We start from the raw sequence: 56,845 nt of genomic DNA, 5'->3' as shown, positions 1-56,845 counted from the left end.
CGACGGCAGCGTGGTCCATCATCACGCCCTTCGGCTCGCCGGTGGAGCCGGAGGTGAAGATGACATAGGCCAGGGCCTCGGGCGCCACCCGCGGCGGCGGCGCCGTCGGCGGCAGCGGGGCCAGCCGGTCGACCAGGATGCGCCGCGCCGCGTCCGGCCATTCGGCGCGCAGCATGTCGTCGGTGGCGGCGTCGGTCAGGAGGGTGGTGGCCTCGCCGCGCGCCAGCAGCTGCCGCAGCCGGGCCGGCGGCAGCGCCGGGTCGAGCGGCAGATAGGCCCGCCCGGCGAGCGAGGCGCCCAGCACCGCCGCCACCTGCGCCGCGCCCTTGGGCAGGATGACGGCGACCAGCCGGTCCTGCGGCTCTTCCGGCAGCGCGGCCGCCACCGCCAGCGCCTGGCAGAGCAGCGCGCCATAGCTGAGCGTCGCCTCGGGTGTGATGACCGCGGGCGCCTCGGGCCGGGCGAGGGCTTGGCGCAGGAAGGGCGCGTGCAGCAGCTCGGGCGGCGCCTCGTCGGGGGGCAGCAGCGGCGCGGGGATGCGACGCGCGGCTTCCTGGCCGGCGATCCAGCCGCGCAGGTCCTGATCCCAACCCTGCTCAGACAGCCGCTCCAGGCAGGCGGCAAACGTAGAAAACATCGTGGCGATCAGGCCGTCCGGGAACAGCCCGTCCAGCGTGTCCCAGCAGGCGACCAGCCCGGCCTCCGCATCCTCGTGGATGTGGCAGTCCAGCCAGACCTGCGGCGTGCGGGTGATGCCATGGCTCAGCCGGCCCAGCGCCGCCAGCCCGTTCGCCCGGTGCTGCAGCATCGAGGTGAAGACCACCGGCATCAGCCTGGGTCTTTTTTCAACGCGCGCCAGGTCGCGCAGCACGGCCAGGCCGCTGTGGCTGGCATGGGTCAGCAGCAGCGCCAGCCGGTCGCGCACCGCGCGCTGCGCCCGGGTGGCAAAGCCCTCGGCCGCCGTCAGGTCCAGGTCGAGCAGCAGCGTGGTGGTGAAGTCGCCCAGCACCGCCTCGATGTCGGGATGCGCGTCGCCGCGCTGCATCAGCGTCAGGTTCAGCGCAAACTTCTTGTCAGTCGCCCAATGCGCCAGCACCTCGGCGAAGGCGGCGAGGATGGCATTGGCCGGCGTCACCCGCGCCGCCGCGGCCCGGGCGCGGAAGCCGGCCCAGGCCGCCGGTGACAGGCGCATCGCGTGGCGGCGGGCGGCGGGCACCAGGCCGGGCTCGGGCATCCGCGCGCCGGGCAGCGAGGGGGCGGGCGGCAAGGCCGGCCCGGCTTCGTGCCAGAAAGCCAGGGTGGCGGGGTCGGCGGCGGGCTGGCCGCGCAGCACCCAGTCGCGGAAGCTGGCCTCGGGTGGCGGCGGCAAGGTCTCGCCGCGCAGCAGCGCCGCCCATTCGGAGAGCATCAGGAACAGGCTGGGCACGTCGACGATCAGCAGGTCGATCGCCAGATGCAGCCGCTGGCCGTCCGGCCCCTCGCTCAGCGCCACGCGGAACAGCGGCCATTGCGCGGGATCGAAGCGCAGGGCGGCAAACTCGTCGCGCAGCGCCTCCAGCGAGGCATGCCGGGCGATGCGGCAGGACGGCACCGTCGGCAGCACGCGCTGGCTGCCATCGGCGGCGAAGACGGCGCGCAGCATCGGATGGCGGGCGACCAGCTGATCCAGCGCCGCCTGCAGCCGCTCGGGGTTCCAGGGGGTGATGGCCGCGATTTCCCAATAGCCGTGGCAGGGGCCGCCCAGCGGCAGGCTGTCGCTGCGCCCGACCCAATAGGCCTGCTGCAGCGCGGTCAGCGGGAAGGGTTCGTGGCGGGCGGCGGGATCGGGGCGCAGGGTGTCGCGCGGCGTGGCGGCGGCGAGGCTCGCCTCCAGCGTGGCGAGATCGGCGCCGCCCAGCAGCGCGGCCACCGGCAGCTCGGCGCCGAGCCTGCGGGCCATGCGCTGCCGCAGCTCCAGCGCCAGCAGGCTGTCGAGGCCGAGCGCCACCGGCACGCTGTCATCGCGCAGCCGGGCGGCGGGCAGGCGCAGCACCTCGGCCAGCAGGCGGCGGAAGGGCGAGGCGGGGGCTTCGACGGCGGGTTCCGCCGCGGTGTCGCGATTGAAGACCTGGCCCGGCAGCAGCAAGGGCGTGCCGGTCGCGGTGGGCAGCGCCAGCGGCACGCCCATGCAAAACAGCTCGGCGGCGGCGAGCAGCCCGTCGCGGCCGGGGTTGTTGGCCAGCAGCCCGGCGGCGGTGGCGGCGAGCAGCGATTGCGCCCCCGCCTCGCGCCGCGGCGCCTGGCCGCGGCGGATCAGCGGCGAGGCACCGCCGGCGGCGGCGGCCTCCAGCAGCGCGCCGGCGGCGTCCACCGTCTCGGCCAGCAGAGCAGCGCGCCAGGGCAGCGGCGCGGCGGCCCCGGCCAGCCCGGCGGCGAGGCCGGCCAGCGTCACCCCCGGATGCCGCCGCAGCCAGGCGGCGACGGAAAGAAGACGCTGCCGCAGCGCCACCTCGCTCTGCGCGGTCAACAGCAGCAGATGCGGGCCGGGGGCGGAAACCACGGGCAGCGGCGGCGCCTCCTCGACCAGCAGCATGCCGTTGGCGCCGTTCAGCGCGAAGACATTGACCAGGGCCCGGCGCGGTGCGCCCGGCGTGGCGGGCCAGGGGCGCGGGGCGGTGGCGAAGCCGGCCTCGGCCAGCTCCGGCATCGGGGTCGCGGCGTCCAGCCCGGCGGTCGGCGCCAGGCGGGCATGGCGCAGCTGCAGGACGGATTTCAGCAGCCCGGCCATGCCGGCGGCGGCCAGCCCATGGCCGATCGCCGGCTTCACCGAGCCCAGCGCCGGCCGCGCCGCGCGATCGGCAAAGACCGTGCCGGCGGCGGCAATCTCGGTGCCGTCGCCGGCGGCGGTGCCGGTGCCATGCGCTTCCAGCCAGCCGATGGCGGTGGCGGGCAGCGCCGCCTCGGCCAGCACGGCGCGGGCGAGACGCGCCTGGCCCTCGGCGCTGGGGGTGCTGATGCCCAGGCCGCCGCCACCGTCATGCCCCATCCGGGCGCTGCGCAGCAGGGCATGCGGCGCCTGGCCGGCGGCCAGCGCCTCGGGCAAGCGGCGCAGCACCACCAGGCCGACGCCCTCGCCCAGCAGCATGCCGTCGGCGGCCTCCGCCAGCGCCGCGCAACGGCCGGTCGTCGAGAGCAGCCCGGCAGCCTCGGCCAGGGCCGCCATCTGCGGCGTCGCCATCACCGCGACGGCGCCGACCAGGGCGATATCGACCTCGCCGCTGCGCAGCGCCGCCAGCGCGGCCGACAGCGCCGCGACGGCCGAGGCGCAGGCGGCATCGACCGTGACCGCCGGCCCCTGCAACCGGAAGACATGCGCCAGCCGGGCGGCGAGGCTGGCGCCCAGCTGCCCGACCAGCGAGACCCGGTCCGGCGCCGCGCCCGCCAGCGCCTGCTTCAGCGGCCAGTCGCCGGTGCCGGCGCCGATCCAGACGCCGGTGCGGGCGCGCAGTTCCGGTGACGCCGCCGCCATCCCGGCATCCGCCAAAGCGCGCCAGGCGGTCTCCAGCAGCAGGCGCTGCTGCGGGTCCATCGCCGCCGCCTCGCGCGGCGACAGGCCGAAGAGCGCGGCGTCGAAACCGTCGATATCGGAAAGAAAGCCGCCCTGGCCGAGGCGCGCGAGGTCCATCCCCGGGGCCAGCGCGGCAAGCTCGGCGTTGGTCCAGCGGCCGGGCGGCACCGGGCCGATGGCGCTGCGGCCGGCGGCCAGCAGCGCCCAGAATTCCTCCAGGTCCTCGGCGCCGGGGAAGCGGCCGGCCATGCCGATCACCGCGATGGCGTCCGTGGCGCCGATCGGGGGCAGCGGTGCCGGGACGGCGATCGGGGCCGGAGGCGGTGGCGGCGCCTCGGGCGCGCCAAGGCGGCGGGCCAGAGCGGCCGGGGTGGGGCAGTCGCCGAACAGATGCAGCGGCAGCCGGCGGCCGAGCGCCGGCCCCGCGGCCTCGGCCACGCGCAGCGCGGTGACGGAATCGACGCCGAGCTCGGCGAAGCTGGCCTCGGCGCCGATCTCCTCCACCGGCAGGCCGAGCACCCCGGCCACCGCCTGGCGCAGCACGGCCAGCGGATCGGCCGATGGACCGGACGATGTCGGCGTGGCGACGACCGCCGGGGTCGCCACCGTGACCACCGCCGGCGCGGCGCTGGCGGCCAGATGCGCGGCCATGGCCAGCGGCGTCGGATGGTCGCCGAACAGATGCACCGACAGCCGCCGGCCCAGCCGCCGCCGCAGCCCCTCGGCGACGCCGGCGGCGACGATGGAATCCACCCCCATCTCGATGAAGCGCCCGGCCGGGTCGATCTCGGCCTCGGGCAGCTCCACCGCCTCGGCCACCGCGGCGATCACCGCGGGCAGCAGGGCGGCGGGGTCGGCGGGGACGATGGCTGGCGGCATCGGGACCTCCATCGGCGTGTCGGGGGCGGTGGCGGCGCGGCGGGCGAGGATCGGGCCGCCGGCGCTGAGCAGGCGGTCGAAGCCGGCCCGGCGCCAGGCCTCGGGCGCGGCGGCCCGGGGCGGCTGCCAGGCGGAGGGATGCAGGCCGAGCACCGCCTGCTGCCAGTCGCGCAGCGCGGCTGGCGGGGCGGCCAGCAGCAGCCCGCCGGGGGCGAGCCAGCGGGCGGCCTCCTGCGGGTCCGGCGCGCTGTCCAGCGCCAGCAGCAGGTCGAAGCGCTCGGCCGGCGGCGCGGCCAGCGCCAGCAGCGGGATGCCGGGCTGGCGTTGCGCCGCGGCGGCGCGCATCGCCGCGCTGCGGTCGCCGGCCTGCAGCGTCGCCGGCAGCCCGGCCAGCGCCTCGGCCAGGGGCGTGATCGCCTGGCCATCGCCCGCCTGCCACAGCAGCAGCCGCAGCGGCCGGCCGGCGGTGGCCACCACCTGCCGCGCCAGGGCCAGCAGCGCGGCCTGGCGGTGGCGCGCCGCGGGCAGGCCAAGGCGCAGCGCCGTCAGCCGGGCCGGGTCGCCGCCGGGGACCAGGATTTCCTCGCCGGTGGCCTGCCCGGCCAGCACGGCCGGCCAGGCGGCCAGGCAGGGCGCCGCCGCCGCCGCCCAGTCGTGCGCCGCCGGGGGGATGGGCGCGGCCGCCCCGTCACCCGGGCGCAGCCGCCCGGCGGCATCGCGCGCCAGCACGCCCTGGCGCAGCAGCAGCGCCGGCAGGGCGGCCAGCGGCGCCGCCAGGCTGGGCAGCGGCAAGGCGATGCGGCCGAGCCATTCTTCCGTTCGCTCGCCCTCCGAGGCGGGCAGCAGCCCGGCATTGGCAAAGACCTGGCCCAGCGCCTGGGCGGCATGGCGGTCGGCCCAGGCCTCCAGCGGGTCGTCACCGTCGTCGGTCGCGGCCAATCCGGCGGCCAGGCTGGTCCAGCGGTCATCGCCCTCGGCCAGGGCCGCGTCCCAGCCGGCATCGAAGGCCGCCGCCACCAGGCGCGGCGTCGCCGGCAGCCGCGCCCAGGCCTGCAGCCCTTCCTGCGCGGCGAAGGGCAGCAGGCCGGTGGCGCGGGTGATGCGCGCCTGGCGCCCCGGCTGCGCCACCCGCCCGGCATCGCCCCACAGCCCCCATTGCACCGCCTGGGCTGGCAACCCCTGCGCCGTGGCCCATTCGCAAAAAGCTTCCTGGGCGGCGCAGCCGGCGAGATAGCCGGCCTGGCCGGCATTGCCGCGCAGTGTCAGCGCCGAGGCGAAGACCTGGAAGCGCGGCGCATCGGCGCGGGTGGCGGCGAACAGCGCCAGGGTGCCGGCCAGCTTCGGCGCCAAGGCGCGGTCGAAGCTGTCCTCGGCGAGGTCGACGATCCGCTGGTCGGCCAGCTGCATCGCCGCCTGGATGACGCCGCGCACCGGCCCCCAGTGGCGGAACCGGGCCAGCCCGTCGCGCAGCGCCGCTGCATCGGCGATGTCCACCGCCAGATAGGCCGCCTGCGGCGCCCCGGCGCGGCGGAGGTCTTGGAGAAAATCCTCGATGCCCGGGGGGGCGGCGCGGCGGCCGAGCAGCAGCATCGGCGTCTGGTGCTCGGTCGCCAGCCGCAGCGCCAGCAGCCGGCCGAGGCCGCCGGCGCCACCGGCGATCGCCTGCAAGCCGGCCGGCGGCTCCGCGGCCGGCGCCTCGGCGGCGACCAGGCGCGGCAGGAAGCAGCCGCCGGCGCGCAGCGCGGCCTCGCCCAGCGGGTCTTCGGCCGGGGCGCAGGCCAGGGCGGCGAGATCGGCCGCGCCAGGGTGTTCCGGCAGGTCGAGGGCGATGACCCGCAGCCGGCCCGCCGCCTCCTGCTGCGCGACCTTGCCCAGGGCGGCGAGCATGGCGGCCAAAGGCTGCGCCACCGTCTCGCCGGGCAGCACGGCATGGCGGCCGGCGGTGATCAGCCGCAGCCGGCAGGGCGCGGCATCCTCCGCGGTCAGCCGGCGCAGCAGCCCGAGCAGCGGCCGCACGACATTGGCGACGAAATGCTCCGCCGCCTCGGGCGTCGCCGGCTGCGCCAGCGCGCCGAGCCAGAACAGGTCGGCGGCCTCGGGCAGCAGGGCAGGCAGCGCATCGAGGTGGCGGCCGCCGGGCAGCAGCGCGGCCAGCGCCCGGCCTTGGTCGCCGCCACCCAGCACCAGGGCGCCCGGGGCCGGCGGCGGCGCCAGGGCGGCGCCCTGCCAGGCCAGGCGGCGCAGCGGCAGGGCGGTGGCGGCCGGCGCCGCGGCCTCGGGCAGGAAGCGCAGCCCCTCGGCGACCGCCCAGGGCGCGCCCTCGGCGTCGAGGAGGGTCACATCGGCGGAAAAGCCGCGCGGCCCGGCGCGCAGGCTTGCGCGCGGCACCAGCGCGGTCAGATGCGGGCCGCAGCGCCCGGCGCCGGGATCGCGCAGCCACAGCCGGTCGGCGGCGGCGGGCAGCAGCGGCCGGGCGCCGCTCGCCAGCCCGGCAGCGAGGGCGGCCAGCAGGCAGGCCTGCAGCCCGCCATCCAGCGCCGCTTCCGGCTGGTCGGTGGCGAGGGTTGCGATCCAGCCGCCGGGGCCCTGCCGAAGGCCGGTGACAACCTGCAGCGCCGGGCCATAGGCATGGCCGAGCCGGGCCAGGGCGGCATAGCCGGCGGCGGCGTCGAAGACCGGCGCCTCGGCGGCGAAGGGCGCGCAGGCAGGCGGGGCGGCGCCGGGCTCGGCCAGGGCCAGGATCTCGTCCTCCGCGTCGCGCAGCGCCAGGCTGGTGTCCCGGCGGTCGCAGCGCAGCGCCAAAGCGGCCTCGGGGGCCACGGGGCGGCGGAATTCCAGCGCGGCCAGGCCCTTCGGCGACAGCTCGGCCAGGCGGCGGGCCATGGCGGCGGCGGGCAGCAGCGGGCGGCCGCCGATGACATGCCCGGCGGCCAGCGGCAGCGTGCCGCGCGCGGCGGGCAGCGGCGGCAGGGCCAGGCGGTGGCGATGCGGCTCGAAAGGATAGGCGGGCAGGCCGGGCGGCGCCGGCACCGGGGGCAGCAGCCGCCAATCCACCGCCGCCCCGGCCTGCCACAGCGCGCCCAGCATCGCCAGCAGGCTGGCGGCCGGGTCGGCCGGGTCCAGGCCGAGCTCGCCGGGCCCCGCCGGGCCACCCAGCACCAGGGTCAGCGCGGCGGCCGGCAGCGGCGCGGCGGGGGTTTCGGGCGGCGGGGCGGTCGCCTGCAGCCGCGGCAGGATCGGGTCCCCGGGGCCGCGGCGGGCCTCGGCGGCGGCGGCCAAGGCGGGCAGGTCGTCGCCGGCCAGCCAGTCCAGCGCGGCGGCTTCCGGCAGCAGGCCGGTGGCGACCAGGCTGGCGGCCTCGAACCAGCCAGCGCCGAGAGCGGCATGCCGCTCCGGCAATTGCCATTTCTGGTGCAGCCGGCGCAGCGCGACGATGGCGGCCAGCAGCGCCAGCCGGCGGCCTTCCGTGCCGGGGGCGGCGTCGAGCTCAGGCGCGGCCCCCGCCTGGCGCCAGGCGGCCAGATAGGCCTGGAAGGTCAGGTTGCTCGCCGCCAGGTTTTTGGCGCGCGACAGCAGCGCCCCGGCCTCGGCGGTGTCGGCCTCGACCAGCGCGGCGCGCAGCCCGGCCAGGTAGTCGGCGGAAATGCGCGGCGGCGGGTGCCATTGGCCGCTGTCCAGCGCCAGCACCCCGGTCTCGCGACCGGCCAGCCGGGTGGCCAGCGGCAGGGCGGCGGCGCGGGCCTCGATGCGCAGCGGCCGCAGCGGCGCGATGGCCTCGAGCAGGGCGCCGGCCACCGCCGCGATGGTGTCGCCCGCATGGCCCTCGGCGCCGAGGCGCAGCACGAAGCGGGGCAGGGTGGCCACCGCCTGGGGCGCCGGGCCAGCGGCCAGCGCGGCCCGCAGCGTGGCGAGGTCGCCGGCCGGCAGCGCCTGGCGCCAGCGCAGCGGCGCGCGGCCCTGGGCCAGGGTGGCGGCGACCAGCGGCAGCTGCGGCAGCGCGTCACCACCAGCGGCCGCGCGCCAGCTGTGCCACAGCACGTCGAAGGCGGCGCGGCTCTGCGCCGAGAGCAGCAGCGGCGCCGCCGGCGGCAGGTCGGGCGCGGCGGCGGCGGGCGGCGCTTCCAGGATGGCATGGGCCATGGCGCCGCCGAAGCCGAAGGCGCTGACGCCGGCGCGCCGCGGCGTGCCCGGCGGTGCTTCCCAGGGCGTGGTCGCCAGCACCGGCCGGAAGGGCCCCTGGGCGAAATCGATCAGCGGATTGACGGTGGCGAGGTTCAGCGTCGGCGCCAGCTGCCGCGCCTCCAGCATCAGCAGGATCTTGGCCACGCCGACCAGCCCGGCGACCGGCTCCAGATGGCCGATATTGGTCTTGGCCGAGCCGATGCCGCAGCCGCCCTCCGGCGCGCCGACATGGGCAAAGGCCTGGCGCAGCGCCTCGACCTCGATCGGGTCGCCGAGCGCGGTGCCGGTGCCATGCGCCTCGACATAGGACAGGCTGGCCAGGCTGACCCCGGCGCTGGCCGCCGCCGCCTCGACCAGCCGGCGCTGCGCCGCGACCGAGGGGGCGGTGACGCTGCGCCCGCCGCCGACATGACCGGTGGCGCTGCCGCGCAGCACCGCCTGGACGCGGCCAGCGCCGGCCTCCTCCAGGCGCTTCAGCACCAGCACGACGACGCCCTCGCCGGGGACATAGCCATCGGCCTCGGCGTCGAAGGTGGCGCAGCGGCCGCGCGGGCTGAGCATTCGCGCCTGGGAGAAGCCGATATGCCGCCAGGGTGTCAGCAGCAGCGACACGGCGCCGACCACGGCGACGTCGCATTCCCCCGCCGCCAGCGCCCGCCGCGCCTGGTGCAGCGCCACCAGCCCGGAGGCGCAGGCGGCATCCAGCGTGACGCTCTCGCCGCCGAAGCCCAGCTGGTGCGACACCCGGTTGGCCAGCAGCGCCGCGCTGCTGCCCAGGCTCGACTGCCCGTCCGGCGCGACGCCCCCCGCGCCCAGGCTGCGGGAAAAGTCCTGGGCCATGACGCCGGCATAGAAGGCGGTGCGGGGCTGCGGCGCGGCGGCGAGGCCGGCATCCTCCAGCGCATGCACCACGGTCTGCAGCAGCAGGCGCTGCTGCGGGTCCATCAGCCGCGCCTCCTTCGGCGACAGGCTGAAATAGAGGTGGTCGAAGGCGTCGACCGGCCCGTCCAGAAAGCCGCCCCAGCGGCTGTGGCTGGCGAAATCCTCCAGCGCGGCCCCGCCGTCCGGGCCGCGGTCGCCATGGTGGCGGCGCCAGTCCCAGCGCCCGGCGGGGATTTCGGTGACGGCGCTGCGGCCGGCGAGGAGCAGGTCGCGGAAGGCGGCGCGGTCGGCGGCGCCGGGCAGGCGGCAGGCCATGCCGATGATGGCGGCGGCCCCTTCCGGCGCTGGCTGCATCCGGCTGCCATCCATCACGGCGCCGCGCCCCCCGCGCCAAAGGCGTTTCTCCAGGCGTTCTCCTCGACCGCGCGGGCGGCGGTGGCGTCGAGGCCGTAGGTGTCGCCGAGCAGCAGAATCTCGCCGGGCAGGGTGTTGCCGACCAGCGCCGGGTCGTCGGTCGACAGGCTGACGCGGATCCCGGCCGCCACCATCGCGGCGACCGGCACCGCGGCCAGGCTGCCGACCGCGCCGAAGGCCAGGTTGGAGCGCGGCGACACATCGACGCCGATGCCGGCCGCGGCGATCTGCCGCAGCAGCCCAGGATCGGCCGCGGCGGCGATGCCGTGATGCAGCCGGTCCGGCGCCAGCGCCGCCAGCGTCTGCGCGACCCGCTCCGGCCCGCCGAATTCGCCGGCATGGGCGGCGGTCTTCAGCCCGAGCCGCCGCGCCTCGGCGAAGACCGGGGCGAAGGGAAGAATGGTGTCGGCGCGTTCCTCGCCGGCCAGGTCGATGCCGACCACCGCCGGGTGGTTCGCCGCCTGCACGCAGTCCAGCGTGGCGAAGCCCGCCGCCGCGCCGGCATTGCGCGGCACCGCGAAGAGCAGCCGCAGCCGGCGGCCGGTGGCGGCCTCGCCCTGCGCCAGGGCGTCGCGCAGCCCGGGCCAGAGCGCGGCGAAGGGCAGGCCGAGCTCGGCATGCACCACCGGCATGATCGAGGCCTCGGCATAGGCGATGTCCTCGGCCGCCAAGCGGTCGAACAGCGCCAGCGTCGCGTCGAACCAGTCCTGGCCGGTGCGCAGGCGGGCCAGCACATGCTCGAAGGCGCGCTGGCTGTCGGCCCAGCAGGCGATGCGCAGGTCGGATTCGGCCAGCTTCGGCAGGCCGTGCCGCGCGCCCAGCCGGTTCAGCGTGGCCAGGCCGACCGCGCCTTCCAGATGCAGGTGCAGCTCGGCCCGCGGGGGATGGCCCGCATCGCCGAGGCCTGCGGGGAGTTCCCCTGGCCAGGTCGCCTCCGAGGCTGCCATTTGCACCCCATGCATCTGCCGGACCGCGCCGCGCGACGCGTCCTGGCCATCCTGGCCGCGGCGACCATGGCAGAGCTTCCGGCGCCGCGCCAGCACCCGCGATGGTTGCGGACCGGTGCCGTCGCGCCCCACCGGTTGCACGAAGACGTTGCGCGGGGGGAAAGCCCTCTGTAGCGTCCGGCGCATTCGGATTGATCCGCCGGGGCCCATGTCGACACGCCGTCTGCCGGGGCTGCTGGCCCTGATCCTCTGCCTGGCCGGCGGCATCGCCATCGGCCATTTTTTCCAACTGCCCTGGCTGGGCCGTCTGGCCGCCCCCACGGGCACGGCGCCGCCGCCGGTGACGCCGCAGGTCGCCGACCGCGCCGAGCAGGCCCCGGCGGCGGTCGAGACCACGCGGGTGCGGCGCGGCCCGGTGGAGACCGCGCTGAGCGCCATCGGCACGCTGCGGGCGCGGCAGAGCGTGCCGGTCGCCTCGCTGACCGGCGGCAGCATCGTCGCCTCCACCTTCATCGAGGGCACCGAGGTCGCCGCCGGCGTGGCCCTGGTCGAATTCGACAAGCGCATCGCCCAGGCGCAGCTCGACGCCGCCACCGGCCAGCTGGCGATCGCCCAGGTCCGCTTCTCCCGCGGGCAGCAGCTGTCGGTGGCCGGCGTCCGCTCGCGCCAGGCGCAGGATGACGACCAGGCCTCGCTGGACCAGGCGCAGAGCGAGCTCGCCGTGCGCCGCACCACGCTCGACCAGCTGACCCTGCGCGCGCCCTTCCGCGGCGTCGCCGGCCAGAAGTTCTTCGGCATCGGCGAATATGCCCCGGCCGGCAAGACGCTGCTCTGGCTGGAGGACCGCACCGTGCTGCGGCTCGACTTCCGCCTGCCGGAGCGTTTCCTGCCGTCGGTGGCCATCGGCCAGACCTTCCAGCTGTCGGTCGACGCCGTGCCCGGCCGCCAGTTCGAGGGGCGGATCGTGCTGATCGACACCCGCCCCGACCTGAACGAGCGCAACATCCAGCTGCGCGGCGAGATCGACAACACGGCCCGCCTGCTGACCTCCGGCCTGTTCGGCCGTGTCCGGCTGGTGATCGCCCAGCGCCCGGCCGCCATCATCCTGCCGCCGGCCGCGGTGCAATACACCCTGACCGGCGCCTCGGTCTTCCGCATCGTCGACGGCCGGGCGCGCCGCGTGCCGGTGACCATCGGCGTGCAGATGGCCGACCGGGTGGAGATCCTCGACGGCCTGGCCGAGGGCGACGAGGTGGTGACCATCGGCCAGTTCAATCTGGACGAGGGCCGCCGCGTCACCATCACGACGCCCGCCACGCCCGCCGCCGCGCCCGGGACGACCAAGTGAAGTCCGTCTCCGACCTTTTCATCCGGCGGCCGGTCTTCACCATCGTCGTCAACCTGGTGATCGCGCTGATCGGGCTGCTCGGCCTGTCGCGCCTGCCGATCCGCGAGCTGCCGCGCTTCGACCTGCCCTATGTCTCCATCGCCACTGTCTATGCCGGGGCCACGCCGGACCTGGTGGAGCGCACCATCACCGCGCCGATCGAGCAGGCGGTGGCGGCGATCGGCGGCATCGACACCGTGGTCTCCACCAGCCGCGAGGGGCTGAGCGAGATCCAGATCGGCTTCAAGGTCGGCACCAACCCGCTCGATGCGGTGACCCAGGTGCGCGACAAGGTCGGCACCTTGCGCGCCGTGCTGCCGCGGGAGGCGCTGTCGCCCACCGTCGCCCAGCTCAGCCTCGACGCCGTGCCGGTGATCTACCTGTCGCTGACCGACCCGAACCGCAGCGCCACCGAGATCACCGAGGTGGTCGGCCGCGTGGTGCGCCCGGCGCTGGCCTCGGTCGACGGGGTCGCGGCCGTCCAGGTGCTGGGCGAGCGGCGCTATGCCATCCGGGTCTGGCTCGACCCCTACCTTCTCGCGGCGCATGGCGTCACCGCCTCCGACGTCAACGACGCCATCCTGGCGCAGAACCTGGCCGTCCCCTCCGGCACGCTGGAGCAGGATGGCCGCCGCAGCCTGGTCTATGCCGACACCTCCCTGGTGCGGCCGGAGCAGTTCGAGGAGGTGGTGGTCCGCCGCGGCGGCGCCAATGCCCTGGTGCGGCTGCGCGACGTCGCCCGCGTCGAGGTCGGGCCGGAGAGCGAGAACAACTCGATCTGGATCGACGGCCGCACCGCGCTGGCCGTCGGCGTGCTGCCGCAATCCTCGGCCAACCCGCTGGAGGTGGCGCGCGCCACCGAGGCGCTGCTGCCGGCGCTGCGCCGGCTGGTGCCGGCGGGGATGGAGGTCGATGTCGTCTTCGACAGCTCGCAGACCATCCGCATCGCGGTGGCCGAGGTCGCCGAGACCATCCTGGTCGCGGTCGTGCTGGTCACCCTGGTGATCCTGCTGTTCCTGGGCTCGCTGCGCTCCTCCTTCATCGTGTTGGTGACCATCCCGCTGTCGCTGATCGGCATGCTCGGCTTCATGTATGTCATGGGCTACAGCATCAACACCTTCACCCTGCTCTCGATGGTGCTCTCCATCGGCCTGGTGGTCGACGACGCCATCGTCGATGTCGAGAATGTCCAGCGCCATATCGACGAAGGCCGCGACGCCGTCTCGGCCGCCTTCATCGGCTCGCGCGAGATCGGCTTCGCCATCGTCGCCACCACGCTGACGCTCGCCGCCGTCTACCTGCCGATCGGGCTCGTCCCCGGCATGCTGGGCAGCCTGTTCCGCGAATTCGCCTTCACTTTGGCCGCCGGCGTGCTGCTGTCGGGCTTCGTCTCCCGCACGCTGTCGCCGATGATGTGCTCCCGCCTGCTGCGCGCCAAGCGGCCGGGCGGCTGGGCGCAGCGGCTGGACCGCGGCTTCGCCCACACCTCGGGCCTCTATGCCCGGCTGCTGCGGCGGCTGATCCGCTGGCGCTGGCTGCTGGTCATCCTGGCCTTCGGCGGCTTCGTCCTCGGCATCGGCGCCATGACCCGGCTGCCCGGCGAGTTCGCCCCCGCCGACGATGCCGGCTACCTGATGGTCAAGTACACCGCCCCCCAGGACGCCACCAACGACTACATGGCCCGCCTCGCCGCCCGGGTGCAGGGCGTCTTCGAGACCGTGCCCGAGCGCCGCGGCAGCATGATCATGAACGGCCTGACCGCGCCGAACGAGGCCATCGCGCTCCTGTTGCTGCGCCCCTGGGCGGAGCGTGAGGCCACGGCCCAGGCCATCGGCGCCCGCATCCTGCCCGACCTGACGCTGATCGCCGGCGGCCGCTTCAACATCCTCGACCCCAACCCGCTGGCCGGCGGCAGCGTGCCCCCGGTGCAGGTGGTGGTGAAGTCCACCGGCAGCTACGAGGACCTGGCCCGCGCGATGGAGCCGCTGGCCGCCTATGCCCGCGCCCATCCCGGGCTGGTGGCGCCGACCGTCGACCTCGACCTCAACACCCGGCGCATCGACGTGGCGATGGACCGGCCGCTGGCCGCCTCGCTGGGCATCGACATCGCCCGCATCGGCCAGTCGATCAACGTCTTCCTCGGTGGCCAGCAGGCCGGCTTCCTCGGCTATGGCGGCGAGCAGTACAAGGTCATGCTGCAGGTCGAGGAGGCGCTGCGCCGCGACGCCGACATCCTGGGCAACATCTATGTCCGCGCCGCCGATGACAGCCTGGTGCCGCTGGCCCAGGTGGCCCGCCCGCGCGAGACGGTGGGCGCCAGCGCCCTGCCGCGCTTCCAGCAGCTGCGCTCGGCCCGCATCAGCGCCTCGATCGCGCCGGGCGGCTCGCTCGGGCCGCTGCTGGCCGACCTCGAGGCCGAGGCCACCCGCATCCTGCCCCCCGGCACCCAGCTCGACTTCGACGGGCCGTCGCGGGCGCTGAAGCAGGCCGACGCCACCGTGCTGCTGGTCATGGCCCTGGCCCTGGTCTTCATCTACCTGGTGCTCTCGGCCCAGTTCGAAAGCTTCCGCGACCCGGTGATCGTGCTGTCGGTGGTGCCCGTGGCCATCGTCGGTGCCGGGCTCGGGCTGATGACGGTGGGCGGCTCGCTCAACGCCTACAGCTTCATCGGGCTGGTGACGCTGGTCGGCCTGGTCGCCAAGAACGGCATCCTGATCACCGAATTCGCCAACCAGCTGCGCGACGAAGGCCGGACGATCGAGGAAGCGGTGGTCGAAGCCGCCGCCACCCGCCTGCGGCCGATCCTGATGACGACCGTGGCCACCATGCTCGGCGCCCTGCCGCTGCTGCTGACCGTCGGGCCCGGGGCGCGGTCGCGCGAGGACCTTGGCGCGGTGATGGTGGGTGGGATGGGGCTCGGGCTCGTCGTCTCGCTGCTGCTGGTGCCAGCCTGCTACCTGATGCTGTCGAAACGCGAACGGCATAAGCTGGTGGAGACGCCGGAAGCCATGGGGGAAGAAAAAGCCGCCTAGCGAGATTTAAGGCTTATTTTTCTGCCGGTTCTCGGGCGCCGATGGCGCCCTCCGCAGCTTCACGAAAAAGGCGACGACAATGGCTTTCTTCTCGGGACTGCTGGGCAATGCGGGTGAATACGACCGGGATCAGGCTGCCACCGAATTCGGGCGGCTGCTCGGGCCGGGCGAAGCCATCGAGCAAGCCTACAAGCTGGTGCGCGACGTCATCCTGCTCACCAGCCGCCGCATCATCCTGGTCGACAAGCAAGGCCTGACCGGGCGCAAGACCGAGTATCTGTCGATCCCCTATCGCAGCATCACCCGCTTCTCGGTGGAAAGCGCCGGGCATCTCGACCTCGACGCCGAGCTGAAACTCTGGGTCAGCGGCGCCGCCGAGCCCATCCAGCGCACCTTCAACGCCAAGGTCGATGTCTACGCCCTGCAGGCCGCCATCGCCCAAAAGATACCCTAACGCCGCACGAGGCCATGCATCGCCCGGCAGAAGGCCTCCATCGCCGCCGGATGCGACAGGCTCAGCCGGATATGGTTGGGGTAGCGGAAGCCGGTCATGGCGCGGACCATCACCCCCTGCGCCAGCAGCCGGCGATGCGCGATGGTGTCGCTCATCGGCAGCCGCAGCATCAAAAAATTGCCGGCCCTTCCCAGCACCGGCAGGCCGAGGCCGCGCATCTCGGCCGAAACATGCCGGCGCGCCTCCTCCATCAGCGCGTTGGTCGCCGTCCGATGCGCCTGGTCGCCGGCCGCCGCCAGCGCTGCGATCTGCGCGGCGCCGCCGACCGAATAGACCACGGCGGTGCGGCGGACGATGTCGGTCATCTCCGGCGTGCCGATCATGTAGCCGATGCGCAGCCCGGCCAGCCCCCACATCTTCGAGAAGGTGCGGAACACCACCAGGTTCGGATGCCGCCGCATCAGCGCCACCGCATCCGGGAAGGCCGGGTCGTCGACGAATTCGGCATAGGCCTCGTCGACCACCACCACCTGCCGCCCGCCCACGGCGTCCAGGAACCGCCCCAGCCGGTCGCCATCCCACCACGACCCCGTTGGATTGTTCGGATTGCACAGAAAAAGAATCTTGGTGCGGTCGTCGGCGCGGGCGGCGGCCAGCATGGCCGCGTCGTCGAATGCATGGTCGCGCAGCGGCACCAGCCGCGCCTCGATGCCGGAGAATTCGGCGACCCATTCATAGACGGCGAAGGTGCGGTCGGCGGTGACGATGGCGTCGCCCGGCTGGCAGAAGGCCTTCAGCACGAAGGCGATCACCTCGTTGGCGCCATTGCCGATCAGGATCTGCTCAGGCTCCACCCCATGCAGCGCCGCCAGCCGCCGCCGCAGGAAAAAACCGTCGCCGCTGGGGTAGAGCGCGTGCTGCGCCGGCGTCATCGCCGCCAGCGCGGCGACGGCGGCGGGCGGCGGGCCCAGCGGGTTCTCGTTGTTGTTCAGCCGGTGCAGGTGGTCGATGCGGTAGAGCCGCTTCAGCTCCTCGTCCGGCGGGCTGGGCACATAGGCGGTGAAGCGCCGCACATGCTCCGGCACCAGCCGCGTCAGCGAGGGGGGCGCCGACCCGATCATGGGCTGTCCAGCGGGTGCTGCAGCACCAGCGCATCGCCGCGCAGCGCCGCGGGCACGACATAGCGCGCCACGAAGCCGGCGCCGAGCAGCGCCGGGATGAAGCTGGCATCCGCCGGCCGCCCGAGATCGAGCGTCGCCGTCAGCCGGGCGATGCCGTCGCCCGCCAGCATCGCCACATGCGCCGCCACATTGGCCGCGGCATCGGCGCCCGCCAGCACCGGCCGCAGCACCGCCCGGCCGGCGGCGCGGTCGAAGCCCGCCGCCAGCACCGAGGCGCTGGCCGGCGGCGGCGGCGCGTCGCGGATCTCGCGGGCGAGCGCCAGCCGGTCATAGGCCTGCTCCAGGAAGCCGCGCAGCGACGGGTCGGCCCAGGCGATGGCGCCGGTGTCCTCCTCCAGGCTGCGGAACACCGCGCCGGGCCCGGCCAGCAGCCCACCGAGCGGCTCGAACCAGCCCTCGGGCAGGGTGGCGCTGTCCATGCCGAAGACGCCGGTGGTGCGGCGGCTGCGCGCCAACTCGCCCAGGAACCCCTCGACCAGCCGCTCGGCCACCGCGGCGCCGCCGGAGAAGACCCAGGGGCCGTGGAACTCGGCGATGCGGCCCTCGCCCTCCTGCCACAGCAGCCCGCCGGCCAGCCGCCCGTCGGGGGCCAGCGCCAGGATGCCGGCGGCGGCGAAGGCCGCGGCCATCTCGGCCAGGCGGTCGGGGGCGCGGGCCAGCGGCGGCAGCGCGGCCTGCGGGTGCAGCGCCGCCAGCAGCCGGGCCAGGTGGCGCAGCTCGGCGGGGCTGCCAGGGCGGATGGCCAGCGGCGTGCCGGGCTCGGGCGGGGCGGGGACCGGCGCCAGCGGCGGCAGGGCAGGGAAGAGGCGGTCCTTCTCCAGCCGGATCCGCACCGGCTCGCCAGGCTCCAGCGTCAGGTCGAAGCGGTCGACCGAGCGCGAGGCGATCAGCAGCGCCAGGTCCTCGAGCTCGCCGCCCTCGAGGTCCAGCCCATGCGTCAGGTTGAAGGCGGCGGGGTCGAAGCCGGGCTCGGCGAAGGCGATGTCCAGCCGCGCCGCATGCGGCAGGCGCTTCAGGGAAAAGTCGACCCGGGCGCCGGGGGCGCGGGCGATGACATGGGCGAAGGTCTCCTCCGCCGCCCGGGCCAAGGCGCGGGCGCCGGCGGCATCCAGGCCCTGGCCGGTCCCATGGCCGGTCAGCGCCGCCTGCTCGATGGTGGTGGCCACCAGCTCGGCCTGGTCGGGCTGCGCCTCGATGCCGAGGGTGAGGGTGGTCATGCCCGTCTCCTGCCGAATGCGGCCCCGAGGCTAGAGCCGGCGCAACGCCAGCGCCAGCCAATGCCCCGGCAGCGGCTGCCATTGCGCGATGCGCCACTCGGCCAGGGCCCCGGTCTCGGGCGGCGCGAAAAGCAGCCGCGGCGGGTCGAGGGCGAAGGCGAAGCGCTCCAGCCCCAGCCCGATGCCATGCCCGGTCGCCTTCACGAAGCTTTCTTTCAGCGTCCAGATCTGCAGGAAGGCCGAGGCTTGTTCGGCCTCCGGCAGGGCGCGCAGCATCGCGGCTTCCTTGGGGGCGAAGAAACGGTCGGCCAGGCCCGGGGTCAGCGCCGGGCGCGCCATCGCCTCGACATCCAGCCCGACATCGTCGGTCGCCGCCACCGCGCAGGCCACCAGGCTGCGGCAATGCGAGATCGAGAAGCGCAGCCAGGAACGGCCCAGCGCCGGATCGACCTCCGGCTTGCCGGCGGCGCCGGTGGTGAAGCGCCAGGCCTCGGGCGGCAACCCGCCATGCTCGGCCAGCATCTGCCGCTTCAGCGCATGGGCGGCCGTGTAGGCGCGGCGGTCGGAGTCGAAATGGAAGCGCGCGGCGCGGGCCTGCTCCTCCGGCGCCAGCAGCCCGTGCCAGCCCGCCAGGGTCGCGGCATCGGCGATATCGGGGCGCAGCCAGCCCAGCCGGACGGCGCCGCGGCTCAGCATGGGCGCAGGCCCTTTTGGGGGGCGCGGCTTTCCGATAGCCTCGGCGTGGCGGCACGCAGCGGGGTGGCGAGCATGGGGGCGACTATCATGGCGGCGGGCGAGACGGCAAATCCGCAAGCTGCGGTCCGCACCGTCATGCTCTTCGCCGGCCAGGGGTCGCAATACTACCAGATGGGCCGCGAGCTCCAGGCCAGCGACGCCGTCTTCCGCGCCAGCCTGGCCCGCTGCGACCAGGCCGCCGGCCCGGTCGAGGGCCGCAGCCTGAGCCAGATCATCTATGGCCGCCCGATGGCCGAGAGCGCCGGCTTCGACCGCCAGATCGAAAGCGCGCCGGCCCTGCTGGCCATCGGCTGGAGCCTGGCGCAGAGCCTCTTCGCCCGCGGCATCCGCCCGGATCTGCTGCTGGGCTACAGCCTGGGCGAGACCATCGCCGCCACCGTCGCCGGCGTCCTGACCCTGGAAGAGGCCTTTTCCCTGGTCTTCGAGAATGCCCGCAGCTTCGAGGCGCTGCTGGCGCCGGCCGCCATGCTGGCGGTCCTGGCCCCGGCGGCGCGGGTCATGGCGCTGCCTGGCGTGGCCGCCGCGCGCGCGGAACTCGCCGCGATCAACAGCCCGCAGCATTGCGTGCTGACCCTGCCGCGGGCGGGGCTGGCCCCGTTGATGGCGGCGTTGGAAGCCGAAGGCCTGGTCATCGCGGCGCTGCCGGTGCGCTATGGCTTCCATGCCTCGCTGCTCGACCCGGCCGAGGCCGCCGTCACGGCGGCGGCGGCGCGACGGCATTTCCGCCGGCCGGCCTTTCCGCTGTTCTCCTGCGCCACCGCGGCGCCGCTGGCGGTGTTGGATGCGGCGCATCTCTGGCAGGTGGCGCGCGGCCCGATCCGCTTCGAGGCGGCGATCCGCGCGCTGGCCGCCGAGGGCCGTCCGCTGCGCTTCGTCGAGGCCGGGCCCACCGGCACGCTGGCCGCCTTCGCCCGCCAGGTGCTGGGGGCGCAGACCCTGGCGCTGCCGGCGATCAACCAGTTCGGCCATGACCTGCGCAGCATGGCCCTCGTCGAGGAGCGTTTCCGGTGACGACCTTGATCCACCTCTTCCCCGGCCAGGGGTCGCAGCAGCGCGGCATGGGGCGCGACCTTTTCCCGCGTTTCCCGCGGCTGGTCGCCGAGGCCTCGGACATCCTCGGCTATGACCTCGCCGCGCTCTGCCTCGAGGATGCCGAAGCCCGTCTCGGCCGCACCGAATTCACCCAGCCCGCCCTCTACGCGGTGGAGGCGCTCGGCCATCTGGCCCGGGTGGAAGACAGCGGCCGCGCCCCGGATTTCGTGGCCGGCCACAGCCTGGGCGAATATGCCGCCCTCTTCGCCGCCGAGGCCTTCGACTTCGCCACCGGCCTGCGCCTGGTCCAGAAGCGCGGCGCGCTGATGGGGGCGGTCAGCGGCGGCGGCATGATGGCGGCGCTGGGCCTGCCGCTGGAACGGCTGCAATCCCTGCTGGCCGCCGACCCTGGCCTGGCGAGTGTCGACCTGGCCAACCAGAACGCGCCGCTGCAGACCGTGCTGGCCGGCCCGGTCGCGGCGCTGGAGGCGGCGGGGCTGGCGATCGACGCCGCGGGCGGCCGCGCCATCCCGCTGAATGTCCGCACCGCCTTCCATTCCCGCCACATGGCGCCGGTGCGGGCGGAATTCTCGGGGTTCCTGGACGGCATTGATTTCGCGCCCCTGATGCTGCCGGTGATCGCCAATGCCTCGGGCCTGCCGCATCGCGACGGCGAGGTGGCGCTGCGCCTGGCCGCGCAGATCGACCAGCCGGTGCGCTGGGTGGAATCGGTGCAGTATCTGCTCGACGAGCCCGATCCGGAATTTTTGGAGATCGGCCCAGGCCAGGTGCTGACGCGGCTGCTGACCGACATCCGCAAGGCGCCGGTGCCGGCGAATATCGCGCGCCGGTTCTGAGGCGGCTGAAAGAAAGCTGCTGCTGGCACGGCTCTTGCGAGCGCCTCCGCAACCCCAAGCGGAGAGCAGCATGAACCGTCGCGATCTCCTCAAGGCCGGCATCGCCTTGCCGGCCCTGGCCACCACCCTCGCCGCGCCGCGGCTGGCGCGGGCGCAGGCCGCCCGCACGCTGCGTTTCGTCCCTTACGCCGATATCGCCGTCGTCGACCCGCATTTCAGCACCGCCTATACCGTGCGCACCCATGCGCTGGCGGTCTTTGACACGCTCTATGGCACCGACGAGAATTTCCAGGCGCATCCGCAGATGGTGGCGGGGCATGTCGTCTCCGCCGACCAGTTGATCTGGACGCTGACCCTGCGGCCCGGCCTGGTCTTCCACGACGACACGCCGGTGCTGGCGCGGGACTGCGTCGCCAGCATCCAGCGCTGGGGCAAGCGCGACGCCTTCGGCCAAAGCCTGATGGCGGTCACCGAAGAGCTCTCCGCGCCCGACGACCGCACCATCCGCTTCCGCCTGAAAAAGCCGTTTCCGCTGTTGCCGCAGGCGCTGGGCCGGGCGAGCTCGCTGGTGCCCGCCATCATGCCGGCGCGGCTGGCCGAAACGGATGCCTTCAAGCAGGTGACCGAGGTGGTCGGCAGCGGCCCCTATCGCTTCCTGGCCAATGACCGCATCCCCGGCGCCCGCGTCGCCTATGCGCGGCACGAGAAATACGTCCCCCGCCCGGATGGCGTCGCCAGCTTCACCGCCGGCCCGCGCGTCGCGCATTTCGACCGGCTGGAATTCAACGTCATCCCCGATGCGGCGACCGCGGCCAATGCGCTGATCACCGGTGATGTCGACTGGGTCGAGCAGCCGATGATCGACCTGCTGCCCGGCCTGCGCCGCAACCGTGACATCGTCGTCGAGGTGAAGGACCCGTCCGGCATGAACGGGCAGCTGCGCTTCAACCATCTGTTCCCGCCCTTCGACAATCCGGCGGTGCGGCGGGTGGTGCTGAAGGCGGTCAGCCAGACCGACTGCATGACCGCCGTGGCGGGGTCCGACCGCTCGATCTGGAGCGACAAGGTCGGCATCTTCTCCCCGGCCTCGGCGCTGGCCAGCGATGCCGGGATGGAGAAGCTCAACGGGTCGCAGGATTTCGCCTCGCTGCGGCAGGAGCTGGTGGAAGCCGGCTACAAGGGCGAGAAGGTGGTGTTCCTGGCCGGCGCCGACGTCCCCCGCACGATGGCGGTCTGCGAGGTCACCGCCGCGCTGATGCGGCGCCTGGGCTTCAATGTCGACTTCATCGCCGCCGACTGGGGCACGGTGGTGCAGCGCATCCTGATCCGCCGGCCGATCGACCAGGGCGGCTGGAGCGCCTATTGCACCTATTGGTCCGGCCTGGACCAGATGAACCCGGCGACGCATTCGGCGCTGCGCGGCAATGGCGCCGCCGCCGGCCCCGGCTGGCCCAGCAGCCCGAAGATCGAGGCGCTGCGCGACCGCTGGTTCGACGCCGCGGACCTGGCGGAACAGCAGGCGCTGTGCCGCGAGATCCAGTTGCAGGCCTGGGAGGACGTGCCCTTCATCCAGCTCGGCCAGTTCACCCAGCCGGTGGCCTATCGCCGCAATCTGACCGGCATGCTGAAGGGCGCGCCGGTCTTCACCAACCTGCGCAAGGTCTGAACCCCGCCGCCGCATGACTGCCCTGTCATGCGGCGGCGCTGCCTGGGGCTTGGGCAATCGCCACCCCGATCACCCCGGGCTTGCCACGCTGGCCCCGCGGCGGCACAGATGGCGGGCACCACCTGTCTTGAGGAGCCCGCCATGAAGCTGCCGCCCTTGCCCTTCACTTCCGTCCACTGGGACGCGCTGCCCGCCACCGAGCACAAGGGCGAGACCGGCACGGCGCTGTGGCGCACGCTGAACAATGGCGACGTGCGGATGCGCGTGGTGGAATATTCCGCCGGCTATCTGGCCGACCATTGGTGCGACCGCGGCCATGTCATCTACGTGATCGAAGGCGAGCTGCAGACCGAGCTGAAGGACGGCCGCAAGTTCACCTTCGCCGCCGGCCATGGCTATACCGTGTCGGATTTCGGCGATCCGGCGCACCGCTCCTCCACGGTCACCGGCGCCAGGCTGTTCATCGTCGACTGAGACGGCTTCAGCCGCTGCGCTTCGACCGCCCGACCAGCTGGGTCGGGTTGACGAAGCGCAGCGCGATCAGCAGCCAGACCAGCGTCACGCCCATGTAGATCACCGCCATGGCGTCGATCGACTGCACCGCCCGCACGCCCGAGGCGAAGACCGCGTAGTAGAGCGCCACCACCAGCGTCTGGCTGGTCGGGCCCGCGGTCAGGAAGGTCAGCTCGAACATGGCGATGGTGCGCACCAGCACCAGCAGCAGCGCCGCCATGACGCCGGGCGCCAGCAGCGGCAGCAGCACATGCACGAACAGCCGCCCCGTGCCGGCGCCGAAGACGCGGGCGGCGGCCTCGATGCGCGGGTCGATCTGCTCGATGAAGGGGATCATCACCAGCACGACGAAGGGGATGCTGGGCACCAGATTGGCCAGGATCACGCCGGCCATGCTGCCGCCCAGCCCGGTCTGGTACAGCACCGTCGCCAGCGGGATGCCATAGGTCACCGGCGGCACCAGCATGGGCAGCAGCAGCAGCAGCATCGCCAGCCGCTTGCCCGGGAAGTCGCGCCGCGCCAGGGCATAGGCCGCCGGCACGCCGAAGATCGCCGACAGCGCGACCACGGCGAGCACCACCTGGAAGGTGGTCAGCAGCACGTCGCCCAGCTGGAACTCGTTCCAGGCGGCGGCATACCAGCGCAGCGTCCAGTCGGCCGGCAGCCAGCTGCGCAGCCAGCGCGTGGCGAAGGAGCTGACCACGACGGTGCCGATCAACGCCAGCAGGTTGACGATGAAGAAGCCCACCAGCGTCCACAGCGCGGTGGACCAGAGCCGGTCAATCAGGGTGCGGCGCATCCGGCTCAGCCTTTCGCGCCGCCGGCGGGGCCGCGATAGAGCAGCCCGCGCAGCCCCAGCGCCATGCCCACCACGGCCAGCTGCGTCGCCCCCATGATCAGCGCCACGGTGGAGGCCATGGCATAGTCGTATTCCTCGATGGCGGCCTGGTAGGCGGCGATGGAGATGACCCGCGTCGCCCGGCTGGGATCGCCCACCAGCACCGCCGAGGGCAGCACCGAATAGGCCTGCACGAAGGACAGGCAGAAGGTGATGGCCAGGCCCGGCAGCAGCAGCGGCAGCAGCACGTGGCGGAAGCGGCGCGCGGGGCCGGCGCCGAGCGTGGCGCCCGCCTGCTCCAGCGCCGGATCGATGCCGGTGACATAGGACAGCGTCAGCAGGAAGGTGAAGGGGAAGCCGGTGATCAGCAGCGACAGGAAGACGCCGGTGTAGCTCTGCACCAGCTTCACCGGCGCGCTGATGACGCCCAGCAGCATCAGCGTGCGGCTGAACCAGCCCTGCGGCCCGAAGTAATTGAGCATGCCTTCCGAGACCAGCACGGTGCCCAGCGTGATCGGCAGCACCAGCACGGTGATCAGCAGCCGCTGCCGCCGCAGGTGGCGGACGCGCAGCGCGATCGGCAGGGCCAGCAGCAGGTTCAGCAGCGTCACCGGCAGCGCCAGCCGCATCGTCACCCAGATGGTGTCGCGGAAGAAGGGATCGTCGAAGAAGCGCGCGTAATTGCCCAGCAGCGACCCGTCCTTCGGCCGAAACGATAGGAACAGGCCGTAGAGGAAGGGATAGACGAAAAGCAGCACCAGCAGCGCGACCGCCGGCAGCACCAGCAGCGTGACGCCATCGACGCCGCGCGCCGCGAGCCTTTCGCGGCTGGTCATGGCTGCGCGTCCGGATAGGCCAGCACGCGCTGCGGATCGGCGCCGAGGCAGAGCATCTCGCCGAGCGCCGGCCGCGCGGTCGCGCGGAAATGCAGCGCGTCGCCCTGCGCGCTGCGCGCCACGCCATGGAATTCGCGACCGATGAATTCGACGGCCTCGACGCAGGCCAGCAGATGCGGCGCGCTGTCGGCGACGGGCTGCAGGTCGTCGGGGCGCAGCGCCAGCAGCGCCGTGTCGCCGGCGATCGGCGCCGCCTCGACGCCCTGCAGCTGGCCGAAGCCGAGATCGACGGTCAGAAATGCGCCGTCGCGCGCCAGGATGCGGCCTGCGAGCCGTGTGCGATAGCCCATGAACTCGGCGACATCGAGATGCGCCGGCCGGGCGTAGAGCTCCTCCGGCGCGCCAACCTGGCGGATGCGCCCGTCGCGCAGCACGACGATGCGGTCGGCCAGCGACAGCGCCTCCTCCTGGTCATGCGTGACATAGACGGTGGTGGTGCCGAGCTGGTTGTGGATGCGGCGGATCTCCTGCCGCATCTCGATGCGCAGCTTGGCGTCGAGGTTGGACAGCGGCTCGTCCATCAGCACCAGCGGCGGCTCGACGACGACGGCCCGCGCGATGGCGACGCGCTGCTGCTGGCCGCCCGACATCTGCCCTGGCAGTTTTTCCGACTGCGATTCCAGCCGGACCATGGCGATGGCGGCGTCCACCCGGCGGTCGAGCTCCGGCTTCGCCACGCCGCGCATGCGCAGCCCGAAGCCGATGTTGCGCCGCGCCGTCAGATGCGGGAACAGCGCGTAGTTCTGGAACACCATGCCGAAGCCGCGCTCTTCCGGGCGCAGCGTGTCGATGCGGCGGTCATCCAGCCAGATGCTGCCGCCGGTCAGCGGCAGCAGCCCGGCGATGCAGTTCAAGGCCGTGGACTTGCCGCAGCCCGAGGGGCCGAGCAGCGCGATGAACTCGCCCTGGCGGATCGTCAGGTCGAGGCCCTTCAGCGCGTTGAGCGCGCCGAAGTCGCGCTGCAGCCCGTCGAGCCGCAGCGTGCCGAAAGCGGGGCGGGTCGCCACGCCCATCAGCGCCGCGCGCCGACGAGCTGGTCCCAGCGGCGGAAGGCCAGCACCATCTGGTCGGGCTTCAGCGGCAGCTCGATCGGATTGTTGGCGATCAGATCAGCATACTCCGGGCGGCCGAATTCGGCGATGACCTCCTGGCTGCGCGGCGGGGCCATGCTGACGGGGACGTTGCGCACCGCGGGGCCGGGATAGAGATAGCCTTCGTCATAGGAATAGGCCTGCATCTCCGGCTTCAGCACGAAGGCCATCATGTCCAGCACCACCGCCATGCGCGGATCGGGAATGCCCTTCGGCACGCACATGAAGAAGGCGTCGGAGACCCAGTGAAAGCCCTTGATCGTCGCGATCCTGGCTTCCTTCGGCACGATGCCCAGCGCGCGCGGATTGATGTCCCAGCCTGTCGTGGTCACGATGATGTCGCGCGAGCCCTCGCCGAACTCCTTCATCGTGGCACCCGTGCCGGCCGGATAGGAGTCGATGAATTTTCCCAGTTCCTGCAGATAGGACCAGGTCTTGTCCCAGCCATTGACCGGGTCCATCGGGTCCTTGTCGCCCAGGATATAGGGCAGGCCCATCATGAAGGTGCGGCCCGGGCCGGAATTGCTCGGCCGCGCATACATGAAGCGGCCGGGATGCGCGCGCGCCCAGCCAAGCAGGTCCTCGGCGGTCTGCGGCACCTGCGGCACGCGGTCGGCGGCATATTCCAGCAGCGGGCCGGAGGGGTAGTAGTTCATCACCACGCCGAAGCCGGCGCCCTGCGCGCGATGCAGGTTCAGCGCGGCGGGTTCGTAATTCTCCTCGATCTTCGGGAACTTGTCGTCGAAATCAGGCAGGATCTTGCGCCAGAGGTCGAGGCTGAGGCCGGCGGCGAGCCCGTCGCTGCCGGTCAGCACCAGGTCGATATCGGCGCGGCCGGCATCCTGCTGCGCCTTGATCTTGCCGGCCAGCTCCGGCGCCGGCGCCTTGACGAAAGTGATGCGCGAGACCAGGCGCGGATTGGCGGCGCGATAATCCTCGAAGGCCTTCTGCATCAGCGCCAGCGCGCCGCCGACATCCATGATGGTGATGGCGACAGGGCTTTGCGGCAGCGGCGGCGAGGCGGCGCGGGCGGGGCCGGCGAGCCCGCCGGCGGCCACGGCAGCGAGGCCGCCGATGACCCGGCGGCGCGGCACAGGCAGAGCAATGCGGTCATGCGACATCGTCATTCTCCAGGGAGTGGGGCAGGGTAGGCGCGTTCGATCGGGCCGAGGCGCAGGCTGCGAAGATGCAGCCCGTCATCCCAGCGAAGTTCCGAGCCCGGCAGCGTGATGCCGCGCGCGGCCAGCGCCGGGCGCAGCAGGGCGGCGGGGCGGGTGGAGGCCATGGCCAGCGCCGCGGCGGCATCGGCGAAGCCCCAGCCAAGCAGGTTGCGCAGCGCGGCATCGAGGCACAGCCCCGACCCCGCCAGCGAGACCTGCCCCGGCAGCCGCACCGCGCCGGCCGCGTCGCGCTCCACCTGCATGCCGGCGAAATCATAGAGCCCGGGTGGCGCGGCCGCGGCGGCGACCGCGTCGGTGACGAGGATGGCGCGCTCGCCAGCGGCGCGCAGCAGCACTTTCAGCGCGGGCGGCGGCAGGTGGATGCCGTCGGCGATCAGACTGACCGCCAGGCGATCTTCGGCGAGCTGGGCGAAGATCGGATTGGCCAGCTTCGGCAATGCCTGCGGCAGCCCGTTGCCGAGATGCGTGGCCAGGACTGCACCCGCCTCGGCCGCGGCTTGGACGGCCGCGAAATCGGCGGCGCTATGGCCAATGGCGACCAGCTTCCCCGCTGCGCGGGCGCGGCGGATGAAAGAATCGGCGCCGGGCAATTCGGCGGCGATGGTGATCAGCAGGATCGGGCGCTTCAGCCCGGCCTCCAGCCGTTCCACCAGCGCGTAATCCGGCGGCTGCATCACCGCGGGCGGATGACAGCCGGCGTAGCCCGGCGCCGGGTTGAGGAAGGGGCCCTCGAGGTGATAGCCGGGGCACATCAGCGCGCCGAGCGGGCTTTCTTCGATCGCTTCATCCAGCGCGTCGAAGCGTGTCCGCAAGGACGCTTCATCGGCGGTGATGATGGTCGGCAGCAGGCAGGTGACGCCGGTCGCCAGCAGCGCGTCCAGCGCCTGCGTCATCGCGGTCGTCGTCAGCGCCGTTCCGGCGTTGAAGTCGACGCCGGCGAAGCCATTGACCTGCAGGTCGACCAGCCCGGCGGAGATCACGCGGCCCCCGTGCCCTGCAGCAGCGAAGACGAAGCGGGATCGAGGAAGATCGTGGTGTCGGCATGCCCCTGCAGGATCGAGGCGGGGTGCAGCGGCGTCACCGGCCCTTCCAGCGCGTCGCGCACGGCCGCCGCCTTGCGCTGGTCCGGCGTCGTCAGGATAATCTTTTCGGCGCGCAGGATCTGCCGCACGCTCATCGAGATGGCCTGGCGCGGCACCGCCTCCAGCGTCGGGAACCAGCCCTCGCCGAGCTGCTGGCGGCGGCAGCCCTCGTCCAGCGTCACCACGATATACGGATCTTCGGTATCGAAATCGGCTGGCGGATCGTTGAAGGCCAGGTGGCAATTCTCGCCGATGCCGGCAAAGCAGAGATCGACCCGCCGGCCGCGCAGCAGCGCGTTCAGCCGAAGCGCTTCCGCCGCCGGGTCGGGCGCATCGCCCTCCACCGGGTGGAAAGCCGGCGCATCGCCGAGCGGCGCCAGGAAGCGCTGCCGCAGATAGCCGCGGAAGCTGGCCGGGTGGCTTTCCGGCAGCCCGACATATTCATCGAGATGGAAGGCGGTGACGCGGCGCCAGTCGATTCCCGGCGCGGCGGTCAGCGCGGCCAGCATGGCGAACTGGCTGGCGCCGGTCGCCACGACGATGCAGGCCTCGCCGTGCTTGGCCAGGGCGGCGCGCAGCGTGGCGGCCCCGAGCTCGGCGGAGGCCTGGCCGAGCGCCGCGGCGTCGGCGCATATCCGGACATCGATCATGGTGCTGGACGTTCCGATCGAGACAGCGTTTCACAAGGCAGGATAGGATCAGGCCAGGGAATCAGATCCGTTGCAATTGAATTTTGAAAATGGATGTTCATAATTATCCGGGTGCCGCCGAAGGGCCGCCCATGATGCTTGCCATGCCTGACGAAGCCCGCTTCGAGGAGCCCGCTGCCCGCGACCGCGCCCGTGTGCTGGCGGCGCTGGCCGGTGGCCGGCTGAGCTCGCGACCGGAGATGGTGGAGCAGCTGGGGCTGCGCTCCACCACCGCGTCGCGCTGCGTCGCCGAGCTGGTGCAGCGGCGCCTGGTGCTGGAGGCCTCCGGCGAGAAGCTCGGCCGCGGCCGGCCGGCGGCACGGCTGGTGCTGAATGCGCGGCGGCTCGGCGTCGCGGTGATCCATGTGGCCAGCCGCGCCTTCGTCGGCGTGCTGCTCGACCTGGCCGGACAGGAGATCGGCCGCGAGGTGCTGCCGGTGGCAGCCGAAGCCGACAATGCGGCGCTGGGTGCAGCCCTGGCGGCGCTGGCCGGGCGGCTGAAGGCGATGGCGCCGCGCGGCATGGCGCATGCGGGGACCGTGGTCTGCATCTCCGGCGTGGTCGATGTCGGGCGGCGGCTGTGGCTGATTTCGTCACGTTGGCCGCGCATGCGGCATCTCGATATCGCTGCCGCGATCGAACCGGTCGCCGGGCCGGTGCAGGTCGTGCGCCAGCTCGATGCCGAGCTGCGTGCGCGCGCCCTGGCCGAGCCTTCAGCCTATGCCGGAGGCGCCGTGCTGCTGCATTGGGGCTGGGGCATCGGCATGGCTTATGCCGTCGCCGGCGAGCCCTTCGGTGTCGCGGGCGGGCCCTTTGGCGAGATCGGTCACTGGCGCATCGCCGCCGCCGCCGGCCAGCGCTGCGGCTGCGGCGGCGAGGGCTGCCTGGAGACGGTGGCCGCGCTGTGGTCGCTGCTGCCGCTGCTGCGCCGGCGCTGGCCGGCACTCGCCGATGACGAGGATGCGCTGCTGGAGCAATTGCGCCACCTCGACCTGATGGCGGTGCCGGCGCTGCGCCGCGCGGCGGCGGAGGTGGCGCAGGCGCTGGCCAATCTGTGCCGGATCCTGTTCCCGGCTCGTGTCATCCTCAGCAGCCCGCTGATGGGCAATGCGCGATTCTGGGCCGAGTTCGAGGCGCTGTTCCGTGCCGAGGGGCTGATGGAAGCGATGCCGCCGCCGCCTTTGCAGCATGCGCCGCTCAGCGCCGGGCGCGGCATGATCGGCGCGGCCGGGCCGCTGCTCGGCCGCGCGCTGGAGGACCTGTTGCGATAGATCGCGTGCTCAGCGGGGACGGAAGCCGAAGCTGACCAGATGTCGCGACTCGCCACCTGGCGGCAGCAGGCGCATCGACGGCTTCTGGCTGATCTCGCCGGTGAAGCCGACGGGGTCGCCATGTCCGGTCCAGGATTCGAGGCACAGAAACGGTGCGCCGGGCGGCGACCACAGCGCCAGATGCGGCATGTCGTGCATCCGCAGGCTGATCCTGCCGCGCGCGCCATTGTCGAATCGAAGGCTGCGGCTGTCGAGATCGAGAAAGCACACGGCTTCCTGGGCAACAAGCGCCGGCGTGACCGGAAGTTCCGTGCCGGTCAGGGGTACCGGACGGCGCTGGTTCGAGAACAAGCCACCTGGCGCGATGACGGGGACGGACGGAATCTCGGGTTTCGAAAAACTCAGCCGCGCGCAAGCGATGTCGAGATCGGCTAAAAATCCTGGATGCAGTCCGACCGCGTAGGGCAGCGGCGAGCAGCCCGGATTGCGGATGGTGAAGCGGGCCGAGAAACCGTTTGGCCTCAGCCGGTAGCGCAATGTCAGGTCGAAGGCGAAGGGGAAGGCCGCGCGGCTGTCCTCGCTGTCCTGCAGCCGCAGCGTGACGCTGTCCTCGCTGCGCTGCGTGACGTCGAAGCAAGCGTGTGCGGCGAAGCCATGCACGCCCATCGGATAGGCGCGGCCGTCATGGCGGATCTGCGCGCCGCGGCACCAGCCGACGACCGGAAACAGCACCGGCGAGACCTTGGGCCAGAAGGCCGGGTCGCCGTTCCACAGAAGATCCTGGCCGCCGATGCGCCAGCGTCGCGGCTCGGCGCCGAGGGGGGCGATGTCGAGCTGCGCGCCGTCGCGCGTCAAGGTGATGGGCGTTTCCTGCATGGCGCGGCCTCCGCCCTCGGTTGAAGCCGGAAGCGCCGCGCCATGCAAGCCGTCAGGCCGCGCGGGCGGGCCGGACGAAGATCAGCACGGCGATGACGCCGAGCACCGCGATGCCACCCGCCAGGATGAAGGCGCTGGTGAAGGAGCCGGTGGTCTGCACCATGTAGCCGGTGACCGCAGGGCCGATGATGCCGGCGGTATTGGCCAGGCCGTGGATGAAGCCGCCCACGCCGCCGACATGGTTGGCCGGCACAGTGTCCTGCACGATCGCCCAGTAGATGCTGCCCGTCAGGTACAGCGCGCAGACGGTGATGGCGACCAGGGCGACGGCGCTGGTGGCCGTGGTCATGAAGCCGGCGACGATGATGGCGACAGCCGCGATGCCGAGGCATGTGCTCAGCACGATCTTGCGCGAGAACAGCGCATCGCCGGTGCGGCGGTAGATGGCATCCGACAGGAAGCCGCCGCCGATCAGGCCGATGCAGCCCAGCAGCCAGGGGATGACGGTGACGAAGCTCATGTCGTGCAGCGACAGGCCGCGCGCCATGGTCAGGTAGCTGGGGAACCAGGTCAGGAAGAAGAACAGGATGTAGTTGTAGCCGAAGAAGGCGAAGGCCGTGGCCAGCACGACGGGGTTGCGCAGATACTGCGTCAGCCCGCCAGCGGAGCCGCCCTCCTGCGCCAGCGGCGCCGGGCGGTCGGCGGCGATCTCGCGTCGTTCCTCGTCGCTGACGCGCGGATCCGTCGCCGGGTCGTTGCTGGCGAGCCACATCCAGAAGACCAGCCAGACGACCCCGATGGCGGCGACGACGAAGAAGGAAAACCGCCAGCCAAACTGCACGACGCAGAAGCCGACCAGCGGCCCGGCGATGGCGCCGCCCAGCGGCGTGCCGCCATTGGCGATGCCGACGGCGCCGCCGGCCTCGCGCCGGGGGAACCAGTTGCTGACCGCCTTGTTGGCGGTGGCCGAGAAGGGGCCCTCGCCGACGCCGAAGCCGATGCGGATCAGCATCATCGAGACGAAGCCGGTGGCTAGGCCGGTGGCCGCGCAGAAGACCGACCAGACGCCCATCGAGGCGGAGAAGATCCGATGCGGCCCGGCCCGGTCGGCCAGATAACCGCCGATGAAGTTGAAGATGGCATAGCCGAAGAAGAAGCTGCTGAAGATCAGCCCCATCTGGCTCGGCGTCAGACCCAGGTCAGCGGAAACCGCGGGAGCCGCAATGGATAGCGCGCTCCGATCCATGTAATTGATGATGCCTGCCAAAAAAAGCAGGAAGACCACCAGGTGTCGACGCTTTTTCCACACGCCCGTTGCTCCCAATCCATTGTCTGGAACGGCGGGCAGGGCCGGGACGGGCGGCGATTGTGCTGGACAATTTCCCTTCCGGCCCCGGTATCGCCCGGGGTTCCTCTGTTGAGGCGGAAGATGCATGCTAGAATGGTAGAATGTCAACGGGGCCTGCCCGGCGCTTCCCAAGCCGGCCGGCGCGGTCCAGACTGCCCATGAAGCGAGGAAAGCCATGCAAGCCTGCGTCCTGCACGCTGCCCAGGATCTGCGCATCGAAACGCGCGAAGTGCCGCCGCTGGCGCCGCAGGAGGTGCGGATCAGGGTCCGCGCCGGCGGTATCTGCGGCTCCGACCTGCATTATTTCTTCCATGGCCGCGTCGGCGACTTTGTGATCCGCGAGCCGCTGGTGCCCGGCCATGAATTCGCCGGCGAGGTGGCCGAGGTCGGTTCGGCGGTGCAGCGCCTGGCGCCCGGTATGCGCGTCTGCGTCAATCCGGCGCGCAACTGCGGCGGCTGCCCGCGCTGCCGCGAGGGCCGGCCGAACCTGTGCGAGCGCGTCTTCTTCATGGGCAGCGCCAGCAAGTTCCCTCATATGCACGGCGGTTTCGCCGAATACACCACGGTGGCCGAGGGCCAGTGCTTCCCCGTCGACGCCGAGCTGCCCTTCGCCGAGATGGCGATGGCCGAGCCGCTGTCGGTCGCCCTGCACGCCGCGCATCGCGCCGGCAACCTGATGGGGCAGAAGGTGCTGGTGACCGGCGCCGGGCCGATCGGCCAGCTGGTCATGCTGGCGGCGCGCCGCGGCGGGGCAGCGCATCTGGCCATCACCGACATGATCGACCCGCCGCTGGCCGCGGCGCGCGGCATGGGCGCCGATGCCAGCTTCAACGTCGCCGGGGGCACCGCGGCGCTGCAGGACGCGGCGGCGGCGATCGGCGGCTATGACGTGGTCTTCGAGGCCTCCGGCGCCTCGGCCGGGCTGAATGCCGGGCTGATGGCGGTGCGGGCCGGCGGCATCGTGGTGCAAGTGGGCTCGCTGCCCGGCGGCGAGACGCCGGTCATGGCCAACCGCATCATGGCGCGCGAGATCGACCTGCGCGGCGCCTTCCGCTTCGGCGAGGTCTTCGGCGATGCGGTCACCTGCCTGGAGAAGCGGCTGATCGATATCCGCCCGCTGCTGACGGCGAAGTTCCCGATGGACCAGGCCAGCGCCGCCTTCGCCGCCGCCCGCGACCGCGCGCAGAACCTCAAGGTGGTCATCGAGTTCTGATTCTTTTCGGGCTGCCGCCTTCGCATGGCGGCGCTGATCCGGCGGCGCGACCTTCGATGTCGCGCCGCGCGCCTCAGCTCGCGTCGAAATGCGACGGGAAGCGCGCCGCCAGCTGCGGCAGTGAGGAGAGAACCTCGGACAGGTGCTCGGCCATGGCGGCTTCCGCCGCATCCGGGTCATGCGCGGCCAGGCCGGCGACGATGGCGCGGTGCTGGCGCAGCAGCACCGGCCCCGGCGTCGCATGCGTCGGCACGCTCAGATAGCGCACGCGGTCCATCTGCAGCTTCACCTCGGCCAGCGCGTCCCAGGCCGTCTCCTGCCCCATGCAGCGGGCGAAGGCCTGGTGCAGCGCGTCGTCCAGCGCCAGGAAGGCGGCATGGTCGCCGCGCTCCAGCGTTTCCTCCTGCTCGTCGATGTTGCGGCGCATGGCGCGAAGATCCGCCTCGGTCACCGCGCTGGCGGCCTGGCGGATGATGGCGCGCTCCACCGCCTGGCGGACGAAGCGCCCGCCTTCCACCGCGCGCACCGAGATGCGGGTGACCAGCGTGCCGCGCTGCGGCAGGATGCGCAGCAGCCCGCTTTCCGACAGGCGGATCAGCGCGTCGCGCACCGGCTGGCGGCTGACGCCCATGATCTGCGCCAGCTCGGCCTCGGGCAGGGCCTGGCCGGGCTGCAGCTGGTTGCGGATGATGGCGTCGCGCAGGAAGCGCGCGATGTTCAGCCCGACCGGGCCGGAATGGTCCATCCGGCTGAAGGATTCCAGGACCTGCAGCGGCGCCATTGTTCGTTCAGTCCCCCACATATGGTTGCGGCGACCGGGCAGGGTCGCAAGCATACTACTATACCGAAGAGCACGCCTGGCGGCGAGGCTTGGATGACCTTCCTGTTAGCCGAGCCCGCCGGTGCGGCCAATCCGGCACGGCGCCGTCGAGGCTTGACTCTGAGTCTCGGACTACTAGTATGTCAGAAAGAAAGCCGGAGGAAGCCAGCATGCCCGTCACCGCCGGGCGCGCCGCATGACCGCGCCGCGTCTCTCCGCCGCCCGCCTGGCGGCCGCCCCGCCGCCGCCCGAGGTGGCGCGGCCGGGCTATGACCGCGCGGCGCTGCGCCCGGCGATCGTCCATCTCGGCCTCGGCGCCTTCTTCCGCGCGCATGGCGCGCTCTACACCGAAGACGTGCTGAACCGGCAGGGCGGCGACTGGGGCATCGTCGGCGTCTCGTTGCAGCGGCCCGACCAGCGCGACCGGCTGGCACCGCAGGACGGGCTCTACACCACGCTGGAACGCGGCCCCGTGGGCGAGCGGGCGCGCATCGTCGGCAGCCTGCTCGGCGTGCTGGTGGCGCCCGAGGATCCGGCGGCGGTGCTGGCGCGGCTGGCCGATGCCGGCACGCACATCGTCAGCCTGACGGTGACCGAGAAGGGCTATGGCCATGACCCGGCCAGCGGGCGGCTGCGGCTGGATCATCCCGATATCGCGCATGACCTGGCGAACCCGGCGGCGCCGCGCAGCGCGGTGGGCTTCCTGGCGCGGGCGCTGCAGGCGCGGCGCGCGGCGGGCATCGCGCCCTTCACCGTGCTGTGCTGCGACAACCTGCCGCATAACGGCGCGCTGCTGGCCGGGCTGGTGCAGGATTTCTGCCGGGTGCAGGACAGCGATCTCGCCGATTGGGTGGCGCGCGAGGTCTGCTTCCCCTCGACCATGGTCGACCGCATCGTCCCCGCGCTCGCCGAGGCCGATCATGCCGCGGCGCTCGCCGCCACGGGCTTCGCCGACGAAGCCCCTGTCGGCCACGAGCCCTTCCGCCAATGGGTCATCGAGGACCGGTTCGGCCCGCTCGGCCGTCCGGCCTGGGAAGCCGCCGGCGCGCAGCTGACGCAGGATGTCGCGCCCTTCGAGCATATGAAGCTGCGGCTGCTGAACGGGGCGCATTCGGCGCTGGCCTATCTCGGCTATCTTGCCGGGCACAAGACCATCGTCGAGGCGGTGCAGGACCCGGCGCTGCGCGACTATCTGCAGCGCTTCTGGGCGGAGGTGCGGCCGATGGTGCCGCCGCCGCCGGGCCAGGACCTTGCCGGCTATACCGACGCGCTGCTGCAGCGCTTCGCCAATCCGGCGATCCGCCATCGCACCTGGCAGATCGCCATGGACGGGTCGCAGAAGCTGCCGCAGCGGCTGCTGGCCACGGCGCGGGAAAGGCTGGCCGCCGGCCTGCCGATCCCGGCTTTGGCCTTGGCCATCGCCGCCTGGGCCCGCTATGCCGGCGGCGTCGATGAGGCGGGCGCCGCCATCGATGTGCGCGACCCGATGGCCGCCGAGCTGCGCGCCACGCTGCAGGCGGCCGGCGACGATCCCGCCGCCCGCATCGCCGCCTTGCTGCGACTGACAAAGATCTTCGGCGACGACTTGGCCGGCCTGCCGGCTTTCGTCGCGGCGGTGACCGCGGCCTATCGCCATCTGCTGCGGCACGGCGCCCGCGCCGCCGCCGCCGCCATCTGACAAGCACGGGCAGGAGGAGAGAAACCCATGGAAGAAACCTGGCGCTGGTTCGGCCCCGACGACGCGGTGAAGCTGAACCATATCCGGCAGACCGGCGCGCGCGGCATCGTCACCTCGCTGCACCAGATCCCCTATGGCGTGGTCTGGACGGTGGACGAGATCGAGAAGCGCAAGGCGCTGCTCGCCGCCGACGAATCACTCGGCCTGCGCTGGAGCGTGGTCGAAAGCCTTCCCGTGCACGAGAAGATCCGGCGCGGCGATGCGGATTGCGCGACGCTTTTCGACAATTATCGACAGTCGCTGCGCAACCTCGCCGCCTGCGGCGTCAAGGTGATCTGCTACAACTTCATGCCGGTGCTGGACTGGACCCGCACCGAGCTGCGGCATCCGCTGGTCGGCGGCGGCAATGCGCTGCGCTTCAACGCGCATGAATATGTCGGCTTCGACGTCTTCATGCTGGAGCGCCCCGGCGCCGCCGAGGGCGTGGCGTCCGAGCTGCTGGCCCGCGCCAAGGCCTGGGTCGACGGCGCCACCCCGGCGCAGAAGGAGACGCTGCTCAACTCGATCATGGCGGGGCTGCCCGGCGCCTTCGACCGCTACGACATTCCAGGCCTGCGCGGCATCCTCGCGCACTATGGCGAGATGACCGCGGCCGACCTGAAGCGCAACCTGAAGCGCTTCCTGGACGAGATCATCCCGACGGCGGAGGAGGTCGGCATCGCCATGTGCATGCATCCCGACGATCCGCCGCGCCCGCTTTTCGGCCTGCCGCGCATCGTCTCCAACGAGCAGGACATCGCCGACCTGCTGGCCATGGTCGACAGCCCGGCCAATGGGCTGACGCTGTGCAGCGGCTCGCTCGGCGCCGGTGTCGGCAATGACGTCGCCGCGATCGCCCGCCGCTTCGGCCCGCGCATCAAGTTCGTGCATCTGCGCAATGTGCTGAAGGAGCCGGACGGGTCCTTCATGGAGGCCAACCACCTGGGCGGCGATGTCGACATGGTCGCCGTGGTCGAGGCGCTGCTGACGGAACAGAAGCGCCGCAAGGAGGCAGGGCAGGCCGATTGGCGCATTCCCTTCCGCCCGGATCACGGTCACGAATTGCTCGACGATGTTGGCAAGCCGACCTTCCCGGGCTATCCCGCCATCGGCCGCATGCGCGGCCTGGCGGAGCTGCGCGGGGTGATGACGGCGTTGGCCTCGGTGAAAGGCCTGCCGCTCTGACGCGCTGAGGCGGCGCCTTCGCGCGCCGCCCCGGCATCCCCCGCACGCCGCGACGGCGTCATGGTCGGCCGCGCGCCAGCGGCAGGCGGGGTGTGCAGGCGTGACGGCAGGGCCATGCTGACGGTGATGGGCGGGATCGTGCTGCTCGGGGTGGTTGCCCTGGTCGGTAGGATGTCGGGCAGCCCGGTGCAGGCCCTGCGCGTCTTCATCCTGCTCTGGGGCGCCATGGTGCTGGCCAATACCTGGTTCAGCGTGACCCAGGCCGATCGCGGCTTTCTCGACCAGTGGCAGGAGCGCGCCATCGGCTTCGCCGTGCCGGCGCTGGTCGCCTGGCTGCTGCTGTGGTGGATCTGCCGCCCGCGCCGCCCGCCGGAAGAGCCGGCCGAGGAAGACGATTACGACGGCTACCATCGGTGACACCCTGACTTTGCAGCCGCCGAAATGGCGCGCAGGATGGCCGCCGACAGCGCCCGCGCCGCGGGCACCGAACCAGGGAATGACCTGATGCAGAAGCGACCGCTGGGCCGCACCGGCCTCGACATCGCGCCGCTTGTCTTCGGCGGCAATGTCTTCGGCTGGACCATCGACGAGAAGACCAGCTTCGACCTGCTGGATGGCTTCGTCGATGCCGGCTTCAACGCCATCGACACCGCCGATGTCTATTCCGCCTGGGCGCCCGGCAACAAGGGCGGCGAGTCGGAGACCATCATCGGCAACTGGCTGAAGCAGAATCCCGGCAAGCGCGAGCAGGTGCTGATCCTGACCAAGGTCGGCTCCGACATGGGGCAGGGGCATCGCGACCTCTCGGCCGGCTGGATCGTCCGCGCGGTGGAAGATTCGCTGCGCCGGCTGCAGACCGATGTCATCGACCTGTACCAGTCGCATTGGCCCGATCCGCGCACCGGCTACGAGGAGACGATGCGCGCCTATGAGGGGCTGCTGCAATCCGGCAAGGTGCGCTCGATCGGCTGCTCGAACCTCGACGCCGCCCAGCTCGAGGAATCCCTCAAGGTGGCATCCGACAAGAAACTGCCGCGCTACGAGACGCTGCAGCCGCATTACAACCTCTATGACCGCGGCAGCTTCGACGGGCCGCTGCGCGACCTCGCCATCCGCGAGGGGCTGGGCGTCATCACCTATTACAGCCTGGCCTCGGGCTTCCTCTCCGGCAAGTACCGCTCGGCCGCGGACTTCTCGAAGAGCAAGCGCGGCGGGGGGATGGAGAAGTACCTCAACCCGCGCGGCGAGAAGATCCTGGCGGCGCTGGACGCGGTGGCCGGCCGGGTCGCGGCCACCTCCGCCGAGGTCGCGCTGGCCTGGCTGATCGCGCGCGAGGGCGTCACCGCGCCGATCGCCAGCGCCACCAGCCTGCCGCAGCTGGCCAGCCTGGCCAAGTCGGCGCGGCTGTCGCTGTCGGCCGCCGACATCGCCGAGCTCGACACCGCCAGCGCCTGACGCCTCGTCCACCCCGCGGCGGGCCTTGCGCCGGCCCGCCGCGGATGCTGCTTTGGCGCCATGTCCGAGCCGCCGCCGCCCTCCCGCATCCCGACGCTGCTGCGCGCCCGCCAGGCCGATCTGACGCCGGCCGAGGCGCGGGTGGCCGAGGCGCTGCTCGCCGACCATCCGACGGCGGGCCTCGGCACCGTGGCGGCGCTGGCGCGGCGTGCCGGGGTCAGCGACCCGACGGTGGTGCGGCTGGTGGCCAAGCTCGGCTTCGACGGCTTCGCCGAGTTCCAGCGCGCCCTGCTCGACGAGGTCGAGGAGCGGCTGCGCTCGCCGCTGATGATGCTGGACAGCCGCGCGCCGGCGGCCGAGGGCAGCGCCGAGGCCTATCTCGCCTCGCTCGAGGTGGCGCTGACCGAGACCCGGCAGCGCGAGCTGGCGCCCTCCTACGACCGCGCCGCCGCGCTGCTGGCCGATCGGCGGCTGCGGATTTCTCTCCTGGGCGGGCGGTTCAGCCGCTTCCTGGCGGGCATCCTGCAGGAGCACCTGGTGCAGCTGCGGCCGGGCACGCGGCATCTGCAGGGCACGGCGGCGGAGCTGGTGGATGCGCTGGTCGATCTCGGCCGGCAGGATGTGCTGGTGGTCTTCGACTACCGCCGCTACCAGGCCGACGTGGTCGATTTCGCCCGCCAGGCCCAGGCGCGTGGCGCCCGGCTGCTGCTGTTCACCGACCCTTGGCGCTCGCCGCTGGCCGAGATCGCGACGCTGGTCTTCACCGCCCCCGTCGCCGCCGGCTCGGCCTATGACACCATGGTGCCGGCGCTGGCCCAGGTGGAGGCGCTGCTGGCCTGCCTGCTGCAGGCGCGCAGCCCGGAGACCGAGCGGCGGCTGCGCGCGCTGGAGGAGCTGCGCGCCGGCAACCGGGTGACGCTCGACTAGCCGCGCCTGAGGTTCCAGAACACCGGCACGCCCTGCAGCATCCCGGTCAGCTCGGCGCGATGCGCGGTCAGCTGGGCGATCTGGCCAAGGGGCAGATAGGGCAAATCGGAAAAAGCCTGGGCCTGGAGGCGGCGGGCGGCGGCCTGCTGGGTCGCCAGATCGGGCGCCGCCAGCCAGGCGTCGCGCGCGGTCTCCAGCGCCGGGCTGTCGCACCAGCCATAGAGGCCGCTCCTGCCGTCGCCGCGCAGCGTCGGGTGGACGGCGGGACTGGCCAGGTCGGCGCCGGTGTTCAGCGCGACATAGGCGCTCCAGCCGCCCTGGGCGAGCGGCTCGCGCTTGTTGCGCCGCTGCAGCAAGGTGCCCCAGTCCATGGTCACCTCGTCCACCGCCATGCCGGCGCGGCGCAGCGCGTCGCCGACGACGGTGGTGGCAGCGTTGTTCAGCTGCAGGTCGCCCGGCGACATCAACAGCAGCGTCTCGCCGCGATAGCCGGCGGCCTCGAGCATTTTTTTGGCAGTTGCCGGATCGCCCTGCAGCGCCGCAATACCCTCGTCATTGGCCATCGCCGTGCCGGGACAGAAGAACCCAACCCCGTCGCGCCACAACGAAGCATCCGTGCCGGCCATGGCCATGACCACGTCGCGCTGGCTGATCGCGGCCAGCATGGCGCGGCGGATCGCCGGGTTGGCGGTGGGTCCGTGCAGGTGGTTGACTCGCAGCGCGCCCATATAGCCGGTGGCATCCAGCACCGCGACCTCCAGGGTATTGCCGCGGCGGAGCAGGGGCAGCATGTCGTTGCTCGGCAACTCCCACCAGTCGACCTCGCCGGTGCGCAGCGCGGCGGCGGCGGTCGCGGCATCGGCGATCACCTTCCATTCGACGCGGTCGACATGGGCGATCTTGGGACCGGCGGTGCCCTCGGCGGTGCCGGCGGGGCGCGGGCGATAGGCCTCGAAGCGGGCATAGGCGACGCGGTCGCCAGCGACCCGCTCGTCGGGCAGGAAGCGGAACGGGCCGCTGCCGATGATTTCTTTCAGCGCCTGGTCGGCGGGGGTTTGCGCCAGGCGCTCGGGCATCATGGCGCAGATCAGGCCGGGGGTTTTTCCCAATGCGAAGGGCAGCAGCGGGTAGGGGCGCTTCAGCCGGAAGACGATGCGGCGGTCATCCGGTGCCGTCAGCTCGTCGGTCACCGCCAGCAGCGCCCGGCCCATATCGTCCCGCGCCCCCCAGCGGCGGATCGAGGCGACGCAGTCCCGCGCCAGCACCGGCGTGCCGTCATGGAACAGCAGCCCCTCGCGCAGGGTCAGGGTCCAGCGGCGGCCCTCCTCCTCGGTCGAAAAACCTTCCAGCATCTGCGGCTGCGGGTTCAGCGCCGCGTCCTGGCCGAACAGCGTGTCGTAGACCAGATAGGCGTGGTTGCGGGTGACATAGGCCGCCGACAGCGTCGGGTCGGTCACCGCCAGGTCGGCATGCGGGATGAAGCGCAGCGCCCGGCTGCTCTGCGCCGCGGCCAGGCGGGGCGCGGCCAGGGTGGCGGCGCCGAGGGCGATGAAGGAGCGACGCTGCATGGGCCTGGCTTCCGCGCGGGGAGGGGAGACGGCAGCACATCGCCCCTGGCGCGCGCTGTCAATGATATTTCATCTTCACCCGCCATCATGAAGTCTGTAATGGAATCGACAGACCGCGCAGCCAGGGACCGACGCATGCCCAGCCAGCCCACCCGCCGAGACGCCCCCTACGCCGCCGGCGAAATTTCTCTCCTGTTGGTCGACATGCAGAAGATCTGGTGTGAGCGGACCGCGGAGCACGACGGCGGCGACTATTACCACGACCGGCTGGACCGGCTGGTGGTGCCGAACCAGCAGCGGCTGCTGGCGGCGGCGCGCGCGGCGGGCGTCGACGTGCTGCATACCATCATCGAAAGCCTGACCCGCCACGGCCGCGACCGCTCGCTGGACCACAAGCTGTCCGACATGCATGTGCCGAAGGGCGCGCCGGAGGGCCGGGTCATCGACGCGCTCGCCCCGATCGAGGACGAGATCATCCTGCCGAAGACCTCGTCGGGCGTCTTCAACTCGACCAATATCGATTATGTGCTGCGCAACCTGGGCACGCGCATGCTGATCGTCGCCGGCGTGGTCACCGACCAATGCGTCGACATGGCGGTGCGCGACGCGGCCGATCGTGGCTATCTGGTGACGCTGGTGACCGATGCCTGCGCCACCTACACGCCCGAGCGCGACGCGGCGGCGCTGTCGGCCTTCGCCGGCTATTGCTGGGAGACCGACACCGACACCGTCGTCGCCCGCCTCGAAGCCCTGCGCGCCTGAGGGAAACGGACATGACCACGATGCCGGAGCTGGCCACCTGCCTGACCACCGACCTGGTGGCCATCACCCGCGGCCGCAGCTTTCCGGTCGGCGCGCTGGAGGGCTATCTGGCCCGCGGCACCGGCTGGGTGCCGGCCAACATGGCGCTGACGCCCTTCGACATCATCGCCGAGGACAACCCCTGGGGCTCCGCCGGCGACCTGCGGCTGCTGCCCGACCCGGCGACGCGGCTGCGGCTGGAGGGGATCGGCGCCTCGCCGCTGCATTTCTTCTTGTCGGATATCGCGACGCTGGACGGCAAGCCCTGGGAGTGCTGCCCGCGCAGCCTGCTGAAGCGGGCGCTGCAGACCTTGCAGCAGGAGACGGGGTTCTCCCTGCTCTCCAGCTTCGAGCATGAATTCCAGATCCTCGGCGCCGACTGGCCCGCGGCGCCGGCCTTTTCGCTGGCCGCCATGCGCCGCGCCGATCCTTTCGGCCCGCGTCTGCTGGCGCTGATGGAGCAGGCGGGCCTGGAGCCCGAAATGTTCCTGCCGGAATACGGCCAGGACCAGTTCGAGGTGACGCTGCGCCCGGCCGATCCGCTGACCGCCGCCGACCGCGCCGTGGCGCTGCGCCTGCTGGTGCAGGAGCTGGCCGCCGAGCGCGGCTGGCGCGCCAGCTTCGCCCCCAAGACCGCGCCCGACGGCGTCGGCAATGGCGTGCATATCCATCTGAGCCTGCGCGATGCCGGCGGCCGCCCGGCGATGCGCGACGAGACGCGCCCCGGCGCCCTGTCGGAAGCCGCCGGCCGTTTCTGCGCCGGCATCGTTCGCCACATGCCGGCGCTGCTGGCGCTGACCGCGCCCAGCCCGATTTCCTATCTGCGCCTGCAGCCGCATCACTGGTCGGCCGCCTATGCCTGCCTGGGCGAGCGCAACCGCGAGGCCGGGCTGCGCATCTGCCCCGTGGTCACCATGCCCGGCGCCGATCCGGCGAAGCAGATGAATGTCGAGTTCCGCGCCACGGATGCCACCGCCAACCCCTATCTGGCGCTGGCCGGGCTGGTGCTGGCCGGCCTCTCGGGCCTGCGCGAGGGCCTGGCGCAGCCGCCGCTGGTCAATTCTGATCCTTCGGAACTGCCGGAAGCCGAGCTGGCTTCGCTCAATGTCCGCCGCCTGCCGGCCGACCTGCCCGCCGCGCTGGCCGCCTTCGAGGCCGATCCGCTGCTGACCGCCGCCCTGCCCGAGAACCTCCGCAAGTGCCTGCTGGCGGTGAAGCGCAAGGAAATGGCGCTGGTCGAAGGCCTGTCGCCGGAAGATCTCTGCGCCCGCTACCGGGCCGTCTATTGATGCCGCGGCTGCTCGGCCCCGGCGAGCCGCCGGCGGTGACCTGGCACAATCGCGGCGGCGCCTCACCCTGCCTGCTGCTTTGCGAGCATGCCAGCAACCGACTGCCGGAATCGCTGGGCGACCTCGGCCTGCCGCCCGGCGAGATCGACCGCCATATCGGCTGGGACCCCGGCGCGCTGCTGCTGGCCCAGGCGCTGTCGGCGCGGCTGGACGCCATGCTGATCGCGACGGGCTATTCGCGGCTGGTGATCGACTGCAACCGCCCGCCGGGGACGCCCTCCAGCATCCCGGAGCGCAGCGAGGACACGACCATCCCGGGCAATCTCGGCCTCACCGCCGAGGACCGCGCCGCCCGCGAGCAGGAACTTTTCTTCCCGTTTGCCGAGGCGGTGACCGCCGAGCTGGACGCGCGCAAATCCGCCGGCCGCCCGACCTGCGTCATCGGCGTCCATAGCTTCACGCCCATCTATCGCGGCGTCCCCCGCATTTGGGAGGCGGGGTTTCTCTATGATCGCGCCACCGGCCTCGCCCGTCCGCTGATCGAGGGCCTGCGCGCCCAGGGCATCGAGACCGGCGACAACCAGCCCTACCAGATCGAGATCACCGAGGATTACACCGTGCCCGTCCATGGCGATGCCCGCGGCGTGCCGGCGCTGCTGATCGAGATCCGCCAGGACCTGCTGGCCGATGAGGCTGCCGTCACCCTCTGGGCCGACCGCCTGGCGCCGCTGCTGCGCCAGGCCATGGCCGCGGCGGTGCCGGCATGAGCGCTGCGCTCGAAGCCCGCCTGCGCGCGGCCGTCGCCGAGGATGCGCCGGCCACGCTGGACCTGCTGGCCCGGCTGGTGCGCATCCCCAGCGTCAATCCGAAGTTCGAGCGCGCCCCCGGGCTGAACGACGAAACCGCTGTCCAGGACTTGCTGGAAGCCGAGCTGACGGCGCTGGGCTTCACGACGACGCGCGAATATCCCTTCCCGGACCGCCCCAACCTGATCGCCTCCCTGCCGGGGACATCGGAGAAGAGCCTGGCGCTCTGCGGCCATGTCGATGTGGTCCCGGTGGGCGACCGCGCCGCCTGGACCCGCGACCCCTTCGGCGCCGAGGTGGCCGACGGAAAAATGTATGGCCGCGGCTCCGGCGACATGAAGGCCGGGCTGGCCGCCTGCCTTGCCGCCTGCCGCGCGCTGCATCGCCTGGGAATCACCCTCGAAGGCCGGCTGGAATTCCACGCCGTGGTCGACGAGGAAGCCGGCGGCTTCGGCGCCATGCTGGCCGCGCGCAAAAAACCCGCGCCAACGGCTGTGCTGGTCGCCGAGAGCACCGCCGGCAGCATCCGCCCCTGGGCCGGTGGGCTGGACTGGGTGCGGGTGGTGGTGCGCGGCCGCAACGGCCATTCCTCGCGCCGCTTTGCCTCGATCTACCCGTCGGAGGCCGCCGCCCTGGTCCCGGTGCGCAGCGTCAACGCGCTGGAGCTCGGGGCCAGGCTGCTCGCCGCCGTCCAGGCGCTGGAAGCCCAATGGGGGCGCGACAAGAAATTCCCGCATCTCCCCGCCGGGATGAACACCATCAGCCCCGGCGTCATGGTCGCCGGCGTCGGCCTGGGGCCGGACGGCCTGCCCAACGTGCTGAACAACCCCGGCATCGTCCCCGACACCTGCGTCATCGATTTCGACCTGAAGTTCCTGCCGCAGGAAGACCCGGCCGAGGTCCGAAGCACCTTCGAGGCCGCCATCGCCCGCTTCGCCGCCACCGACCCCTGGCTGGCCGGGCACCCGCCCGAAATCCTCTGGGACCTGCACGGCCTGCATTTCCCGCCCGTCAACACGCCCGAGGACCATCCGTTGATCGCGGCCCTCGTCGCGGCGCGGCAGGGGGCGGGCAGGGATGTCCGGCTGGAGGGCATGCTCGGCGTCACCGATGCGGCGCATTACGCCGCCCAGGGCATCCCGGGCGTGGTCTATGGCCCGGCCGGCTACAGCGCCCACGGCCCCGACGAATATGTCGAGACCGCCAGCGTCACCGAGGCCGCACAGGACATCGCTGTGGCCATCCTGCGCCACTGCGGCGTCGCCGCATAAGAAAAGGGCGCCGGGCTGAGAAAGCCCGGCGCCCCGCATTGTCGTCGGCTGGCGTCAGTCGCCGTGCCGGCTGCTGTCGTTCAGCGCGCAGGCCTCGTGGAGAGGCCAGCGACCCAGCGATCGGCAACGGACGCCGACGTCGAGCAATGAGACACTGGATCACCTCCTTTCAGTTGGTTTCGGACCCCATCGACATGGGGCCGGCAAAACCGTCTCACAAGGGGGTATGGCTGGCGGCGAAGCGGCGCTTGCCGCCCTGCACATGCGCCTCCGCCGCCGCCCGCGCCGCCACCGGGTCGCCGGCGCGGATCGCCGCCAGGATGGCGGCATGCTCGGCATTGCTCTCGCGCATCTTCTCCGGCTGCACCAAAGCGCGGCGGCGGAACAGGTTCAGCTCGTTGCCGAGGTCGGCATAGATCCGCTGCGCCCGCGGCCCGCTGCCCAGCTCCAGCAGCGCCGCGTGGAAGTCCAGGTTCAGCGCGTAGTAGCCGGGCGCGTCATCGGCATCGGCCGCCCGCTCCATCCGCGCCACCAGCCCCTCCAGCCGCGGCGCCGTCTCGGGCGGGGGCTCGGCTGCCAGCCGCTCGCAGGCCTGGCCGGTCAGCAGGGCGCGCAGGTCGTAGAGCTCCATCGCCTCCTCGGCGCTGATGCTGCGCACATAGCTTCCCTGGTTCACCACCGTGACCACCAGCCCCTGCCGCTCCAGCCCGCGCACCGCCTCCCGCACCGGGCCGCGGCTGATGCCGAGGCGCGCGGCCAGCGCCTGCTCGTTCAGCCGGCTGCCGGCGGGCAGGGTGCCGCTGACGATCAGCCGCTCGATCTCCTGCGCCGCCACCGAGGTCAGCGACCGGGTGCGCAGCAGCAGCAGCTCGGCGGGAAGGTCGGGAGGCTGGTCGGGGGGCATGGCCCCAGGATGAAACACGGGATTGTCGATCGTCAACAGTTTGCACTGCTGTCGAAACATGCTAGCGATTCCCCCGAGCAGGAGGACCGCCCCCAATGAATGACAGCCCCTTCGCCACCCTGGCCCCGGAGACGGATGCCGCCCCCCGCGCGTCCAGCGCCCTGGCCGGCATCACCGTCCTCGACCTCACCCGGGTCCGCTCCGGCCCCACCTGTGTCCGCCAGCTGGCCGACTGGGGCGCCGAGGTCATCAAGATCGAGATGCCCGAGGGGCTGGACGCCGGCGACCCGATGGGCGGCCCGCGCGACGGGCCGGACTTCCAGAACCTGCACCGCAACAAGCGGGGCATGACGCTGAACCTGAAGGATCCGGAGGGCCTCAAGCTCTTCCTGCGCCTGGTCGAGAAGGCCGACGTGGTGGTGGAGAATTTCCGCCCAGACGTGAAGGACCGCCTCGGCATCAACTACGCGGCGCTGGAGAAGGTGAACCCCGGCATCATCCTGGCCTCGATCTCCGGCTTCGGCCAGGACGGGCCCTATGCCAAGCGCCCGGGCTTCGACCAGATCGCGCAAGGGATGGGCGGGCTGATGTCGATCACCGGCCTGCCCGGCCAGGGCCCGGTGCGCGTCGGCATCCCCATCGCCGACCTCTGCGCCGGCATCTTCTGCTCCCAGGGCATCATGATCGCGCTGCTCGAGCGGCAGAAGAGCGGCCGCGGCCAGTGGGTGCACACCAGCCTGCTCGAGGCGCAGCTCTTCATGCTGGACTTCCAGGCCGCCCGCTGGCTGATGGCCGGCGACGTGCCGAAGCAGGCCGGCAACAACCACCCGACCAGCATCCCGACCGGCGTCTTCCCGACCAGCGACGGCCATATCAACATCGCGGCCAGCGGCCAGCGCATCTGGGAACGCAGCGCCGAGGTGCTGGGCCGCAAGGACTGGCTGGCCAACCCGGACTACGCGACCGGCAGCGCCCGCAGCAAGAACCGCGACACGCTGAACGCCGAGATCGCCGCCGTCACCGCGACCCGCACCAGCGCCGACTGGGTCGAGGCGCTGAACGAGGCCGGCGTGCCCTGCGGCCCGATCAACGCCATCGACCAGGCCTTCGAGGACGTGCAGTCGAAGCATCTCGGCATCGCCCGCACCCTCGAGCGCGACGGCAAGCCGGTGCAGTATGTCGGCCAGCCGGTGCAGCTGTCGCGCACGCCGAGCGCCGTCGTCAGCCACCCGCCGGCCATCGGCGAGCATACCGACGCCATCCTGAAGGGGGTGGGATTCAGCGAGGCGGAGATCGCCGAGCTGAAGAACAAGAACGTCGTTTAAAAAGAAGTAAGGAAGCGTGGGGGGAGGTATCCCCCCACACCCCCTTCTATTTTCGTCAGAAAGATCAGCGCAGACCCTGCAACAGCGTCGGGATCAGCTCCGACACCGTCGGGTGGATCGGCACGGCCCAGCGCAGCACCTGCTGCGGCACCCCGGCATGCATGGCGTCCAGCAAGCCATGGATCGCCTCGTCGCCCTCGATGCCCAGGATCGCGGCGCCCAGGATGCGGCCCGAGCCGCGCTCGGCCACCACCTTCATCAGGCCCGCCGTCTCGCCCCGCTCCACCGCTCGCCCGACCCGTGACATCGGCCGCGTCGACACCTGCACATCCAGCCCCGCCGCACGGGCCGCCGCCTCGGTCATGCCGACCCGCCCCAAGGGCGGATCGATATACAGCGCATAGCCGGAAACCCGCTGGCTGACCCGCCGGTCCTCGCCATCCAGCAGATTGGCGGCGACGATCTCGAAGTCGTTATAGGCCGTGTGGGTGAAGGCGCCGCGCCCATTGCAGTCGCCCAGCGCATAGACCCCTTCGACACTGGTCTGCAGCCGGTCGTCCACGGTCACATAGCCCCGCGCATCCACCGCGATCCCGGCCAGGGCCAGCCCGAGCTCATCCGTGTTCGGCTGCCGCCCCGTGGCCACCAGCAGGTCGGACCCGCTGACGCTCTGCCCCTCGCCGAAGCCCAGCGTGACGCCCCCCGCATCGGCCGAGCCGCGCACCGCGCCGGCGTTGCAATGAACAGCGATGCCCTCGCTCTCCAGGATCGCCCGGATCGCGGCGGAAATGTCGTCATCCTCGCGCGGCAGCAGCTTGGCGCCGCGTTCCAGCACCGTGACCTCCGCGCCGAAGCGGCGATAGGCCTGGGCGAATTCCAGCCCGATATAGCTGCCGCCCAGGATCAGCAGATGCCGCGGCAGATGCGTGATCTGCAGGATGCTGCTGCTGGTCAAATACGGGACGCCCTCGAACCCCTCCGGCACCACCGCCCGCGCGCCGACATTGAGAAAGATGCGCGGCGCCGTCAGCACCTCCTGCCCGACCTGCAGCGTGAAGGGCGCGGTGAAGCGCGCATGCCCCTGCACCAGCCGCAGCCCCTCGACGCCCTCCAGCCAGCGGGCCAGGTTGCCGCGGGCGTCGCTCGCCACCTTCTGCGCCCGGGCGGTGATGCGCGGCATCTCGGCCGTCACCGCGCCACCCACGGAAACCCCCCAATCCGCCGCCCGCCGCGCCACATGGGCGGCCCGCGCGCTGGCCACCAGCGCCTTGGTCGGCATGCAGCCGCGATTGACGCAGGTGCCGCCCAACAGGCTGCGCTCGACCAGGGCGACGCGCTGCCCGGCCTCGGCCAGCCGCACGGCGAGCGACGGCCCGGCCTGGCCCGCCCCCACCACGATGGCGTCGAACGCCGTCATGCCAGCCGCGCCAGCAGCAGCGCGGTCAGCAGCAGGGCGCAGCCATCCTCGACCAGCGCCGCCGGCCGGTCGCGCCCGAGCCGCGCCGCCAGCCGCCCGCGCGCCGCCGCGCCCCCCAGCGTGCCGATCACCGCGCCGGCCCCGCCCAGCACCGCCGCCATCACCGGGGCACCGGAAGCCGTGCCCAGCGCCAGGCCGCAGAGCGCGCCGGAAAAGATCCGACCGCCGAATTGCACCGGCACCTTGCGGCTGGGCGTGGTCGGCAGCTTGTCGGTGACCAGCTCGGCCAGGGCCAGCGCCGTCAGCAGCCAGGCCACCGGCGTGGCGCCCAGCCAGCCCAGCCACCCCTCGAGCCCGAGCCAGCCCAGCTTCACCGCCCAGGCCAGGGCGGCCAGCGGCATCAGGCTGCGCAGTCCGGCGATCACGCCTGCCAGCAAGGCGAGCAGCATCAGGGTCATGGCGGCCTCCGAGGGAGGCGGAAGTCTCCGCCGCCGGCACCGCCACCGCAACGATGATTCGCTGCCGTTTCAACTTTCCGCGCGCGTCTTGTGCGGTGCGATAGAGCGCGCTCAACGGCCACGCTTGATATTTTCCTTCCGTGCAAAGACTTAAGCGCGGCCAAGCGGTTTGACAGCGGTATCCCGTGCCGAAAATCGGCCAATAAGTTGCGTTTGCGGGCCTTTCCCTCACCAGCTTGTTTAGTGAAGCCGCGCAGCCTTCACGCGATGCATCAGGTTACGCTTATGCTCCGGGCAATCCTGCACCGCAGCCAAGGCGCCCTGTCTATTCTCCGCGGTGCGGAGGATCAGCAGTCGCCACCCTTGAGGGCGTTCGAGATTATTTGATGGTACTTTCCGCGCTGCATATCCCGACTTTGTTCATCGTGACCGCGATTGTCATCGCCTTCTCCGGCCTCGTGCTGGTGATGGCCCGCGGCCGCGACACGGATTCGGGCGCCGTCGCCCTCTGGGGCCTGGCCATGCTGCTGGGCGCCGCCGGCATCTCGCTTCTCGCCCTCGAAACGACCCAGGGCGAGACCGCGCACCGCGCCGGCAATATCACCATCCTGGTCGGCACCGCCTGTTCCTGGACGGCGGCGCGGCTGTTCGGCGGGCGGCGGCCGATGCCCTGGCTGATCCTGGCCGGGCCGGCGCTGTGGCTGGCCGCCTCGCTGCTGATCGGCCGCGGCAGCCCGCAGGCGCTGCTGTTCCTGGCCTGCGTCACCGGCGCCCTCTACACCCTGGCCACCGCCTGGGAGCTGTCGCGCCTCGACGCCATGCCCGGCCGCAGCCGCCAGGGCGCCATCCTGCTGCTGGTGCTGCATGCCGGCTTCTACCTGCTGCGCGCCCTCGGCCTGCTGCTGATGACCGAGACCACCTGGCTGACCGACCGTGAGATCATGCTGGCGATGATGCTGGAGGCGCTGCTGCACACCCTCGGCATGGCCTTCATGTTCCTGGCCCTGTCGAAGGAGCGCACGCAGCACCGCTCGGTCACCCGGCTGCGGGAGCTCGCGCTGCTCGACGGGCTGACCGGCATCGGCAACCGCCGGCAATTCGACGTGGCGCTGGCCCGCGAGACCGAGCTCGGCCAGCGCGACGACATGCCGCTGGCGCTGCTGATGATCGATGTCGACCACTTCAAGGCCTTCAACGACGTCTATGGCCACCAGGCGGGCGATGACTGCCTGCGCGCCATCGCCGGCGCCATCCAGGCCGCGGCGCGCCGCCCCGGCGACATCGCCGTGCGCTATGGCGGCGAGGAATTCGCCGTGCTGCTGCCGCGCGCCGAGGAGGAGGGTGGCATGGTCGTCGCCGAGCTGATCCATGCCCGCATGCGCGAGCTGGCAATCCCGCATGCCGGCAGCCCGCAGGGCCGGGTGACGGTCAGCATCGGCACCGCCGCGCTGCCGCCGGCGCTGCTGTCCGGCCGCGGCGAGGCGCTGGTGGCGGCCGCCGACCACGCCCTCTATGCCGCCAAGGCCGCCGGCCGCAACCGCGCCTGGATGGCCAGCCAGCTGGCCGCCGCCCAGGCTGCGCTGCGGCCGCCCGAGCCGCGTTCCCCGGAGCCTCGCCGGGCCGAGGCGGCGGCGAGCCTGTCCCGGCGCGCCGGCTGAGCGCTACCGCCGCAGCTCCAGGATGTCGAAATCCGATTCGCGCGCCGGCGCCGGCATCTCCAGCCGCAGCCGCTGCGGGCCGAGCGGCACCAGGTAGCCGACCTGGTTGCTCTCCTGCTCGGCGCCGTAGCGCGGCGGCTGGCCGGCACCGGCCACGCCCGCCCCGGCATAGCCCAGCCGGGCGCTGCCGGTGTCGAACAGCGTCCCCGCCAGCCGCTGCGAGCCGGAGATCTTCTGGATGCGCAGGCCCGCGGCATCGTCGGTGATGCGGCAGCGGAAATCGCCATAGATGGTCAGCGGCAGGATGCCGCCCAGCTTGATCAGCCGGCAGCGCCAGTCGCCGGCCAGCGCCGCCGGGGCCTGGGCCGCGACCTCGCCCTGCAGCACCTGGTCCAGCACCGCGATATCGGCCGGGTCGCCGCCGGTCCGGGCGATGCCCACCGCCGCCTGGCGGGAGGTCTCGAAACGGGCGAGGCGGGCCTGGTCGATCGGCGTCAGCCCGGTGGGGAAGCGGCCATCGGCGAGGGCCGGCGTCACCGCCCAGGCGAGGGCGACCGCGCCGAGCAGCGCCAGCCGGCTCAAGGCAGCACCTCGCCGCCGGGGAAATGCTCCGCCAGGAAGGCGGCGAGGGCGGCGTTGAAGGCGGCGGGCCGCTCGAAATAGGCGGAATGCCCGGTCTCGGCGAAGTCGACATGCCGGGCGCGCGGCATCGCCGCCGCCAGCAGCGGCGCGACCGGCGACGGAAAAACGATGTCCTCGGCCCCGGTCAGCCACAGCGTCGGCACGGCGATGCCGGCCAGCAGGCTGGCCGGCTGGTCGCGGCCGCGCATCATCCGGCCGCGCAGCGCCTCCTTGTCCAAGGTGGCGCTGAGCTCATCGAGCGCGCGGTAGAGGAAATGCGCCGCCGGCTGCTCGCCAGCGCCGCGGGCGCCGAGCGCCGGATGCACGCCCTTGGCGCGGCCGGCGACCTGGGCCCGGCTGGCGCTGGCCTGCCAGGACGAAAAGGCCCCGGCGGCGTCGCCTTGCGCCGGGTCGACCGGCCCGCTGGTCGCCGCCAGCACCAGGGCCCGCAGCCCGGCGCCGCCCGCCAGCGCATGGCCCAGCGCGGTCCAGCCGCCCATCGACTGGCCGACGATGGCAAACTCCTCGACCCCCAGATGCGCCAGCAGCGCCGCCAGGTCGCCGGCGAAATCCGCCGGGTCCGGCCCGCCCGCCGGCGCGTCGGAGGGGAAGAAGCCGCGATGGCTGAAGCTGATGCAGGCATAGCGGTCGGCGAAGGCCGCGACCTGGTGGAACCAGGACAGGTGGTTGCCGCCCAGCCCATGCGCGAAGACCAGGGCCGGGCCCTGGCCGGTGACCTCGTAGTAGATCCGGCAATCCGGCCGCTGCAGGAAGCCTTTCTGGCGGGGCGCCGGGCCGGCGGGCAGGCCGAAGGGCAGGGGGTCGGGCATCGGTCGGCACTCCATTCTGGCAGCGCGCGAGCCTGCGGCGCTTCGCCCGCCCTGTCGAGGCCACGCGATTGTCACGCCCGCGCGGGCGGGTCCCTGGCTATAAGGTTGATATCAACATTCCAGGGCCAGGGCTGGCCGGGCCGGAGGAAGATCCGCATGCGCATCAACGCTTATCTGCTGTTCGACGGCGATTGCGAGGCCGCCTTCACCCTCTATGCGCAGGTGCTGGGCGGCCGCATCCTGGCGATGATGCGCCATGCCGGCAGCCCGGCCGAGGACCAGGTCCCGGCCGAATGGCGCGACAAGATCCTGCATGCCTGCCTGGAGGTGGAGGGGCTGCAGCTGATGGCCTCCGACGCGCCGCCGGGCCGCTTCCAGCCGCAGCAGGGCTTCTCCATCAATATCGCGGTGCGCTCGGTGGCGGAGGCGGAGCGGGTCTTCGCCGGCCTGTCGGACGGCGGCCAGGTCGGCATGCCGCTGCAGCGGACCTTCTGGGCCGAGCGCTTCGGCATGCTGACCGACCGCTTCGGCACGCCCTGGATGGTCAATTTCTCCGAGCAGGACTGCGAGCCCTGAGCCCGCCGCCGCCGGCGTAACCTCCCGGCGCCACCGGCGCCGGGAAACCGGCAAAATTAATCGGCGGGCTTGAGGACGTGGATGGCGCGGCTGGCCACCAGCTCCTTGGTGCGCTCGCCATAGGCCTTCATATGCGGCGCGGCGGCATGGGCGGCCAGCGCCTCGGGGCTGGCCCATTTCTCGATGATGACCAGGCTGTCCTCGCCGAACTGCGCATTGCCGAGGCCGGCGGCATCGACCGCCGGGCCGTATTCGATGCAGCCATCCTCGGCCAGCACGGCGGGCATGTTGGCGCGGAACTCGCGCAGCACCGCGGCGCGCTGGCCGGGCTTGGCGGTGATGATGGCAATGACATGGATCATGGCACGGGCTTCCTTCCCTGGACCCGCGAAGGCTAGGCCGCCCCCCGGCTTGTGCCAAGCCGGCCGCCTGTCCAGACTGCGGCGACGCGGAGGAACGCCATGCCGAAGAGCATCGACTACTATGTCTCGCTGAACTCGCCCTGGACGCATCTGGGCGCCGCCCGGCTGGAGGCGATGGTCGCCCGCCACGGCGCCACGCTGAACATCTTCCCGGTCGATTTCGGCACCATCTTCGCCGGCTCCGGCGGGCTGCCGCTGCCGAAGCGCTCGGCGCAGCGCCAGGCCTACCGGATGATGGAGCTGCGCCGCTGGCGCGACCGGCTGGGCGTGCCGATCCAGCTCGAGCCGGCATTCTTCCCGGCGCGGGAGGCGCTGCCGGCGCATCTGGTCATCGCCGTGCGGGAGACGCTGGGCCAGGCCCCGGCCGTCGCCCTGGCGCATGCCATCCTGAAGGCGCTGTGGCAGGACCAGCGCGACACCGGCGAGGCCGCGGTGCTGGCCGAGCTGGCGCGCGGCCTGGGCCTGGATGCCGGGGCGCTGCTGTCGCTGGCCGAGGACCCTGGCTGGGCCGGGCGCCGCGCCGCCGACAGCGCCGCGGCGCTGGCCCGCGGCGTCTTCGGCGCGCCGAGCTACGTGCTGGACGACGAGATCTTCTGGGGCCAGGACCGGCTGGACTTCCTGGAGGCGGCGCTGGCCCGCTGACCTGCTGCGGCGCGAAACCCACCGGCACCCCCGAGCGTTGACGCAGCCATAGTTCCGGGCTGCGGGGGTTTTCTCACTTGGCGATGAAGCAGCGTATCGGGGCGGCGGCACGGTCGGTGCTGCGCCCCTGGCCCTTGCTGGCGCTCGGCGCCGGTACGGGCGTCGTGGCCTTGGGCTTTCTCGGCTGGGCGCTGCTGCGCATCCCGGTGCCGCCGGTGGTGATGGCCGCCGGCGCCCCCGCCTCGCTGGTGCTGGAGGCGCGCGACGGCGTCGGCTTCGCCGCCCGCGGCACCCTGCGCGGCGACCCGGTGCAGGCCGCGCGCCTGCCGCAGCCGCTGGCCAATGCGGTGATGGCGATCGAGGACCGCCGCTTCATGGCGCATGGCGGCATCGACCTGCGCGGCATCGCCCGCGCCGCCTGGCGCAACGCCAGCGGCGACCGCCGGCCGGAGGGTGCCAGCACCATCACCCAGCAGCTGGCCCGCATGAGCTGGCTGAGCCAGGAGCGCAGCCTGACCCGCAAGGTGCAGGAGGCGCTGCTGTCGGTCTGGCTGGAGCGGCAGCTGCCCAAGGAAGAAATCCTCGCCCGCTACATGAACGCGGCCTATTTCGGCGCCGGCGCGGTCGGGGCGGACGCCGCCGCGCGGCGCTACTTCGGCAAGCCCGCCGGCGAGATCTCGCTGGCCGAGGCCGCCATGCTGGCCGGGCTGCTGCGCGCCCCCTCGGCGCTGTCGCCGATCCGCAACCGCGAGGGCGCCGAGGCCCGCGCCGGGCTGGTGCTGGGCGCGCTGCAGGAGACCGGCGCCGCCACCCCCGAGGCCGTCGCCGCGGCGCGGGCCGAGCGCATCGCCCTGCAGGCCCCGCCCGAGATGCTGCCCGGCCGCGGCTATTTCGCCGATTGGGCCGAGGCGGAGGCGCGGCGCCTGGTCGGTCCCGCGGCGGTCGACCTGATGGTGCGCACCACCCTCGACCCCCGGCTGCAGGACCTGGCCGAGCGGGTCATCGCCACCCGGCTCGGCCGCGACGGCGCGCGGCTGAAGGCCGGCCAGGCGGCGCTGCTGGCGCTCAGCCCGGATGGCGCGGTGCTGGCGGCGGTCGGCGGGCGCGACTATGCCGCCAGCCAGTTCAGCCGCATCACCCAGGCCCGGCGCCAGCCCGGCTCGCTGTTCAAGCTGTTCGTCTATGCCGCGGCGCTCGAGGCCGGCTTCCGCCCCGACCAGGTGGTGCAGGACCAGCCGGTGACCATCGGCGACTGGTCGCCCGGCAATGCCAATGGCAGGTTCCGCGGCCCGGTCACCCTGCGCGACGCCTTTGCGCATTCGATCAACACGGTGGCCGTGCAGCTGCAGGAGGCCGCCGGCCGGCCGCAGGTCGCCGCCATGGCGCATCGCCTGGGTGTCACTGGCGAGATCGGGCTCAACCCCAGCATGGCGCTGGGCACCAGCGGCGCCACCCTGGTGGAGATGACCGCCGCCTATGGCAGCGTCGGCTTCGGCCAGCGCGTCGAACCCTGGCTGATCCAGGAGGTGCGCGCCCGCGACCGCGCCCTCTACACCCGCCCCACCCCGCGCGAGGGCACGCCGCCGATCCCGGCCGCGGTGCAGCAGGGCATGCTGGACATGATGCTGGCCACCGTCCGCGACGGCACCGGCCGCGCCGCCCGGCTGGACCGGCCGGTCGCCGGCAAGACCGGCACCACCCAGGACAGCCGCGACGCCTGGTTCATCGGCCTGACGGCGGATGCCGTGGTCGGTGTCTGGGTCGGCAATGACGACAACAGCCCGATGGCCGATGTCTCCGGCGGCGGGCTGCCGGCCGCCATCTGGCACGACTTCATGGCCGAGGCCGACAAGCTGCGCACCGCTGCCGCGCCCTCGGCCGCGACCGCGCCGCCGGAGGCCGCCGCCACCCCGGCCGAGCGGATCGAGGGCATCCCCGGCCTGGTCGATACCGGCACGCTGGTGATCGGCGGCAGGCTGCTGCGGCTGTCCGGCGTGGTCGGCGCCAGCGGCGACTTCCTGCCCGCCATGACGCAATGGATCGCCGGGCGGACGGCGCAGTGCCTGGCGGGGAGCGACGCGACCTGGCGCTGCCGCATCGAGGGCCGCGACCTGTCGGAGCTGGTGCTGTCCAATGGCGGCGGCCGCGCCACCGCCGAGGCCGCCGGCGAGCTCAAGCGCGCCGAGGCCGCAGCCCGGCGCCAGCGCCTGGGCGTCTGGGAGAATGGCGGCTGAGGCAACGCGAGGCCGGGGCCGCGCATTGCAGTCGCGGGACCGGAAAGTCCCGCGAATGACAAAAAGTCCATCTTGTGGCCGGGCAGAAGGCTTCCGACATGTCGTCCATGATCAATGCCAAGCATCTGCTCGACCGCTTCCTCGGCCCCGGCGGGGCCGCGGCGGCGCTGGAGAAATTCTCGGGCGGCGGCGCCGGGGCTTCCCCCGCCGCCTCGCCCTGGCTGAACCCCGCCGGCGCCTCCGGCAGCGGCATGGCGGAGGCGGCGAAGCGCGCCCTCGGCGGCCAGGGCGGCGTCGGCAGCCTGGCGGTGGGGGGCGCCGCGGGCAGCCTCCTGGGCCTGCTGGTCGGCGGCAAGAAGAAGGGCAAGCTCGGCGGCGCGCTGAGCCATGGCGGCGCCGCGATGCTCGGCGCGCTGGCGTCGCGCGCCTATGAGAACTGGCAGCAGGGCAAGGCCCACGCCCAGGCCCCGGTCGCCGCCCCCCAGGAA

The 56,845-nt window shown here is 72.6% G+C and carries 45 protein-coding genes (1 of these 45 cut by a window edge); 24 read left to right on the top strand and 21 right to left on the bottom strand.

Annotated features, from left to right (window positions below; all coding sequences use genetic code 11):
• On the bottom strand, positions 1-9,844 hold the 5' portion of the coding sequence (locus GVN67_RS03130; protein ID WP_159992813.1) for a non-ribosomal peptide synthetase. The gene continues 1,346 nt to the left of window position 1, outside the view; only the first 9,844 of its 11,190 coding nucleotides appear in the window; the start codon lies at positions 9,842-9,844; the stop codon falls past the left edge of the window.
• Positions 9,845-9,858: 14 nt separating this feature from the next.
• Positions 9,859-10,851: a hypothetical protein gene (locus GVN67_RS03125; protein WP_159992812.1), complete on the bottom strand. Its 993-nt coding sequence runs from the start codon at positions 10,849-10,851 to the stop codon at positions 9,859-9,861.
• 208 nt (positions 10,852-11,059) lie between these two features.
• On the opposite strand from GVN67_RS03125, the gene GVN67_RS03120 reads away from it, so the two are divergent.
• From GVN67_RS03120 to GVN67_RS03110, 3 genes are all read left to right on the top strand, one after another.
• Positions 11,060-12,199 (top strand): efflux RND transporter periplasmic adaptor subunit, encoded by a 1,140-nt coding sequence (locus tag GVN67_RS03120; RefSeq protein ID WP_159992811.1) that lies wholly within the window; start codon positions 11,060-11,062, stop codon positions 12,197-12,199.
• The gene (locus tag GVN67_RS03115) at positions 12,196-15,270 is read left to right on the top strand and encodes an efflux RND transporter permease subunit (protein WP_159992810.1); all 3,075 of its coding nucleotides are present in this window, start codon (positions 12,196-12,198) and stop codon (positions 15,268-15,270) included. Before GVN67_RS03120 ends, GVN67_RS03115 begins: the two co-directional genes overlap by 4 nt.
• A 79-nt stretch (positions 15,271-15,349) precedes the next feature.
• Positions 15,350-15,724, top strand: coding sequence for a PH domain-containing protein (locus tag GVN67_RS03110; RefSeq protein WP_159992809.1), 375 nt, complete (start codon positions 15,350-15,352; stop codon positions 15,722-15,724).
• On the opposite strand, the gene GVN67_RS03105 is transcribed toward GVN67_RS03110, so the two are convergent.
• The 3 genes from GVN67_RS03105 to GVN67_RS03095 are packed head-to-tail and all read right to left on the bottom strand — an operon-like array spanning position 15,721 to position 18,818.
• Positions 15,721-16,845, bottom strand: a complete 1,125-nt coding sequence (locus GVN67_RS03105; RefSeq protein ID WP_159992808.1) for a histidinol-phosphate transaminase — start codon at positions 16,843-16,845, stop codon at positions 15,721-15,723. The two genes, GVN67_RS03110 and GVN67_RS03105, sit on opposite strands and share 4 nt — an antisense overlap.
• Complete coding sequence (locus tag GVN67_RS03100; RefSeq protein ID WP_159992807.1) at positions 16,842-18,122, bottom strand: hypothetical protein; 1,281 nt, start codon at positions 18,120-18,122, stop codon at positions 16,842-16,844. The genes GVN67_RS03105 and GVN67_RS03100 overlap by 4 nt, the downstream gene beginning before the upstream one ends.
• Before the next feature lie 30 nt (positions 18,123-18,152).
• Positions 18,153-18,818 carry a 4'-phosphopantetheinyl transferase superfamily protein gene (locus GVN67_RS03095; protein ID WP_159992806.1) on the bottom strand — a complete coding sequence of 222 codons (666 nt, stop codon included), beginning with the start codon at positions 18,816-18,818 and terminating at the stop codon, positions 18,153-18,155.
• 72 nt (positions 18,819-18,890) lie between these two features.
• Here GVN67_RS03095 and GVN67_RS03090 point away from each other — a divergent pair, with 72 nt between their 5' ends.
• The 4 genes from GVN67_RS03090 (at position 18,891) to GVN67_RS03075 (ending at position 22,907) form a co-directional block, all read left to right on the top strand.
• Positions 18,891-19,889 carry an acyltransferase domain-containing protein gene (locus tag GVN67_RS03090; protein WP_159992805.1) on the top strand — a complete coding sequence of 333 codons (999 nt, stop codon included), beginning with the start codon at positions 18,891-18,893 and terminating at the stop codon, positions 19,887-19,889.
• Positions 19,886-20,767 carry an ACP S-malonyltransferase gene (gene fabD, locus GVN67_RS03085; RefSeq protein ID WP_235034917.1) on the top strand — a complete coding sequence of 294 codons (882 nt, stop codon included), beginning with the start codon at positions 19,886-19,888 and terminating at the stop codon, positions 20,765-20,767. The genes GVN67_RS03090 and fabD overlap by 4 nt, the downstream gene beginning before the upstream one ends.
• A gap of 70 nt (positions 20,768-20,837) precedes the next feature.
• Entirely contained in the window at positions 20,838-22,433 is a 1,596-nt protein-coding gene (locus tag GVN67_RS03080) for an ABC transporter substrate-binding protein (RefSeq protein ID WP_159992804.1), read from the top strand.
• 141 nt (positions 22,434-22,574) lie between these two features.
• Complete coding sequence (locus GVN67_RS03075; protein ID WP_159992803.1) at positions 22,575-22,907, top strand: DHCW motif cupin fold protein; 333 nt, start codon at positions 22,575-22,577, stop codon at positions 22,905-22,907.
• Positions 22,908-22,914: 7 nt separating this feature from the next.
• Here the strand turns inward: GVN67_RS03075 and GVN67_RS03070 are convergent, their stop codons facing one another.
• The 6 genes from GVN67_RS03070 to GVN67_RS03045 are packed head-to-tail and all read right to left on the bottom strand — an operon-like array spanning position 22,915 to position 28,684.
• Entirely contained in the window at positions 22,915-23,745 is an 831-nt protein-coding gene (locus GVN67_RS03070; RefSeq protein ID WP_159992802.1) for an ABC transporter permease, read from the bottom strand.
• A 5-nt stretch (positions 23,746-23,750) separates the two neighbouring features.
• Positions 23,751-24,620, bottom strand: coding sequence for an ABC transporter permease (locus tag GVN67_RS03065; protein ID WP_159992801.1), 870 nt, complete (start codon positions 24,618-24,620; stop codon positions 23,751-23,753).
• The gene (locus tag GVN67_RS03060; protein ID WP_235034916.1) at positions 24,617-25,687 is read right to left on the bottom strand and encodes an ABC transporter ATP-binding protein; all 1,071 of its coding nucleotides are present in this window, start codon (positions 25,685-25,687) and stop codon (positions 24,617-24,619) included. The genes GVN67_RS03065 and GVN67_RS03060 overlap by 4 nt, the downstream gene beginning before the upstream one ends.
• A 5-nt stretch (positions 25,688-25,692) precedes the next feature.
• Positions 25,693-26,892 (bottom strand): extracellular solute-binding protein, encoded by a 1,200-nt coding sequence (locus GVN67_RS03055; RefSeq protein WP_200845103.1) that lies wholly within the window; start codon positions 26,890-26,892, stop codon positions 25,693-25,695.
• A gap of 2 nt (positions 26,893-26,894) precedes the next feature.
• Positions 26,895-27,932 (bottom strand): N-acetylglucosamine-6-phosphate deacetylase, encoded by a 1,038-nt coding sequence (locus GVN67_RS03050; RefSeq protein ID WP_159992799.1) that lies wholly within the window; start codon positions 27,930-27,932, stop codon positions 26,895-26,897.
• On the bottom strand, positions 27,929-28,684 hold the full coding sequence (locus tag GVN67_RS03045) for a glucosamine-6-phosphate deaminase (RefSeq protein ID WP_159992798.1): 756 nt from the start codon (positions 28,682-28,684) through the stop codon (positions 27,929-27,931). The genes GVN67_RS03050 and GVN67_RS03045 overlap by 4 nt, the downstream gene beginning before the upstream one ends.
• A gap of 143 nt (positions 28,685-28,827) precedes the next feature.
• Here GVN67_RS03045 and GVN67_RS03040 point away from each other — a divergent pair, with 143 nt between their 5' ends.
• Entirely contained in the window at positions 28,828-29,994 is a 1,167-nt protein-coding gene (locus GVN67_RS03040) for an ROK family protein (protein ID WP_159992797.1), read from the top strand.
• A gap of 9 nt (positions 29,995-30,003) precedes the next feature.
• On the opposite strand, the gene GVN67_RS03035 is transcribed toward GVN67_RS03040, so the two are convergent.
• Both GVN67_RS03035 and GVN67_RS03030 read right to left on the bottom strand, forming a co-directional pair.
• On the bottom strand, positions 30,004-30,870 hold the full coding sequence (locus GVN67_RS03035) for an aldose 1-epimerase family protein (RefSeq protein ID WP_159992796.1): 867 nt from the start codon (positions 30,868-30,870) through the stop codon (positions 30,004-30,006).
• Positions 30,871-30,922: 52 nt separating this feature from the next.
• Positions 30,923-32,305, bottom strand: a complete 1,383-nt coding sequence (locus tag GVN67_RS03030; RefSeq protein ID WP_159992795.1) for an MFS transporter — start codon at positions 32,303-32,305, stop codon at positions 30,923-30,925.
• 88 nt (positions 32,306-32,393) lie between these two features.
• Here GVN67_RS03030 and GVN67_RS03025 point away from each other — a divergent pair, with 88 nt between their 5' ends.
• A complete protein-coding gene (locus GVN67_RS03025) occupies positions 32,394-33,431 on the top strand; it encodes an L-idonate 5-dehydrogenase (protein WP_159992794.1) in 1,038 nt (345 codons plus the stop codon).
• Positions 33,432-33,504: 73 nt separating this feature from the next.
• On the opposite strand, the gene GVN67_RS03020 is transcribed toward GVN67_RS03025, so the two are convergent.
• Positions 33,505-34,212, bottom strand: a complete 708-nt coding sequence (locus GVN67_RS03020; RefSeq protein WP_235034915.1) for a GntR family transcriptional regulator — start codon at positions 34,210-34,212, stop codon at positions 33,505-33,507.
• A 235-nt stretch (positions 34,213-34,447) separates the two neighbouring features.
• Between GVN67_RS03020 and GVN67_RS03015 the strand changes: the two genes are divergently transcribed.
• From GVN67_RS03015 to GVN67_RS02995, 5 genes are all read left to right on the top strand, one after another.
• Positions 34,448-35,929 (top strand): mannitol dehydrogenase family protein, encoded by a 1,482-nt coding sequence (locus tag GVN67_RS03015; RefSeq protein ID WP_159992793.1) that lies wholly within the window; start codon positions 34,448-34,450, stop codon positions 35,927-35,929.
• 27 nt (positions 35,930-35,956) lie between these two features.
• The gene (gene uxuA, locus GVN67_RS03010) at positions 35,957-37,153 is read left to right on the top strand and encodes a mannonate dehydratase (protein WP_159992792.1); all 1,197 of its coding nucleotides are present in this window, start codon (positions 35,957-35,959) and stop codon (positions 37,151-37,153) included.
• Positions 37,154-37,267: 114 nt separating this feature from the next.
• Positions 37,268-37,570 carry a hypothetical protein gene (locus tag GVN67_RS03005; RefSeq protein WP_159992791.1) on the top strand — a complete coding sequence of 101 codons (303 nt, stop codon included), beginning with the start codon at positions 37,268-37,270 and terminating at the stop codon, positions 37,568-37,570.
• Positions 37,571-37,657: 87 nt separating this feature from the next.
• Positions 37,658-38,608 carry an aldo/keto reductase gene (locus tag GVN67_RS03000; protein WP_159992790.1) on the top strand — a complete coding sequence of 317 codons (951 nt, stop codon included), beginning with the start codon at positions 37,658-37,660 and terminating at the stop codon, positions 38,606-38,608.
• Positions 38,609-38,668: 60 nt separating this feature from the next.
• Complete coding sequence (locus GVN67_RS02995) at positions 38,669-39,535, top strand: MurR/RpiR family transcriptional regulator (RefSeq protein WP_159992789.1); 867 nt, start codon at positions 38,669-38,671, stop codon at positions 39,533-39,535.
• Here GVN67_RS02995 and GVN67_RS02990 read toward each other — a convergent pair.
• Positions 39,532-41,103 (bottom strand): ABC transporter substrate-binding protein, encoded by a 1,572-nt coding sequence (locus tag GVN67_RS02990; RefSeq protein WP_159992788.1) that lies wholly within the window; start codon positions 41,101-41,103, stop codon positions 39,532-39,534. The genes GVN67_RS02995 and GVN67_RS02990 overlap by 4 nt on opposite strands.
• A gap of 135 nt (positions 41,104-41,238) precedes the next feature.
• Between GVN67_RS02990 and GVN67_RS02985 the strand changes: the two genes are divergently transcribed.
• Genes GVN67_RS02985 through GVN67_RS02970 form a run of 4 tightly spaced genes read left to right on the top strand, consistent with a single transcriptional unit; the run spans position 41,239 to position 45,270 of the window.
• The gene (locus tag GVN67_RS02985) at positions 41,239-41,865 is read left to right on the top strand and encodes an isochorismatase family cysteine hydrolase (protein WP_159992787.1); all 627 of its coding nucleotides are present in this window, start codon (positions 41,239-41,241) and stop codon (positions 41,863-41,865) included.
• Positions 41,866-41,876: 11 nt separating this feature from the next.
• Positions 41,877-43,193, top strand: a complete 1,317-nt coding sequence (locus GVN67_RS02980; protein WP_159992786.1) for a glutamine synthetase family protein — start codon at positions 41,877-41,879, stop codon at positions 43,191-43,193.
• Positions 43,193-43,960: an N-formylglutamate amidohydrolase gene (locus GVN67_RS02975; protein WP_159992785.1), complete on the top strand. Its 768-nt coding sequence runs from the start codon at positions 43,193-43,195 to the stop codon at positions 43,958-43,960. Before GVN67_RS02980 ends, GVN67_RS02975 begins: the two co-directional genes overlap by 1 nt.
• Positions 43,957-45,270 carry a M20 family metallopeptidase gene (locus GVN67_RS02970; protein ID WP_159992784.1) on the top strand — a complete coding sequence of 438 codons (1,314 nt, stop codon included), beginning with the start codon at positions 43,957-43,959 and terminating at the stop codon, positions 45,268-45,270. The genes GVN67_RS02975 and GVN67_RS02970 overlap by 4 nt, the downstream gene beginning before the upstream one ends.
• A 214-nt stretch (positions 45,271-45,484) precedes the next feature.
• On the opposite strand, the gene GVN67_RS02965 is transcribed toward GVN67_RS02970, so the two are convergent.
• Complete coding sequence (locus GVN67_RS02965) at positions 45,485-46,174, bottom strand: GntR family transcriptional regulator (RefSeq protein ID WP_159992783.1); 690 nt, start codon at positions 46,172-46,174, stop codon at positions 45,485-45,487.
• A gap of 95 nt (positions 46,175-46,269) precedes the next feature.
• Between GVN67_RS02965 and GVN67_RS02960 the strand changes: the two genes are divergently transcribed.
• Positions 46,270-47,499, top strand: a complete 1,230-nt coding sequence (locus tag GVN67_RS02960; RefSeq protein ID WP_159992782.1) for a CaiB/BaiF CoA-transferase family protein — start codon at positions 46,270-46,272, stop codon at positions 47,497-47,499.
• Positions 47,500-47,563: 64 nt separating this feature from the next.
• Here the strand turns inward: GVN67_RS02960 and GVN67_RS02955 are convergent, their stop codons facing one another.
• A complete protein-coding gene (locus GVN67_RS02955; protein ID WP_159992781.1) occupies positions 47,564-48,916 on the bottom strand; it encodes an FAD-containing oxidoreductase in 1,353 nt (450 codons plus the stop codon).
• Positions 48,913-49,374, bottom strand: coding sequence for a DUF4126 family protein (locus tag GVN67_RS02950; protein ID WP_159992780.1), 462 nt, complete (start codon positions 49,372-49,374; stop codon positions 48,913-48,915). The genes GVN67_RS02955 and GVN67_RS02950 overlap by 4 nt, the downstream gene beginning before the upstream one ends.
• A 425-nt stretch (positions 49,375-49,799) precedes the next feature.
• On the opposite strand from GVN67_RS02950, the gene GVN67_RS02945 reads away from it, so the two are divergent.
• Positions 49,800-51,032 carry a diguanylate cyclase gene (locus GVN67_RS02945; protein WP_159992779.1) on the top strand — a complete coding sequence of 411 codons (1,233 nt, stop codon included), beginning with the start codon at positions 49,800-49,802 and terminating at the stop codon, positions 51,030-51,032.
• Positions 51,033-51,035: 3 nt separating this feature from the next.
• Here GVN67_RS02945 and GVN67_RS02940 read toward each other — a convergent pair whose 3' ends face one another.
• Positions 51,036-51,614 (bottom strand): DUF4893 domain-containing protein, encoded by a 579-nt coding sequence (locus tag GVN67_RS02940; RefSeq protein WP_159992778.1) that lies wholly within the window; start codon positions 51,612-51,614, stop codon positions 51,036-51,038.
• Positions 51,611-52,483, bottom strand: a complete 873-nt coding sequence (locus GVN67_RS02935; RefSeq protein WP_159992777.1) for an alpha/beta fold hydrolase — start codon at positions 52,481-52,483, stop codon at positions 51,611-51,613. The genes GVN67_RS02940 and GVN67_RS02935 overlap by 4 nt, the downstream gene beginning before the upstream one ends.
• A gap of 156 nt (positions 52,484-52,639) precedes the next feature.
• On the opposite strand from GVN67_RS02935, the gene GVN67_RS02930 reads away from it, so the two are divergent.
• A complete protein-coding gene (locus tag GVN67_RS02930; protein WP_159992776.1) occupies positions 52,640-53,059 on the top strand; it encodes a VOC family protein in 420 nt (139 codons plus the stop codon).
• Between the two features lie 56 nt (positions 53,060-53,115).
• On the opposite strand, the gene GVN67_RS02925 is transcribed toward GVN67_RS02930, so the two are convergent.
• Positions 53,116-53,421, bottom strand: a complete 306-nt coding sequence (locus tag GVN67_RS02925) for a putative quinol monooxygenase (protein WP_159992775.1) — start codon at positions 53,419-53,421, stop codon at positions 53,116-53,118.
• Positions 53,422-53,520: 99 nt separating this feature from the next.
• On the opposite strand from GVN67_RS02925, the gene GVN67_RS02920 reads away from it, so the two are divergent.
• From GVN67_RS02920 to GVN67_RS02910, 3 genes are all read left to right on the top strand, one after another.
• A complete protein-coding gene (locus GVN67_RS02920) occupies positions 53,521-54,123 on the top strand; it encodes a 2-hydroxychromene-2-carboxylate isomerase (protein WP_159992774.1) in 603 nt (200 codons plus the stop codon).
• Positions 54,124-54,206: 83 nt separating this feature from the next.
• Entirely contained in the window at positions 54,207-56,357 is a 2,151-nt protein-coding gene (locus GVN67_RS02915; protein WP_200845101.1) for a transglycosylase domain-containing protein, read from the top strand.
• Positions 56,358-56,455: 98 nt separating this feature from the next.
• A partial coding sequence (locus GVN67_RS02910) for a DUF533 domain-containing protein (RefSeq protein WP_159992773.1) occupies positions 56,456-56,845 on the top strand: 390 nt, incomplete at its 3' end.

It is taken from the genome of Roseomonas sp. 18066 (assembly GCF_902706185.1).
Taxonomy (GTDB): Bacteria; Pseudomonadota; Alphaproteobacteria; order Acetobacterales; family Acetobacteraceae; genus Pseudoroseomonas.
Note: the sequence above shows the minus strand (reverse complement) of the source record. Positions and strands in the feature narration are given on the sequence as shown.

Bases quoted from the DNA above. Each gene is read 5' to 3' on its own strand.
- GVN67_RS03035 (WP_159992796.1), bottom strand. From the start codon at position 30,870: ATGCAGGAAACGCCCATCACCTTGACGCGCGACGGCGCGCAGCTCGAC.
- GVN67_RS02925 (WP_159992775.1), bottom strand. From the start codon at position 53,421: ATGATCCATGTCATTGCCATCATCACCGCCAAGCCCGGCCAGCGCGCC.
- GVN67_RS03000 (WP_159992790.1), top strand. From the start codon at position 37,658: ATGCAGAAGCGACCGCTGGGCCGCACCGGCCTCGACATCGCGCCGCTT.
- GVN67_RS03045 (WP_159992798.1), bottom strand. From the start codon at position 28,684: ATGATCGATGTCCGGATATGCGCCGACGCCGCGGCGCTCGGCCAGGCC.
- GVN67_RS03095 (WP_159992806.1), bottom strand. From the start codon at position 18,818: ATGCTGAGCCGCGGCGCCGTCCGGCTGGGCTGGCTGCGCCCCGATATC.
- GVN67_RS02975 (WP_159992785.1), top strand. From the start codon at position 43,193: ATGCCGCGGCTGCTCGGCCCCGGCGAGCCGCCGGCGGTGACCTGGCAC.
- GVN67_RS03025 (WP_159992794.1), top strand. From the start codon at position 32,394: ATGCAAGCCTGCGTCCTGCACGCTGCCCAGGATCTGCGCATCGAAACG.
- GVN67_RS02980 (WP_159992786.1), top strand. From the start codon at position 41,877: ATGACCACGATGCCGGAGCTGGCCACCTGCCTGACCACCGACCTGGTG.
- GVN67_RS02985 (WP_159992787.1), top strand. From the start codon at position 41,239: ATGCCCAGCCAGCCCACCCGCCGAGACGCCCCCTACGCCGCCGGCGAA.
- GVN67_RS02960 (WP_159992782.1), top strand. From the start codon at position 46,270: ATGAATGACAGCCCCTTCGCCACCCTGGCCCCGGAGACGGATGCCGCC.
- GVN67_RS02995 (WP_159992789.1), top strand. From the start codon at position 38,669: ATGTCCGAGCCGCCGCCGCCCTCCCGCATCCCGACGCTGCTGCGCGCC.
- GVN67_RS03005 (WP_159992791.1), top strand. From the start codon at position 37,268: ATGCTGACGGTGATGGGCGGGATCGTGCTGCTCGGGGTGGTTGCCCTG.
- GVN67_RS03055 (WP_200845103.1), bottom strand. From the start codon at position 26,892: ATGTCGCATGACCGCATTGCTCTGCCTGTGCCGCGCCGCCGGGTCATC.
- GVN67_RS03030 (WP_159992795.1), bottom strand. From the start codon at position 32,305: ATGCATCTTCCGCCTCAACAGAGGAACCCCGGGCGATACCGGGGCCGG.
- GVN67_RS02930 (WP_159992776.1), top strand. From the start codon at position 52,640: ATGCGCATCAACGCTTATCTGCTGTTCGACGGCGATTGCGAGGCCGCC.
- GVN67_RS03110 (WP_159992809.1), top strand. From the start codon at position 15,350: ATGGCTTTCTTCTCGGGACTGCTGGGCAATGCGGGTGAATACGACCGG.
- GVN67_RS03090 (WP_159992805.1), top strand. From the start codon at position 18,891: ATGGGGGCGACTATCATGGCGGCGGGCGAGACGGCAAATCCGCAAGCT.
- GVN67_RS02970 (WP_159992784.1), top strand. From the start codon at position 43,957: ATGAGCGCTGCGCTCGAAGCCCGCCTGCGCGCGGCCGTCGCCGAGGAT.
- GVN67_RS02935 (WP_159992777.1), bottom strand. From the start codon at position 52,483: ATGCCCGACCCCCTGCCCTTCGGCCTGCCCGCCGGCCCGGCGCCCCGC.
- GVN67_RS03125 (WP_159992812.1), bottom strand. From the start codon at position 10,851: ATGGCAGCCTCGGAGGCGACCTGGCCAGGGGAACTCCCCGCAGGCCTC.
- GVN67_RS03040 (WP_159992797.1), top strand. From the start codon at position 28,828: ATGCCTGACGAAGCCCGCTTCGAGGAGCCCGCTGCCCGCGACCGCGCC.
- GVN67_RS03020 (WP_235034915.1), bottom strand. From the start codon at position 34,212: ATGGCGCCGCTGCAGGTCCTGGAATCCTTCAGCCGGATGGACCATTCC.
- GVN67_RS03075 (WP_159992803.1), top strand. From the start codon at position 22,575: ATGAAGCTGCCGCCCTTGCCCTTCACTTCCGTCCACTGGGACGCGCTG.
- GVN67_RS03100 (WP_159992807.1), bottom strand. From the start codon at position 18,122: ATGACCACCCTCACCCTCGGCATCGAGGCGCAGCCCGACCAGGCCGAG.
- GVN67_RS03015 (WP_159992793.1), top strand. From the start codon at position 34,448: ATGACCGCGCCGCGTCTCTCCGCCGCCCGCCTGGCGGCCGCCCCGCCG.
- GVN67_RS03065 (WP_159992801.1), bottom strand. From the start codon at position 24,620: ATGACCAGCCGCGAAAGGCTCGCGGCGCGCGGCGTCGATGGCGTCACG.
- GVN67_RS02920 (WP_159992774.1), top strand. From the start codon at position 53,521: ATGCCGAAGAGCATCGACTACTATGTCTCGCTGAACTCGCCCTGGACG.
- GVN67_RS02965 (WP_159992783.1), bottom strand. From the start codon at position 46,174: ATGCCCCCCGACCAGCCTCCCGACCTTCCCGCCGAGCTGCTGCTGCTG.
- GVN67_RS02990 (WP_159992788.1), bottom strand. From the start codon at position 41,103: ATGCAGCGTCGCTCCTTCATCGCCCTCGGCGCCGCCACCCTGGCCGCG.
- GVN67_RS02955 (WP_159992781.1), bottom strand. From the start codon at position 48,916: ATGACGGCGTTCGACGCCATCGTGGTGGGGGCGGGCCAGGCCGGGCCG.
- GVN67_RS02915 (WP_200845101.1), top strand. From the start codon at position 54,207: ATGAAGCAGCGTATCGGGGCGGCGGCACGGTCGGTGCTGCGCCCCTGG.
- GVN67_RS03080 (WP_159992804.1), top strand. From the start codon at position 20,838: ATGAACCGTCGCGATCTCCTCAAGGCCGGCATCGCCTTGCCGGCCCTG.
- uxuA (WP_159992792.1), top strand. From the start codon at position 35,957: ATGGAAGAAACCTGGCGCTGGTTCGGCCCCGACGACGCGGTGAAGCTG.
- GVN67_RS03120 (WP_159992811.1), top strand. From the start codon at position 11,060: ATGTCGACACGCCGTCTGCCGGGGCTGCTGGCCCTGATCCTCTGCCTG.
- GVN67_RS02950 (WP_159992780.1), bottom strand. From the start codon at position 49,374: ATGACCCTGATGCTGCTCGCCTTGCTGGCAGGCGTGATCGCCGGACTG.
- GVN67_RS03070 (WP_159992802.1), bottom strand. From the start codon at position 23,745: ATGCGCCGCACCCTGATTGACCGGCTCTGGTCCACCGCGCTGTGGACG.
- GVN67_RS03105 (WP_159992808.1), bottom strand. From the start codon at position 16,845: ATGATCGGGTCGGCGCCCCCCTCGCTGACGCGGCTGGTGCCGGAGCAT.